This window comes from Desulfovibrio sp. GTC20076 (genome assembly GCF_055385905.1).
The window spans coordinates 2,055,543-2,113,213 of record NZ_AP039366.1 but is presented as its reverse complement, the minus strand read 5'-3'; the positions used below and the strand labels follow the sequence as shown (position 1 = coordinate 2,113,213).

Sequence of the window (57,671 nt, the reverse complement as noted above, 5' to 3'; positions counted from 1 at the left end):
GAAAGCGCATGGCCTTGGCATAGTCATTGGTGCAGATGATTTCTGTATGGTTGGATCCATAGCGGGCAATGTGGTCCAGCGCTTCATCCATACTGTCCACCACGCGAACGGCGAGAACAAGATCATGAAATTCCTGACCAAGGTCTTCAGCCCGCTGGGGAACAACGCGGCCTTGCGGGGCCTTGTTCATAAGGGGCAGGGCCGTGGTGTCAGCCCGAAATTCCACGCCCGCCGCGCCGAGTTTTTCCGCCACCAGGGGCAGAAAGGCCGAGGCTGCATCCTTGTGTACAAGCAGGCATTCCAGGGCGTTACATACGCCTGGCCGCTGCACCTTGCCGTTAAAAACAATATCCAGCGCGCGCTCAAGGTCGGCGTCCGGCTCGATATAGGCGTGGCACACGCCCTTGAAGTGCTTGAGCACGGGCATGGTGGCGGCTTCGGTAACCGCGCGTACAAGCCTTTCGCCGCCGCGGGGGATGATCACGTCAATATACTGGTCAAGCTTGCACAGGGCGTTCACAGCCTCATGCCCCGGGACCGTCACAAGCTGCGCCGCCGAAGCGGGCAGCCCGGCCTGGACCATGGCTTCTTGCAGGGTCTGGGCCAGGGCTGTGTTGGAGTGTATGGCCTCGCTGCCGCCACGCAGAATAACGGCATTACCCGCCTTGATGCACAGGATGGCCGCATCAATGGTTACATTGGGGCGGGCCTCGTAAACCATGGCGATCACGCCGAGCGGTATGCGCATCTTGCCTACCAGCAAGCCGTTGGGCCGTTGCCACTGGCTTTCGGTAGCGCCGACAGGGTCTGGCAGGTTGGCCACATGGGCGCAGGCGGCGCGCATTTCTTCCATAATGGCCGAAGTCAGCGTAAGGCGGTCCAGCCGTGCCGCATCCTGCCCGGCGGCCCGGGCAGCTTCAATATCGCGGGCGTTGGCGGCCAGAATTTCCGGTTCGCGCTGATGCAGCAGTTGCGCCAAGCCCAGCAGGGCCTGGTTCTTGGCTTCGGGCGTGGCCCTGGTCATGGCCCGCGCCGCATCCTTTGCCTGCGCGCCAAGACGCGCCATTTCTTCAGCCGGCGTCATGCAAGCTCCTTGTGGCAGCGGCCATGAGCGCGCCTTTGCGGCTCTGGCCGGGGGATATTTGTTTTGACAGATGGACGTTTTATGGCCTATGAAGAAGACTTCCGTCCTGAGCCTGTCCCCACGTGAGCGCTCTGCGCACACGCCGGAAACGGCGGCGATTTCGCCCCTAAGGAGTTTTTGATACATGAATCCGCAAAAGAATCAAGGCGCGGGCGACGCGCCCCTGTTGCGTGACCTGCAGGCCGAGGTGAGCCACGAAAGCGCACCCCTTCTGCAATTCATGCTGCGCCACGCCGGACTTATTGCCGGTGTGCTGGTGGTTTTTCTGCTGGTGCTTGTAGGCACCGGCATTTATAACTGGCACGGTGATTCGCGGGCCGAAGAAGCCCGTGATGCCCTGGCCCGCGCCACGCTGCAGCACAGCGGTGCAGATCAGGTCAAGGCTCTGGCCCAGTTGGCAGAGAGCGTGCCTTCGTCCACGCGCTTCGCAGCCTATATGGCCCTGGCCCAGAGCGCTCTGGCCAACGGTGATTACGACACCGCTGCCCAGGCTTACGGCAAGGCCGCCAAGAGCACGGACGGCGCTTTCAGCCTTTCTGCTGCCCTGGGTGAGGCCGGTATTCTGCTTCAGGCCGGAAAAAACGCACAGGCCCTGACCCTGCTGCAGGGATTGCAAAATGCCCTGCCCGGCGGAGCCAGCGCGCCCCAACTGCGTCAGATGCTGGCCGAAGCGGCCATTGCCGCAGGTCAGAAAGAACTGGCCGCCCGTACCTATCTGGCTCTGGCCCGCGAAACTGACGGCGTGAACAGCAGCTACCTGCGCACCCGCGCTGCCGAACTGGATCCCACGCTGGCTGCTGCCGACGAACCCGTCGCGCCGGAATCTCCCGCTGCGGATGCCAAGCCCAAGCCGGATGCCGCCGGACAAAAAGACACACCGTCCAAACCGTAACAGTTTCAGACGACAACCCGCAAGATGCTCCGCACTGCGGGTTGTTGTGCAATAAAAGGGTGCGCCACCGGGCGCACCTTGCATTATCAGTGCGGCCCGCGAGCCATGCGCCGGGGCCGGGAGGAAGCATGAGCAACAATCCCCTGTTGCACGGCGCCCAAGGTGAGCGCCATCTGTTGTTGGGCAACGAGGCCATTGTGCGTGGCGCTCTTGAGGCCGGTGTGCATGTGGTTACCTGTTATCCGGGTACGCCTTCGTCCGAAGTGCCGGACACTTTCCATCGCATCGGCGGTGAGGGCCGTTACCGGCTGGAATATTCCGTCAACGAGAAGGTTGCCATGGAGGTGGCCGCAGGCGCTGCCCTTGGCGGGGCCATGAGCCTTGTGACCATGAAGCATGTGGGGCTTAACGTGGCCGCCGACCCGTTGTTTACGGCGGTGTATACGGGCCTGCCCGGTGGCCTGGTTGTACTTTCTGCCGATGACCCCGGCTGCCACTCCAGCCAGAACGAGCAGGACAACCGCTATTACGCGCGTTTTGCCATGCTGCCCTGTTTTGAACCGGCCTCGGCGCAGGAAGCCAAGGACATGACGCGCGAGGCCTTCAGCCTGGCGCGTCGCCTTGAACAGCCCGTGCTGCTGCGCACCACAACGCGGATCAGCCATTTGCGTGGTCCTGTGGATTTTGATGCCTTGCCCGCGCCGCAGCCCAAAAAGGATTTCCAGCGTGACCCAGCTCGTTTTGTTCCTGTGCCTGCCGTGGCCCGCAAGCGGCATGTGGTGCTGGACGAACTGATGGCCCGTGCCCGTCAGGCCGCGGAAGAAAGTTCCTTCAATACGATTGCCGAACCTGCCGAAATCACAAAACTGGGCATCATCACCAGCGGTGTTTCGCGCAACTATCTGGCTGATGCGCTGGCCGCCAATGGATGGGAGGGTCGCGTACGTGTGCTGGAACTGGGTATGACCTGGCCCCTGCCCGAAGAAAAAATCTGCACTTTCCTTGCCGGATGCGAGCGGGTGCTGGTGCTGGAAGAGGGGGAGGACCTGCTGGAACAGGACATTCGTGTTCTGGTGCAGCGGCGTGGTCTTTCCGTGAGCATTGAAGGCAAAGACGACATTCTCACCCATCAGGGCGAGTATTCCACCACACTTGTCACGCGCCGTCTGGCCCGTTGGTTTGATGAAACCTGTCCCGTGCGGGAGCCGCGCAGCATGGAGCCAGATCTGCCGGGCCGTCCGCCCAACCTGTGCCCCGGCTGTTCGCACCGCGCCGTGTATTATACGGTACGGCAGATCTTTGGGGACGAGGCCTATTATTCCAGCGATATCGGCTGCTACACTCTGGGACTTCTGCCCCCCCTGCGCACGGCTGACTTTCTGGTGTGCATGGGTTCATCCATCTCGGCAGGCAGCGGTTTTGCCCGGGCCTCGGAAAAACCCGTCATTGCCTTTATCGGCGACTCCACTTTTTTCCATTCCGGTATGACCGGGCTTGCCAACGCCGTTTTCAACCAGCATGACGTACTTATGGTCATTCTGGACAACGGCACCACGGCCATGACCGGGCATCAGCCCAATCCCGGCATGCAGCAGGATGTGCTCGGCAGCATGAGCAGCCATATGGATATTGAAACCATTGTGCGCGGCATGGGCGTGACCGAAGTGGCCAAGGTGCGTGCCTTCAATATCAAGGCACTTACAGCGGCCCTGAATGACATGAAAGACAAGCCAGGCGTGCGAGTGCTTATCACCGAAGAGCCATGTGTGCTTTATGCCCGCCGCCAGCTCAAGAAGGTTGCCCCCCAGGTGGCCGTAGTGGCGCAACAGGGGGCGGAAGCCATGCGCTGCCTTGAAGAGCTTGCCTGCCCTGCGTTTTATCGCCACGGCGACAATCTGGAGGTGGATGCGACCCTCTGCACGGGCTGCATGGTGTGTTTGCAGGTGGCCCCCGGGGCTTTCAAGGCGCGCAAGCGACAGGGATAGGTGAAAGACAATGACTATGCAGAACAAGCAGAAGCGCATGCGCGTTTATTTTACCGGCGTGGGCGGCCAGGGAACCCTTACGGCCACGACCTTGCTGGCCCGTACGGCCCTTGAGGCCGGGCTGGATGTGGTGGCGGGCGAAGTGCACGGCATGGCCCAGCGCGGCGGCGTGGTGGAATCTGTCATGCTGCTGGGCGGCTGGCGTTCGCCCAAACTGGACCTTGGCGAGGCTGACGTCATGCTGGGCTTTGAACCTTTGGAAACCCTGCGTGGCCTGCCCTATCTGCGGCAGGGCGGCACGGTGTTTTCCAGCAGCGACGCGCTGCCGCCCGTGGGAGTGTCGCTGGGCAAGGCCGTGTACCCTGATATGGCGCACATAGAATCCAGTGCGCGCGCGATCGCCGGACAGTGCCTTTTTATTCCCTGCCGTGAACTGGGCAGGCAGGCAGGCTCTGTGCAGAGCGGCAATACCGTGCTCTTGAGCGCGGTATGCGCTTCCGGCGTGCTGCCCTTTGGTGTGGACGCGCTGGAGGCGGCCATCAAAAAATTCCTGCCCCCGAAACTTCAGGAGGTGAACCTGAAGGCGCTTGAGCTTGGCAGGCAAGTCCTCAAGGGCTGATGCGGTCAAGCGAAAAACAGGCATAGGATATAAATGCAGCGGCCCGGCCTGTATAAGGCCGGGCCGTTTTTTTGTCAGCAGGAAAAACCGCCCCAGGCCTGCGCAGAGTTGTGCGCGTGTCCGTTGCGCAGTCCGGGGCGGGCACGCTTTTTATTCGCAATTTTTCGGATCAGCGTCCGCCGCGGCTGTATCCTTCTGCCGGGCAGCCTTGAGCTGGCCGCAGGCCGCCTTGATGTCCTGCCCTTTGCTTTTGCGGATAATGGCAGTGATATCTTTGCTCCAGAGGTATTTTTCAAACGCCAGTATGCGTTCTTCACTGGGCGCCTGGTAAGGGGAGCCTTCTGCAGCGTTGTACACGATGATGTTCAGCTTGCCCTTGACCGCACTGACCAGGGGGGCCAGTTCTCTGGCGTGTTCCAGACTGTCGTTGACACCGCCGAGCATCAGGTATTCAAAAGTGATGTGTTCGCGCGTTTTGAGTGGATAGGACTTGAGTGCTGCCATGAGATCATTCAGTCGCCAGCGGGCGGCCTTGGGCATAATGCGCTCGCGCACCGCCTGGTTGGGGGCGTGCAGCGATACGGCCAGAAAGGCCAGCCCGGATTCGCCCAGCTCTTTCAGGCCCTTTTCAATGCCGCAGGTGGAAACCGTGATGCGGCGGGGCGAAAATCCCAGTCCCTTGTCGTTATTGAGGCTTTCGAGTGAGCGCATGACTTCTTTCAGGTTCAGCAGGGGTTCACCCATACCCATGAAAACAAGGTTGCGCAGTATGGGCCAGTGCAGGCGGGTATCGCCCAGATGTTCCCGGGCCACCAGAATCTGGCCGAGGATTTCTCCCATGGTCATGTTGCGCTCAAAGCCCATTTGTCCTGTGGAGCAGAAGGTGCAGCCCATGGTGCACCCCACCTGGCAGGAGAGGCATTGCGTCCAGCGGCGCACGCCTTCGCGCGAATCAGAAGGGATAAGCACGGTCTCAATTTGCGCGCCGTCTTCAAGGCGCAGCAGAAATTTTGTGGTGCCGTCCCGGCTTTCTTCCACAGCACTGACTTCCGGCCAGACGATACAGGCCTTGGCGGCCAGAAGCTCGCGGCAGGGGCGGGATATGTTGGTCATGGTGTCGAAATCGCGCGCCATGCGCTGCCATATCCACTGCCACAGTTGCATGGCGCGAAATTTGGGTTCGCCCAGTTCTGACTGCGTCCAGGCTTCCAGTTCGGGAAGTGTGAGATTGAGAAGATTTGTCATGGTCCTGCCGGACTGTTCATCCTGTGTTACGGTTGCGGCCGCGCCCTGCGCAAACGGCCCGGACATCTGTTTACCGGGAGGCGCCGGAGAGCACAAGGGGATTTGTTGAGGGAGAACCTGCGACGAGTGGAAGGTGGAGGATAAAGGGCAGGGCTGTTTGCGATGGGGGTATGTTTGCGGTCTGAGGGTTTGCGTTTTGATTCCGTTTGGTACGCCTTCTGCCGCCCGCCGCGCAGGCGGCCCAAATAAAGGACAAGGGAAAGTTCCCGTACCCGCCGGCCGCATCCAAATCAATCTGGTGGAAAAGCAAAATATAGCGGCAAACAAGAGTTGTTGTCGCCTGCCCTCGTGGGCAGACACCAAAAAGTAAATAAAAAAGGCCGCCCCATATTTCAGGGCCGGCCTCAACAGTAACCTGCACTAACTGCGACTACTCCCGCCAGTTAACCCACAGATTTTCTCGCATACTCCCGCACAAAACTCACGGCCGATTCCAGGTCCGTCACTTCCCCGGCAATCTGGGCCTTGAGCAGTGCATCGCGGATAATCCCCACCTGCGGACCGGGCGAAAGCTTGGTTTCGCTCATGATTTCATTACCGTTAAGCAGGGGTTCCAGCATCTGTTCCGGTGTTTCGGCGCGGTCCAGATACTTCATATTGTGGTTGAACGACGTGGGAATGCCGTCACGCGCCTTGAGGTCGGCCCGGGCCATGGCAATAAGGCGGGGGTAGTCGTCCAGCGCCTTGAACCGGCGAATACCGCGGTCGGTCATCATGAAATGGAAGCGCATGTGGTTGCGCACCAGGTGGCAGAGCAGGTCGATATCTTCCTGGGCGAAGTGCAGTCGCCGCAGAATCTTGCGTGTGACCTTGGCCCCCACGCGGTGGTGCTGGTAGTAGGTCCACTGGCCGTCATAGTATTCACCGGTGTACAGCTTGCCCACATCATGGAAAAGCATGGCCATGGTTCCGAGCCAGTCGTAATGGAAGTCTTCTTCGGGGTAACACTTCATGCACTCAAGGGTATGCTCGAAAACATTTTCGGTGTCGCCTTCTTTATTGCGCATCTGGGTCAGGCAGGAAAGGGCCGCCACTTCGGGGATAAGGCCCTGAAGAATGTGGGCGTCAAACAGCAGGCGCACAAAGCGGTACATGTTTTCGGCAGCAACCTTGCGCCATTCGTCCATAATGTCCGTGGCGGGGACGTAGTCCAGCACACGGCTCGAGGCGCGCACAATGGCGAGCCAGGTATTGGGTTCGATGGGCAGGTCAAAGTTGGCGGCAAAGCGCAGCGCGCGCACGGCCAGCAGGTAGTCGTGCCGCAGGGTTTCATCGGGCAGGCCGGTCAGGCAGATGGCCCCGCTTTTGATATCCTCAAAGCCATCGTATACATCGCCCGTGTATTCGGGGGTACTGAAGCCCGTAAGGCGCAGCTTGAGGCGCTCTTCATGGCTCATGAGGTCAATCATGGTGGGGGTGATCTTGATCAGCGAAAGCTCGGGATGCCCCGCCGCGGCCACTTCAAGGGGATAAAAACGGTAGGTGACGCCGTTTTCTTCCATAATGGCCAGAGCGCGTTTTTCAGGCGCGGCCTGTGCCTTGGGGAAAAGTTTGAACAGCGTGTCCATATCCGGTTCGCAGGCAATATCTACAGCCAACTGACCGGCCCTTTCGAGCAGATGTTCCTGCAAGGGGGCGTTGATGACATGAGCGTCATAACCGTTGCGCAAAAATGTTTTGCAAATGGTTATGGCGTCTTTGAGCGCTTGCTTCATCTTGATCTCCTTGCAAAAGAATGGCGGCAATGACCTGCACTATGCCTTTTGAGACCTATGAAAGTCAAGCATGTCGCCTTGTTGTGCAGCCGCGGGGCTACCCTTTGGGGGAGGGCCAAGCGGCAATGTTTTTTTGTTTGTGCTTGCCGTTATGCAGCACAAAGCCTGTGTGTTTCGGCGTGTGCTGTATTTTTGCCTGTTGCGCCGGCAGAATTGTTCGCGTCGTCTGTATATGTTCAATGATGCAAGTCAATAAGTGCATTTTATCACAATGTGGGTATATATGAAAGCCCCCGCACGGACATATCCGCACGGGGGCTTTATTTTATGAAAACCAGGCCGGCCTTGGCCGGGATTGGAACAGGCTGGCATTAAAAATGGTTACCGGTTCCGTGCGGACGGAATAGACGTCCGCGTCATGCAACGCTCTAGTCGTGCATCTGGTTTACTTCCATCTTGACGCCGAGGGCAATCTTCCACAGCAGGGAGAGTACCAGGGCACCGATGGCGTACACGCCAAGCGCAACGGCAATTTCCTTGGCCGAGGGCATGTACGGGGTGAAGGCTTCAAACATGTTGGGCGTAAAGCCCGCGACCAGCAGGCCGAGGCCCTTGTCGATCCACGAGGCCAGCACCAGCATGATAAGCGCGATGGGCAGCACGTTGGCATTTTCGCGCAGTTTGGGCGGAATAAGCAGGGCCAGCGAGGCGAAGGCCATGATTACGGCGCCCCACATCCAGTAGCTCACCCAGGTCAGGTGTCCGCCATGACCGAAGAAGAGGAAGTGGATGGGTTCTTCATGCCCGGGAATGCCGCTGTAGAAAGCGGTGAAGATTTCCAGCAGGTAGAAGAATACGTTGATGCACATGGCATAAACGATGATGGTGGTCAGGGTTTTTACGGCTTCCTTGCCGGGATCAAAGCTGGTCAGGCGGCGCAGCACCATCATGAGCAGGAGCAGGATGGCGGGACCGGAACAGAACGCCGACGACAGGAAGCGGGCGGCCATGATGGCGGTGAGCCAGTAATGGCGGCCGGGGATGCCCGCGTACAGGAAGGCCGTGACCGTGTGAATGGAGAAAGCCCACAGGATGGACAGGTAAATAAGGGGCTTGATCCATTTGGGCGGGTCAATTTCGTGCCTTTCGGCCTCAAGGGTGACCCAGCCGATGATGATGTTGAGGCCAAGATAGCCGATGAGCACCATCATGTCGTAGAACATGACAGAATTGGGCGAGGGGTGGAGCATGACGTTAAGCATGCGCTGGGGCTGGCCCAGATCCACCACGATGAACAGCGCGCACATGACCACGGCCGCTACGGCCATGAATTCGCCGAAAATGATCATGCGCTTGAACTTTTTGTAGTGATGGAAGTAGGTGGGCAGCACCAGCATGACAGCTGAGGCCGCCACACCCACGAAATAGGTGAATTGCGAAATATACAGTCCCCACGAAACGTCGCGGCTCAGGCCGGTGACGGAGAGACCGTTGTACAACTGATCCAGATACACAAGGCCGCAACCCGCGATGACGACGAGCAGAAAGAGCAGCCACATGTAGAAGGTCTTGGGACCGTCGAGCAATTTTTCAAGCATGGCCTGTTCTCCCTAAATGAGGTAGTAAACGCCGGGCTGGGTGCCCAGGCTGGGCTTGCGGCGAATACTGTAGTTGGTGGCCAAAGCCTGACGCACCGTTGAGTTGGGGTCTTCCAGGTCGCCGAAAAGAATTTTGCCATTGGCTGCTTCAACGCAGGCGGGCATCTGGCCCACGGCCAGGCGCTCGGCGCAGAAGGTACATTTTTCGACCACGCCTATCATGCGCGTGGGATACTCGGGATTGGGCACAGGGTCCGCCAGGAACTTGCGCGGGTCCTTGAAGTTGAACGAGCGTGCGCCGTAGGGACAGCCCGCCATGCAGAACCGGCAGCCGATGCAGCGGTGGTAATCCATGGCAACAATGCCGTCGTCCATTTTGTAGGTGGCCTGAGTGGGGCACACGCGTACGCAGGGCGGATTGGTGCAGTGGTTGCACAAAAGCGGGTACATGGATTCGCGGGTGTGCGTGTTCAGGTGCGCGTTCATGTCGTCAGGGAAGACATGGGCGTAGCTGTCCAGCCAGAACCACTTGATGTCCTGATTATCAGGAATGTGCGGCACGTTGTGGTAGCTGTGGCACGCCTCGATCAGGGGCTTGTAGTCTTCAGGTCCCTTGAACTGGCGCGTATCGATAACCATGCCCCAGCGCTTGGCGTGCAGGGCGTTGGCCGCGCGTTCATACTTGCCGGGGGCAATCTGCGCCTGGGCCACGCCAGACAGGGCAGCCATGCCGCTGGTAAGGGCAAAGGCCGAAAAGCCCGCCACTTTCAGAAAGCTTCTTCTGCTCTTGTTCATTACTTGCTCCCCTGGGGAATGATGTGGCAAGTCCAGCAATACGGATCAACGCCGTTGGCTGTATGGCACTTCTCACAGAATTCCTTGTAGTTGCTGTGGCACTTCAAGCAGGTATTCTGCAGGCTGATGGTCCATTTTTTGCCGCTGGTGGCCACATAAACGCGGTTTTCCTTGCGCAGGGCCTCATCGCGCCATTCATTGAGCAGGCGCATGTGCTGGTCGCGCATGAACTGCACGTCCTCGATGCATTCCTTTTCGCCCTTGGGCAGCTCAATGCCTGTGCTCTTATAGTCCTGCCCCATCATGCTCAACCAGAAAGGGGAGGTAAACAGGGCCACAAAGATGACGATTCCGACGATAACTGCTTTGGCGTTATACATTTATTGGCCCTCCCCCTGCGCTTCGGGCGCATCCTCATCATCCGCCACGTTGGGCAGATCTTCCTGGCGCAGGTCCATGGTACGCTTGCACTCGCCCTTCATGACAAGGGCGTTGCCCACCAGTTCATGCAGCCCGCTCACATTGACGCCGGGCGCCCAGTAGTTGGCAAGCGGAGGCAGGGTGGCGCGGTCGATGGCGCACACGCAGGCCATGTGGTTGACGCCGTATTTTTCTTGCACAAAACGCAGGGCATTGCCGCGGGGCATACCGGCGCGCATGCGCAGTTCCATGATTTCTTCGGTGTTCAGGCCCGAACCGGCGCCGCAGCAGAAGGTTTGCTCGCGGATGGTGTTTTCGGGCATTTCGTGGAAGTTGTTGCACACGGCATTCAGCACGTAGCGCGGTTCATCCAGCAGACCCATGGCGCGTGCGGGGTTGCAGCTGTCATGGAAGGTGGTGATGATATGGTCGTTACGGCTGGGATCCAGATTCAGCTTGTTGTGGTGAATCAGGTCGGCCGTAAATTCCGCAATATGCACCATCTTGGTGGAGGCGGCGTTTTTGAACACCGTACCCGTGATGGGCGACACGGGGATTTCCATATTAGCCGGCGACGGGCCGTTGTAGGTATCCATGTACTGGTTGATCACGCGCCACATGTGGCCGCATTCGCCGCCCAGAATCCACTTGGAACCCAGACGCTCGGCTTCGGCATACATCTTGGCGTTGAGCTTCTTGGCCATGTTGAAGGAGGTGAAGGAACCGAAGTTGCCGCCTTCAGAAGCATAGGTCGAGAATGTGTAGTCAAGGTCAAGCTCGTGGAAGAGCATGAGGTAGCCCATGAAGGTGTAGATGCCGGGGTCGGCAAACACGTCACCCGAGGGCGTGATGAACAGGATTTCCCGGCCCTTTTCGTTGAAGGGCGTTTTGGGGCGGATGCCGGTGATGGTTTCGCAGTCATCGGCCAGCATTTCCACAATTTCCACGAAGGAGTGGGGCTGGATGCCCAGGTGGTTGCCCGTGAAGCTGCAGTTTTTCACCGGGTCCATGATCCAGTGCGTGCCAAGGCCTACCTCGTGCATCAGTTCGCGCACGATGGCGGTGATTTCAGCCGTGTCGATGCCGTAAGGGCAGAAGAGCGAACAGCGGCGGCACTCGGTGCACTGGTAAGCGTAGTAGTACAGTTCCTTGACAACGGACATGTCCCAGCCGCGGGCGCCGACCTTTTTGCCAAGAAGCTTGCCCAGCATGGTGTAATCGCGGCGGTAGAGCGAGCGCAGAAGCTCGGCGCGCAGCACGGGCATGTTCTTGGGGTCGTTGGTGCCGAGGAAGAAGTGGCACTTGTCGGCACAGGCGCCGCAACGCACACAGATGTCCATAAAGAGCTTGAGCGAGCGGTGCTTCTCAAGCCTGTCGGCAAAGGCATCGCACAGGATTTCTTCCCAGTTTTCGGGCAGATTCCAGTCTTCTGCGGCCGGATCCCACTCATGGGGATTGGGCATGTGCAGCAGTTCCATGGTTTCTTTTTTGGCCGGATAGCAAAAACTGCCCGGCGTGAACTCCGGCTTGACGTCAAGCCAGTCTTCGGCCGGAAAGTCCGGACGGCTGGCGACAAGCATTTGCGGTGTAGGTAATTTTGCCATGATGAAGACTCCTTACTCGGCGGCCTTTTCGGGTTGCTTTTCCAGCGGCAGCCCGGCTTCAGCCATGGCTTCGCGGTAGGTATCCTCGTACTCGGCGTAGGTGAAGTACTGCTTGGGCGGATTCCAGGGGTTGATATGGCGCACCCGGCGGGAATTGTTGGCCAGATTGCGCGTGGGGCTGAAGAACACGCCCGGCATATGCATGAGCTTGGAGAAGGGGAAGTAAATCAGCAGTACGCACACCAGAGTAAGGTGGGTGAAGAAAAGCGCGTTGATGCCTGCAGTGGACACGGGCGCAAAATGCGTGAGGCCCATGACGAAAATCTTGACCTGGGCTATTTCGGTCTTATCGAAATAGCGCAGGCACAGGCCGGAGCTGATGATACTGATGATAAGCCACAACGGGAAATAGTCGTTGAACAGCGAGATGTAACGCAGACGCTGGTCGAAAATGCGGCGGCCAAGCAGAAAAAGCACGCCTACAAGTACCAGCCCGCCGGTCATGAAAAAGCGGGGCGAACCAACCTGCATGATGCCGTCGATGGTTTCCAGAAAAGAAATACAGGACGGGATAGGCTCCATAAAGAAGCGGAAGTGGCGGATGAAAACCAGCAGAAAACAGTAGTGGAACAGCAGGGCAAACACCCAGAGCCACTTGGAGGAAAAATAGATGGTGCGCGGCCCGTTGCTGATGGGGTCATTTTCGCGCACATCGGCAACCGTGTTGCGGAACAGCGAACGGAAGAAAAATACTTCCAGAAACATGCGCCGCACGACGTCCCAGGTGTTGCTGGGGCTGTCGAGCCGGTTGGGCTTGATGAAGTCAAGCGAAACTTCCTGGCCGCCGGTGGTGGGGATGGAGAAGGGTACTGGCGATTTGGCCCAGTACACCATGCGCCAGATAACACCGACGATAAAAACGACGACTGCAACATAAGGCAGCACAACGCCGAACAGAGGTGCAAGCCCTATGGCCGCTCCCGCCCAGGCGATGGCTCCTATGAGCAGCACCAGCAGTAATGAATTGAACATTCCCTACCTCACTTCCACTAAAGTTGCCTCAAAAGCCCACCACGGGATATTGAGAAATGCCTGGGCCGCACGCTCCAAAGACCCGCCAGGCATGACGCGGGCGGGAGGTGCGGGGTTCAGCGTTAATCCGCAGGATGCGAAGGGCCGCCTTCCAGCTTTTGCGCCCAGCGCGCCAGCTGGGCGTACTGGTTGCGAATTTCTGTTATGCGCAGGTCGGCCACAACCTCGCGGGCCTCAGTATACATATCAAAGGCCAGCAGGGTGAGACTGTCCAGGCGCGATTCGGCTTCCATATAGGGGGCCGTATCGCCCAGAGCTATGAACTCGGGCAAAAGATGCGTGCGCAGAATGGGCTTCATGAGAAAAAACACGCCCAATCCCTGGCTGGGAGCATATTTTTGCACCGCGCGCAGCCTGATAAAGCGTTCAAGGGCTTTTTTGGTCTGCCCCGGATCAACATGCTCGCCGGCCATGGCGTCATATAGTGCACCGGCCGCTTCTTTGGTCATATGGGCGACAGGATTGGCAAAAGGATCATTGCGTGTACGCAAAAAACCTGTCGTTTCAAAAGGGTAGGTGTCAAACACCTCCTCGGCCCAAAGGCGAACAATTTCACTTTTGTGCTTTCTGAACAATTCCTGTGCTTTCATCCCGCCCTCGCGCCTTACGGATAAGGCTGTTTCATATAAAGGGGAAGCGCAAAGGGCGTCAAGCCCCTTTGCAGCCGGACAGCAGCACTTGCGCACTTTTTTGCACAATGCCGCGTTCTGCTTACACGGTGTTCGGGGTTTGGTCCAATTGCGTAGTCCAAACGTATGTTGGAGCATGTGTGGCCGCTTTTTATTTCAGCAGCAGAGGCGTTATGCTGTCTGCTGCGGAGCCGCTCCCTTTTTTCAGATATCCCCGTCGTTGCCCCTCACGGGGCCGGCCTGCCATGGCTGTTGCCAGCTTGCGGCAGGCTTTTTGCCCGGCAGCGTCCGGGCAGGCGCAAATCTGCGCCCGCAGCCTATTCCGGGCAGGGGGCAGGGCCGCCGCACTGGCCCGCAATTTGCGGCTCCAGCGGCAGGGCGTCGTTCGTGCCGCCCGGCTGGCCTTGCCATTGGCCGGTTCCCGGCATGCCCGAAAAGCCGCCGGTCGGGGCAGCATTGCTGCCGGATCCGCGCGGGCCGGTGTTTTTGCCCTGCTTGACCAGCATGGAGGGCAGCCCGTGATATTCAAAAAAAGGTACGGTCTGCGCGCCGGATACGAACACATGGGCCTTGTTGCGCAGCATACGGAAGCGCAGCCATATCATATCCGGACTCCACGAACCAAGGCCCCCGGGGGCGGTCGCATCCTGCGAGCGGGTCATGGCCTCGGCCATGCTGTCGCCCTGGTCCAGCAGGCGGATCATCTGCGCCACACGGTACACGTCCGCATCGTTTTCGGCCAGGGGGTAGAAGGCCACGTCTACATGTCCGGAAAGAATGGCCACGCCCTCACGGCAACTGGAGCAGGACGGCGAAAAGAACATGCGCACCGTGGCGCTGTCGTGGTTGTCGGTAATGGGCCACACAGTGGCCTGTGACCGCGCCACAGCGCCCAGGTTGATGATGAAGAGCAGACCCCACACCAGCACGAGGAGGGAACGGCCCGCCTTGCCCGAGCGGCTGCGCGCCGTGGCTGCCTGGCGAAAACTCATATAGGTGAGCACAAAGAAAACCGCCACCACCAGACAGCTTATGCAGGGTGCGGTAAGCGCCATGACCAGCAGCAGGCCCACATCACCCAGCAGGGCCAGCGCAGCCAGCGTGCGGCCCCAGTGGGCGGCGCCCAGCAGGGCCAGAAAGCACAGGACTGCGAAAACGCCGGCCCCGATCCACCACAGCGAAATGCCCGCCACGGTGCTGTCCTGGTACAGGGAGCAGCCTGCCGTCACACACAGATTTACTTCGTTGCCAAGGGCGCTCCATACGCAAAATGCCGCGGCCAGCAGGGCAAGAAGCAGAGCGCCGGTAACGATTTCGTGGGATCGGTTCATGAACCACCTGTAATATGGGTTTGGCGGGCGCGCCGCCGGAACTTGCAAAGAAACGGACCGGACCGCGCGGCGGCGGCAGCCGCGGCACGAGTCCTGTATCCTGAATGTATCATGCCTCTATAGGCTTTTTTTGCCTTCAGGTAAAGCATGGTGTGGCTGCAAGGCATGCAGGGCAAAACAAAAGGACGCCCTTGCGGACGTCCTTTCGCGTTGTGACTGCGGCAACCCTACATGGTGGAACCAGAGGCGGCACGCTGCATCTTGACTTCGACTTTTTCGGTAAGACCGGAGTAGTATTCGCGCAGGATGGCGAGCACTTCATCGCGGCCAAAGTGATCCGGTACATCCGCGCCTTCAGAAAGCATCTTGCGCAGCTTGGTGCCGGACAGGATGACGCGGTCTTCCTTGCCGTGCGGGCAGGTGCGCATGCTGGCCATGCCGTCGCACTTCTTGCAGTAGAAGGTCCAGTCAATGTTCAGGGGTTCGCAGAGCAGGCGCTTGCCGGAATCTGCGGGGGTGGGCATCTTGCGGAAGATCTCCTGGGCTTCAAACATGCCGTAGAAGTCGCCCACACCGGCGTGGTCGCGACCCACCAGCAGGTTGTTGATGCCGTAGTTCTGACGGAAGGTGGCGTGCAGCAGGGCTTCACGCGGGCCGGCATAGCGCATGTCCAGGGGGTAGCCGGCCTGGATGACAAAGTCTTTCACAAAGTACTTGTCCACCAGGGTGTCGATGCACTTCACTCGCACTTCGGCCGGGATGTCGCCGGGCTTCAGGGAGCCGACCAGGGAGTGGATGACCACACCGTCGCACACTTCCACGCCGATTTTGGCAAGGTATTCATGCGAGCGGTGCATGGGGTTGCGCAGCTGCAGGGCGGCAACCTTCTGCCAGCCGCGTTCGTCCATCTTGGCGCGCAGCTGGGCGGGGGTCATGTACACGCCGGGGAATTTCTCGGGGAATTCGCCCTGCGAGAGCACTTTGACGGGACCGGCGATATTGTATTCTTTCTGGGCCAGAACCATTTTCACGCCGGGATGGTCTTCGGGGGCCACTTCCCAGAATTTTTCAGAGTCAGGGCCTTCGCCCTTGAAGACCAGCTCGCACTCCATCTTTTTGTCGGCTTCGGTCATTTCATAGATTTCTTCGACCTTCATGGTGGCCATGACTTCGCCCTTGCGGACCAGGGCCACTTCTTCACCGGCCTTGATGCTCTTGGCTTCGGCAGCGGAGACGTCAAGGGTTACGGGCACGGGCCAGAAGGTGCCGTCGGTGAGGGTCATTTTTTCGCACACGCTCTTCCAGTCGGCCTTGTTCATGAAACCGTTCAGAGGCGAAAAGCCGCCAATGCCCATCATGATGAGGTCGCCCTTGGCGCGGGAAGAAATTTCGATCTGCTTGAGGCCAGCGGCCTTTTTCTTTTCATCTTCCAGGGCCTTGCCTTCAAGCAGGCAACAGACCAGACCCTTACCGCCGTGAGGAGCTACCAACTTGGACATCGCGAAATCCTCCGTGTTTTGGTTATGACAGCCTCCCGCAACGGCAGCACGCACAGCCGGAATGGGGAGGGCTTCTTTCGAAATCCATCTTGTGAATAATCTAACAAAAAGTCAACTACCTCTCGCAAAATTTCCTGACTTTCAAACATGCGAAAATGCGAAAAGGCCTTTGTTAAAGCCAAAAAACATAAATACCATCTTACGGCATGTTTTTAAAAAAGAGAAGCCCCCCGGCTGAAAAAAACGCACATTGCCTCTGTTTTGTCATTTGTCCGGATGGAGAAAAATAGTACAGATAAAGGGATTTTTATATGAACAATAAATGTCATAGTATGAAGATGCTTCGTATAATATGTTTATTTTATTGTATTAAAACTATATTGTCATGGTTTTGCCGCAATCGCCGAAGACAGGATTAACTTGCCTCTGTCTGCTGATAGCTGCCCTCAAAAGTTCGATGGCGCTTTTTTTCGCAATCTCATGGAGGGCGCTTTTTAAAACGCGGATGAAAAGATTATTTGAAAAGACGGACTGTTGCCGCATCGCTTTTTCAGGGAAGCCGCGCCTGCCGCGTTTCTTTCGCGCAGGGGCAAAGGCCTGTGCGCACGGCGGCAGGGTGCAATGGCCCGAATCTGTTGATGTAAGCAGGCAGATCATGTCTGGGGGGCCAGCAGCCTTGTGAGGCTGTTGGCAAATGGGGGCAGTAGCCAGCGGCAGTGCATATTATATCCTGCCTGCCCGCAGCCGTGCCGTCAGTGCGTTGGCTGTGGCAAGCCGGAGGCCGCCAAGCCGTAGGAAGAACAGTGCGCTTCAATGCAACACGTGCTCCAGTCCTGAGAGCTGGAGCACGTGTTGCATATGCCGTGCGGCAGGCGTGTAAAACAGAAGGGAAGAGAGCGGCAGCCTGGAACGGCTTTATTGTGGCGCTCTGGCGATGGTCCGAGTGCGGGGCTGCCTGAAAAGGCGGGTACAACGGTCTGGGGCTGCCAACGCCGGACGGGACACCGTAACCCTTTGTGCATGGCTGCGCTCAAAGGCAGATTGCGCCGATGGCTGCGTGATCTGCCGTCCGCCGTAAGAGCGTGCCTTAACCTTAAGAACGTATATTCTCAAAGGCTGAATGCTCTAGAAGGGGACTTCATCCATATTGGAGGCCTCAGAAGGAAAGGCCGGGCCAAGGTCGTCATCCGCAGGTCTGCGGTTGCCCTGGCTCTGCTGGCGCGGAGCACCCTGGCCGCCACGGGGGGCATTGCCGCGGGGCGCAGCAGCGCCGTAATCGTCCTCATAGCCGCGTCCGCCGCCGCCTTCACCGCGCGGGGCATCGCCTTTGCGGTCAAGAAACTGCACGCGCTGGGCCTTGATTTCTGTGGTATAGCGGTCCTGCCCCTGCTGATCCTGCCATTTGCGAGTCTGCAGGCTACCTTCCACGTACACAAGGCTGCCTTTGGTCAGGTAGTTGGCACAGTTTTCGGCCTGGCGCTGAAAAACGGATACGCGATGCCATTCGGTGCGGTCCACCTTGTTGCCGTCGCGGTCGGTATAGGATTCGTCGGTGGCTATATTGAGGCTAGCCACAGGCGAGCCGCTCTGGGTGTAGCGCAATTCGGGGTCGCGCCCCAGGCGGCCGATGATCATGACTTTATTAAGCATGTGAAAGTCTCCGATAATACTGCTTGTTCCGGATATCTCAGGCCACAAAGGCCTTTTCAAGAGTATCCAGCACGTCTTCAAGTTTGTCACTTAAAATATTGGCCTCACGGGGCTGCCAGTCGGCCAGCGCCGCTTCCAGTGCCTGCTTGAGGCGCACGGCTTCTTCAATGCCGGGACCCATGGCCTTGCGCCTGGCTTCGGACCAGGGCAAAAACTGCAGGCCGTCGCCGAGGGCGCGCACCATTTCAAGAACGCCGTGCTTTTCGTGCTTGATGGGTACGCTGAAGGCAAGCTCTGTGAGTTTGGGCCACAGCTTTTCAAGCAGGTCTTCGTTCCATGTCACGGCAGAGACGCGAATCTGTAAAGCCTTGCCCATGAGTAGCCTCCGTGATGTTTGCCCGGCCGGAATCGCGCGGGCCTATTCCTTTTCGGTCCATTCGGTCTGTACACGCATGATCACGTCCTGGATGGCCGGCAACTGGTCCTTGGGGCATACGCCCAAAAGCGGCGCGCCCGCATCCATATTGTCGTTGATCTTGAAGTAGACTGCGTAAATCACGCCGTCGGGTCCCGTATAGCAGAGGGGAACCTCGCGTTTCATGCGCGACATGATGAGCAGTTCCATACCGTCCCGTACAGCCACGGACTGGGCGTCGGAGGCGCGGATCTTTTTGTCCACTTCAGGCGTAAAATAGTATTTGGCGCGTTCGGGCGCACGGAAGAGGTGCAGGGTTTTTTTCAGGATGATGCTTTGTACCTCATCCTTGGTCAGCATATGGCGCAGCACGGCAAGGGGCGCGCCCGCCTCTACAAACTGGCCCTCAAGTTCGCTGTGTATCACGCTCACCTCGCCTTTTTCAGGCGCGCAGATGGGCTTGGGATTGTGCTCGCGCTCCAGCGTGGCAATGAGCGTTCCGGGCTTTTCTTTCCACTGGCCCTGCGGCCCCAGGGCCTGATCGCCCTGCTTGAGTCCCGCAAAGGTGACGCGGCCCGTATGGGGCGTACGGATGACTATTTCGCGGTAGGGCGAAGCCTTTATTTCGTCCAGCAGTGAAGATATGTTGATCATGCTTGGTCCGTTATATGCTTGGGCGCGCGTACCGCCGGAGCGGCGCGGGCGCCTGGTTTTCTTCAGGGTTGCCCTGTGTGATGTGCGTGGCGGTCTTGCCGGGCCGCCCTGGTGGCGGCGCTGCCCGCATTCCGGCTGTTCCGGCGCGGGCGTACCCGGGGGCACATCACCGGGGCGTACGCATCAGGCGGCGGGGTGCATCCCCTGCCTGCAGCGCAGTTTTTACGGCCGGGAACGAAAGCGCTGATCTGGCGGCAACGCCTTGTCATCCGTCCCCGGCATGCTTTTTTGCCTACCGGTAATAAAGGTTTCTGCCGCCGATGGTGAGCAGCGCCTGCTTGAGGTTGGCGCGCACCTGCCTTCTGTCCCATATGCCCTGGATGTGCCCGCGTGACAGGGCGCGGTACGAGCGGTGGTACTTGGGCGGGATGTCCATCCCCGTGGTTTCCTTGATAACGCCCGGCCCGGCAAAGCCGATGTTGGATGAACGCACGGCGAACTGGTAGGGCGAGCAGCCAAGAAAGCTGGCGACCGGCCCGGCAAAGGAGTTGGTGTCGTACAGCACCATGTACAGGCCGCCGGATTCGATATAGCGGCGCACAGCCACTGTGCAGCGCGGCATCTGGATGACACCGTGTGTGCCTTCCTGAATGCGTATGCCCGCCGTGCCGTGTACGTATGCCAGGAAGGGATAGCGTTTTTTCTCGGCGCGCTGGGCGGCTTCCACAAACTTGTAGCCTTCGGCCGCGCCCACGGAGCCGCCGCGGAAGGTACCCATAAGCATGGCTACCACCATCTTGGTATTGTCGATACGGGCCTCGAAGGTCATGCAGCCGCTTTTGGCCCCGGTTTTTTTCTGGGCAGCGGCGACGCGGTCGTTGAAGTCGGGGAAGTCCAGCGGATTGCCCGCTTCGATTTCGCTGTTGAACTCAAAGACCGAACCGGCGTCAAAGACGTTTTTTACATACCATTCCGGCTCCATGGGGAAGTGGTAGCCGCAATGGCTGCACACGCCCGCGAATTCGGCGAAAAGGTCCGGTCCCCAGAGGTCCAGGCAGCCGTAAGAGGCGCTGTTGGGGCAGGTAACCGTACGGTCGGCCTTGTAGCGCGGGGATATGTAGTTCCACTTGAGGCGGCGCGAATCGTCTGCCCAGGTGGAAAGGGCCATGAGTTCCCTGGCCTTGTTGTCCTGCTTGCCGGGCAGTTTATGGGTAAGCTTGTGCCAGGGAGCCAGCAGGCGGCCCTTGAACACATCCCACTCGTTGCCCATTTCTTCCATAAAGGTACGGATGCGGCGTTGATGCTTGCGATAGAAGTCGTATTTGAAGCTGACCCAGGGCTTGGATATCCAGTCCCAGGCTGCGCCCGCCATCTTGGTGATGAAGGGCCTGCGGTCACGCGCCGCCTGACGGGAAAGCCGCAGAAACTTCTGCTGGCGGCGTTCGCGCAGGCGGTCTTTGGCCTTGGAAGAAAGCCCCCAGCGGGTATGCATTTCATCCAGGTTGGCATCGGGCCTGCGCAGGCGTGAAAGCGTGAAGCCCTTGAGGATGGGCATCACGCGGGTGGAAACCACTACTTCGTCTGTGGCGCGTATGACTTCTTGCCGCAAGGTGCGGAAAAAGTCGAAGTGCCAGGGGCGCGCGCCCAGTGGCGGCTCCTGCACGATGCGATCGATATAGCCGAACTTGATGTTGTCCTGCGCGGTGATCTTGAGGTTCTGGGCGCAGTGCTCGATCAGTTCGGGGGCAGCACGCTGCCCGGACTTGAGGCGGCCTTCAATGGCTGCGGCCCCTTCGGGTGAAATGACCGAATAGTAGCCATGCGAAAGCATCAGCCTTTTATCCGCCAGGCCTATGGCCTCGGCCCCGCCGGAACCGCCTTCGGAAATGACGGCGATAACGGGTACGCGCAGACCGGCCATGCTGTAGATATTGCGCGCGATCTGCTGGGCCGCGCCGGGGTAGTCCTCAATGGGATACGAGCCGGGCGTGAAGATATAGGCATGTACGGGAATGCCCTCGGTTTCCGCAACGCGCATATACTGCTGCGCCTTGGCGTTGCCCCAGGGCTTGACCGAGCCGCCGTTGCGGAACTCCGCCCCGTGGCCTTTTTCCTGCCCGATAACCATGACGGACTGGGTATAGGTCTTCTTGCCCCTGCGCCGGGTAATGACGGCGCGGGCTATGAGCATGCTGGGGTCCAGGCTGTGCTCGTCCTGTCCCCCGACTTCGGTGAAGTTGTCATAGACGTTTTCCAGGATGTCCCGCAGACAGATGCGCTGCGGGTGGCGCACGATGCGCACCTTGTCCATGGGAGTAATGTTGCCTTCAAGGCGGCGCTCCACATAGCAGAACAGGTCTTCAACCGTGGCCAGCTCCGCATAGGGGTCTTCAATTTCCCCCGCACGGGCGCGTGCCGCGAAAGAGGTGAGCTTTTCTTCCAGCAGTTGCGCATTGTCTTTGTGCTTGCCGGCAAAAATGTCCACCATATAACTGAGCCTGTCGCGCAGACTCTGGATTCGTTTCTCTATATTATTGTCCATAACTCGCATGCGCCGCTAAACGGGTTTTTTGAGGTAATTGGAGTAGGATGAGTGCAGGGCGGCCAGCGGATTGTTGCCGAGCATGCGGTCCTTGACGGCCAGAACGGTCGTGGGGGCCTCAAGATAGCGCATGGCGAGGGTATCGTGCGCCACACACAGGCCCAGCAGAACATTGAGTTCCACCTTGGCGTCGTTCATGATCTTGGCTTGCAGCACCGGGTTGCACATGGTCTCCGGCTTGGCGGGATTGTGCAGGTGCCCGGCGTCAATGCCAAGAGTGCTCTTGGATACATTGCCGACCTTGCAGATAACCGAAACCACTTCAAAACCGTGAGCCTCGAAAATGTCGGCAGAGGCCTTGGCGTCTTCACGCAGGCCGATGCAGAACAGAAGTCCGAGACGTTTGTATCCCATGGCCATGGCGTATTCCATAATTTCAAGAATGCGCGGGTGGCAGGGAATGCGCGTGCCGTCGGGCAGCGTCGTGTAACAGTTATATTCCACAATGGCCGATTCGCGCGCCATGCGCAATATGTCATCCTTGTAACAGCCCAGCGCCGCATCGCCCAGGTCGTGCCGCATGGCAGTGGGGCAGTTGGCAGGGTGCTTGCCGCCGGCTTTGACGCACAGGCGGTCTTCGCGCTTGAAGGGGCAGGTAGCGCATGTGGGAAACTGGGGGGTCCCCATGATTTGCTCCTTTGGTCAGAAACGGAGAATCCGTTCCGTATTGGCCGCTAAAAAGTTTACGTTGGATTTTAGGGTGTCTCCTGCGCCGTTATGCCCCTCAAGGCGCAGATCGTGCAAAAATTCAAGACCACGGGCCTTGGCTTCTTCAAGGTCTTTGCCCCATATGATGGCAAGAGCCAGGTTTGGATCAAATTCGGTCGGGATTTCGTATGGTTCCTGGGTGGGAACGTGGGTGAGCATGGTCAGCCACGGCTGTTCTTTCCACTGGAAGCGCTCAATGCGCCCTACCCAGGGGGTAAAGTTGCTGTCCGGGTCTTCGGCGATGAGCCGGTATTCGATGCCCACGCCGTCAAAAGTGATGTCGTCCTGGGTATAGCCCAGGGGATCGCCAAGGCCGATACGTATCTGTTCGGCAATGATGTCCACATCGCCCTGCCCCTTGACCTTGGAAATGCGGGCCGAAACGCCGTTTTCCACCTGGATGCGGGTATTCACTTCCATAAGGAAAGGTTCGCCCTTGCGGGTAACGATCCATTCCCATGTGCCCACGTTGTCGTAGCCGACCTTGCGGGCCATGGTCAGGGAGTAATGGACAATATCCTTGAGCACCTTGCCGGCGTCAAAGGTGTACTTGATTTCTTCCGGAACAAAGCCGGGGGCCACCTCGATGCGTTTTTGCAGCCCTGTGGACTGGATGGAGCAGTTACGCGTGCCGAAATGCACGGGATTAATTCCTGTGCGGTCGGAAACGACCTGAACTTCAAGGTGGTTAAAGTCCGTAATGCGCTGCTCGATGAGTACGCCTTCGTCTTTGAACTGGCGCAGGGCATAGTTGCGGATGCGGCGGTAGACGGAGCGGAACTGGTCCGGGTCGTATACTTCCTCGATGCCCATGCCGCCGCCGCCTGCCGAAGCCTTGACCAGCACCAGCGGGCGGGTGATGCCTTGCTGGGCTTGAAATTCAAAGATGCTTTTGGCGATGCGTTCTGCCTCCATCTCGTCATAGATGGGCCGGTCAGAGCCGGGAACCGTGGGCACGCCAAGGCTGCGCGCCAGGCGCTTGGTGTTGATCTTGTCGCCCAGTTCACGGATGATCTTCCACGAAGGGCCGATAAAGACGAGTTTGCGATCGCGCTTGGTCACACGGCGGGCAAAACGGAAGTCTTCGGCAAAAAAACCGTAGCCGGGATGCACGGCAGTGCAGCCTGCCTCGTCAGCCACAGACATAAGCTCGTTGGCGTCGTGGTAGGAAGAAACGCGAAAAAGGCTTTTTTCCCCACCTTCTTCGCGCGCAAGGCGTACATGGCCCGAAGCCGCATCCTCGGCGGTGAATATGGCGGTAAAAGCCACACCCAGCTTGCGGCAGGCCCGCATGATGCGCATGGCTATTTCGCCGCGATTGGCTACCAGAATTTTGTGCTTGTGCAGGGGAATGGTTTCCTGAGCGTTGTCCAAGCCTGTCTCCCTCATTATGTGGCGCCCTGGGGGCGCAAGCGGTAGTTGTTGGTCTGATAGTTCCGGCGCGGCCACGTAACGCGGTCGCCGAAGCGTAGTCCGGCCCGCCGGTTTGCCCTTGTGGGACTGGGCCGGGCGGGCTATACAGGATTCGTATCAACCGAGCATACGCACTTTCCGTGTGAAAATCCACACGCAGTACTGTGGGCGGATGAAAAAAGTCGCCCCCGGTCATTGCGCGGCATTACCCGCTGCGGCACTGTTAAAATCAGGAGGGATAATATGCAAAATCCGCAAGAAGTCCAGTCGGCCGCGGCGGCTCTGCGCAAGGCTCTGGAGGCTGCGCCATGCAGCTTTTCACAGGTTATGGGCATGCGAAAAATCACCGGCGCTACGGCAGAAGACAACAGCGTTCCCGTTGGTCTTGTGCTGGGTACGGGGCTTTCGGGTCTGGCGGACCGGCTGGCGGAGCGGGTAGCCGTGCCTTATGCCGATCTGCCGGGTTTTCCCGTATCCAGCGTGGATTCGCATGTGGGAGCCTTTGTGTGGGGGCGTTTTCCCTCATCCTGCGGCGAGGACGATGTACCGGGCCGTCCTGTGCTTATCCAGCAGGGGCGCTGCCACCTTTATGAAGGCCGCAGCCCGGCCGAAGTGTGTATGGGGGTGCGCGTCATGGCGGCCATGGGCGTCAAGACGCTGGTGATCACCAACGCGGCGGGGGCGCTTAATCCCCATTTTGACGCCGGGTCCATCATGTGTATGAGCGATTTTATCAACCATACGGGGCATTCGCCTCTGCTCGGCTGTAACTGCGAGCAATGGGGACCGCGTTTTCCCGACATGAGCGCGCCCTTTGATGCGGACCTGCGCACCCTTGCCATGGAAACTTCCGCCAGGCTGGGCCTGCGGCTGGAACGCGGCGTGTACATTGGCGTGCGCGGCCCTGAAATGGAAACCCCTGCCGAAACGCGCATGTACCGGCAGTGGGGAGCCGATGCTGTGGGCATGAGCACGGTGCTTGAGGTCATTGCGGCGCGCCATCTGGGTATGCGCGTGCTTGGCCTTTCATGTATTTCAAATAAAAACTTGCCGGACTGTATGACCCCGGCGCCTTTGGAAGAAATTATTCTTGTGGCTGCCCAGGCGGGTAAAAATCTGGGCCGCCTCATACGGGCAATGATGACAAAACTTTAAAAAATACGTACAAGCGCAGCCCGGACTCATTTTTTTACACTAAAAGGCAAAGCGCCCATGCATTATAACGATTCTCTTCGCAACGTTGCTATTATCGCCCACGTTGACCACGGCAAGACCACTCTGGTGGACGCGCTCTTCAAGCAGGGCGGCGGCCTTCGCGCCGGCCAGCAGATGGACGACCGCGTCATGGACAATATGGACATTGAACGCGAGCGCGGCATCACCATTGCCGCCAAAAACTGTGCCGTTTCGTGGAACGGCGTCAAGATCAATATCATCGACACCCCGGGCCACGCGGACTTCGGCGGTGAGGTGGAACGCTCGCTTTCAATGACCACAGGGGCCATTCTGCTGGTGGACTCTTCTGAAGGTCCCCTGCCGCAAACCCGTTTTGTGTTGCGCAAAACGCTGGAAGCCGGGCTGCCTGTGGTGGTGGTCATCAACAAGATCGACCGCAAGGACGCACGGCCCGAAGAAGTGCTGAACGAGATCTACGATCTTTTTATCGACCTGGACGCCAGCGAGGCGCAGCTCGAGTTTCCCGTGCTCTACGCCATCGGCCGTCAGGGTGTGGCCATGAAAAATATTGACGACGAGCAGAAGGATCTGACCCCTCTGTTTGAAGCCATACTGAAGCATATTCCCGGTCCGGCGCACGATCCCGGGCAGCCCTTCCAGATGCTGGTGGCTGACCTTGACTATTCCGACTATCTGGGCCGCCTGGCTGTGGGCCGCATCATGCACGGGCATGTGCACAGCAAGGAAACCCTCGCCTGCATCGGCGAAAACGGAAAACCGCGCGCTCTGCGGGCCACCAAGCTTCAGGTGTATGACGGCCTGAAGCTTGCCGAGGTAGAAACCGCCGCCCCCGGCGATATTGTAGTGCTGGCAGGCATTGAAGACGTGACCATCGGCGACACTATCTGCACCAGCACCAATCCCCGCGCCCTGCCGCGCATCAGGGTGGATGAGCCGACGGTGGCCATGCGTTTCGGCATCAACACTTCGCCCCTGGCCGGACGCGAGGGCAAGATTGTGCAGAGCCGCGCCATTCGCGACCGCCTGGAAAAGGAAACCCTGCGCAACGTGGCTGTGCGCGTGGAAGACACCGCCGACCGCGATGCTTTTCTGGTCAAGGGGCGCGGCGAATTTCAGATGGCTATTCTTATCGAGACCATGCGGCGCGAAGGTTTTGAACTTTCCGTGGGCCGCCCCGAGGTAATCCTGCGCAAGGATGAGGACGGCAAGGTTCTTGAACCCATTGAGCGCCTTTATGTGGACTGCGACGAAGTCTTCATGGGGGTGGTTACGGAAAAGCTGGCCCAGCGCAAAGGGCGCATGCTCAACTGCGTCAACAACGGCACGGGCCGGGTGCGCCTTGAGTTCACGGTGCCTTCGCGCGGTCTTATCGGGTATCGCGATGAATTTCTTACGGATACCAAGGGTACGGGCATCATGAACTCGTATCTTGAAGGCTATGAAGAATGGCGTGGTGATTTTCCCACGCGTTTTTCCGGCTCCATTGTGGCCGACAGGTCGGGCAGCGCCGTGGCGTATGCCCTTTTTAACCTTGAGCCGCGCGGCGTGCTTTTTGTGGAGCCGGGCAATCCCGTGTACGAAGGCATGATCGTGGGTGAGCACAATCGCGACAATGATATTGACGTGAACGCTACCAAGGAAAAGAAGCTCACCAACATGCGCGCGGCGGGCAAGGATGAAAACGTCATCCTGACGCCTGTGCGCCGCATGACGCTGGAACACGCCCTGCACTTTGTGCGTGAAGATGAACTGGTGGAAGTGACGCCCCAGTCCATCCGTCTGCGCAAAGCGGAGCTTTCAGCCCAGAAGCGCTACCAGATCGCGGGCAGGCGCAAGGGATAAAAGCATTTCACACGATGCATGCAGACGCGGCAAGGATTTTCAGGAATCCTTGCCGCGAATACGTTGTGGCCTGTTTTCAGACGGTTTGCGGCACTGTCAGCGCGCCCGCCATTCCATATGGAGCAGGGGGTAGGGACGGCCTGCGCTGTCCAGCGGCGAGCGTCCCGTTACGGCAAAGCCCATATGCCTGTAAAAAGCCAGGGCGGAAGGGTTCTGCTCGTTGACGTCAAGTGTCAGGGCAAAGCCTTCTTTGGTGGCACGTTGTTGCGCGCGTTGCAAAAGCGTCTTGCCTACGCCCCGGCCGAAAAATGCCGGCTCCACAAACAGCATCTCCACCTGCGGGCCGTTGCAGCCCATAAATCCGGCAGGGCGGGCCCGTGTTTCATTTTCCAGCCTGTATTCCGCCAGCCATACTTCTTCCACTGCGGGCAGGTAATCCCGCAGCACGGCGGTGTAAAGCTCATCTACGGCCAAAGGGGAAAGAAAGCGGTGCGTGGCCTCCACACTGCGCCGCCAGAGATCGGTGAGCGCGGCATGGTCTTCGGGCTGTGCACGGCGTAGGTGCAGTGCGGGGGCTGAGAAAGGGGATTCGCATTTGTTCATGTGTTAATCTGCAGGCTTCAGGCTGCGGTACTGCAAAATTGGCTTGCATTCAGCGCCGCGCCCATTTTTTTGTCTTCACTTGGGGCGTCTGCGTGGAAGATGGTGGCACACTTGGAAAAAGCTACTATTTGAAATGCATCAGCCGGTCTGGTTTGGGCCGCCTGCGCGGCGGGCGGCCAAGGCAAAATCAGAAGAAAAACCCTGTACCCGCAGGGCGGCGGTAACAGCCCTTCCCGCAAGACAGGTCTTTTTCTCTATGCCTGAGGGGTGCGGCATGCTGCCGCGAACAGCTACGCCGCCACGGCGAACGTCTGCTCACGCCACCGCCAGGATAATTTAACGGTCAATTTGCTCTAATAGTTATATTTCCAGCGTATGCCGCCCCAAGTGTTCTGCTGTTCCGAGCGCAACTCCAGGTTGGTACGCGGGGTCAGTTCAAGCTGGATGATAAAGGCCGTACTTCCCTGTTTCATACCCTGCTGCACGCCCACATAAATGACATCCGTAATGTATTTGCCCAGTTCCACGGCAGTGCCTGCGCCCATGCCTTCATCATCGGAGGAGTCGCCTGATCCGCTGCCCGGTGTGGAACTCAGGCGCAGCACATCAACCCCCAGGGCATTGCGGGTAACGTCAAAAATACCCCCGCCGCCCGAACCGAAGCCCGCCAGTTGTGCCACGGCTCCGGCCAGACGCAGGTTTTCCAGGCGTCCCAGTTCGCTGGTGCTTTTACCGAAAAGAATCTGGGCGAGGATTTCATCCCGCGGCAGTTCCGGTTCGCTGCTCAGCGAAAGCTTCATTTTACGCACGGTTCCCGTGATGTTCACATAAGACGTGAGATTGGGCGTTTCATTGGCAAGCTTGATATCCAGCAGGGGATTGCTCAGTGAGCCGCCCGCAAAGGTGATTGTGCCGCGTGAAAGCTTGAATATCTTTGTCAGAAAATCAAAGTTGCCCTTGACGGCCATGATCTGCCCCGTGATCTGCGGATCTTCGGGCGTACCCGCCACCAGCAGGTCGGCTTTCCATTCACTGCTGAGGCCGTGTCCTTCCACCAGAAAGCGCCCGGGGATCACGATGCGCAGGTTGAGGCTGCCCTCTGCCTCGGGCTTGCTGGCCACCCCTGTGGGGGAGGCGGCCTGTACCGCGCCGGGCGCGGGGTTTTTGCTGATGGGTAGGGTGGTGACACTGCCCCCCACGGCCAGTTTGTTCAGTTGCACAAGGCCCTGGTTGACGGTGATCAGGCCATCTACCCTGGGCGCAGCGGCGCTGCCTGTCACGCCCACATCGCCCGAAAGTTCGATGCGTATGTCACGGCGGCTCAGGGGGCGCAGATGATCAATGGTGGTCTTGATATCCAGCTTGCTGCCATCAAGGCTGCTGTACCCGGCCACACGCAGTTTGCCGCCAAGGCCGCCGGCGGCGTCCAGTTCAAGCCGTGCTACGCCGGGCAGGGCGCCTGCCCCTTTGCCCCGGCCTTCCTCAAGCTTGAGGCGCAGGTTGATATTGGTCAGCAGTACGCCCTGGAGCAGGTTTTCATATTTCCCCTTGTCGACAAGAACAGATCCCTTGGCGGAAGGGGCGGACAACGTGCCGCCAAGGTCCACGGACATGGCCACATTGCCCGCAAAGCGCTGGTCGGCCACGGGCAAGAGGGACCACAGCGGCCCGGCGGCCCCTTTCCAGCGTACCTGACCCCGCAGGGGACCCTGCATGTCGGGTTGTGGCAGACCGTCCTTGCTGAAGACAAGGGGTACTCGCGCTTCAAGACGCGCCTCTGTGCCGCCCAGTGCCTGGATGCTTTCCTTGTCCACGGCCAGCCGCGCCACAAGGGTTGTGCCTTCAATGCGCCCGGTGAGGCCCAGATTCAGCGGTTTGATGGGGCTGCCGGGAATGCGGAGCTGGCGGACGCCAAAGTGAAAATCGCCGCCCGGGCGGGCAGGATTGCCCGTCAGACGGGCGCGGGCCTCCACCGTGCCTTCGGGCAGGGCGGGGACAAATTTTTTCCAGGGTGTGAGCGCAAGGCCGTCCAGGTCAAGGCGGGCATCCAGCCTGTCTTGTCCAAGAGCGGCGTTGGCGCGCAGCCTGCCGCCGGGGATGAGGCGTATATCAAGGCCGGCCAGGGTAATGCCGGAATCGCCATAGCGCAGGGTTGCGCCCGGGCTTGTCCTGAAGCCGAGGTCATGCCCGGCCAGGCCTGCTTCAAGTTTTTGCAACTGCACAAGGCCCGGTTGCCAGCGCGCATTGATGCGGGCGGCCACACTGCCGCTTGTTTCCACGCTGGCGTCCAGCGGACCGTTGAGCGAACCGTTGGCACGTACCTTTGTTCCGAGAGAAAGATCGCCCTGACGCAGGGCGGCCAGGTCCAGGCGGGCGGCCAGGTTCGCCGTGCCGAAGAGGTCACGCAGCGTTGCCTCGCCCGCAAGGCTTTGCAGGGTCAGCGGCGCTTCTGCCCCGGCGCTGTAGCTCAGGCGCGGCACATTCCAGCGCAGCACGGCCTGCTGGCTGAAGCGCACTGCCGGGGCAGGCGCAGCCTCGGTTGCCTGTGCGGTATCTGTTTGCACGAGACCGGTCTCACCGCCGCCCCTTGCGGTCGGCTGGCCGTCATTTTGCGCTGTTTCTCGTAGTGTTGCGGCGCGTAGTGCGTCCGCAGCTTCTGGAGCGGCAGGGGCTGTGGTACGTTCGGTCCGCAGTTCAAGGCTCAGGGAAGCTTCGCCATCCAGGCGAGCGCCCGGCACAAGGCTTGAAAGCGCAGCCCAGTCGGTTACGCGCACGTCCAGCCTGCCGTCACAGCCGGGCATGCTGCCGGGGGGAAGTATGGCGGTCGCCTGCCCGGCAGCTTCCACTCCCAGAGCGTTGAGGCGCAGTTTGCGCAGGCCCGCCTGGAGCATTCCGCCCTCGGTGCGGCCCGCAAAGATCTGTCCGCCAAGGCTCAGGGGGCGGTTATCCCACTGGCCGCTCACATCCAGCTGGAGCACAAGCTGCGTTGCCGCCTCCTGCCCGTCTTGTGGGGCGCCGGCTTTGGCTGCGCCATGAACAGTGTCCGGCGTTGAGCCAGGTCCTGCATCAGGCGAGTCGCCGGGATTGGCTCCGGCACGGCTGCTTTTGCCGTCCGCGCTGCCCGGTGCGTGATACTGCCCGGCGGCTTCCGCCGGGGGAGCGCTATCGTGATCTTCTGCCGGAAGCAATGCCTGGCGCCAGTGCAGCGGGCTTGCGGCAAGGCTTGCCACAGCTTTTTCCAGCCGGTGGCTGCCCAGGCGCAGGTCTGCGCATTCCAGGCGGAGGTTCAGGGCGGGGGCTTCCAGAGGGCCGTTAGCCGTGAGGCTCACACTGCCCGGCGCGGCCAGTATGTCCAGAGGACTGCCCGCCTCGTCTCCAGCGGCGCGTGCGTGAGGATTTTTTAGAGGGGCGAGGCTCAGGCGCAGGTCCACGTCCAGTGGACCGGAAAGCCATGACGTGGCCTGTGCCGCACCGGTGAGCCGGGAGGCGGCAGGTCCGGCAGCGGGGGCATCAGGGCTGTGCCATGCGGCGTGCCCCGTGCCGGAGAGCGGGCCGGCCTTGAGGTCAAATGTTGTCATTCCGGCGCGGGCAGTGGCGGCCATGTCGTCAGGTGCGCCGGGGATGGCCTGGGCCTGGGCTTCAAGAGTCAGGGAAAGGCTCGCGCCACCGGCCAGCAGCGGGGCAAGAAAGCTGTGCGGATTATACGGGGCGGGCTGGCCTTGCGGACTGGCCGGGGGGGCCGCGCCGGAGGAAGCGGCGGGCGTTTCCACCGTCTTGCTGCTGTCTTCAGCCGGCGCTGCGGCGGAAGCGGCAGGCAGAACCGCGGCTTCAAGCCTGCTGTTGACGGTCAGGGTCCGGATAACGGATTTGCCGGATTTGTCTTCCTGCGGCGAAAAATTTGCCTCCACGCGCACTTCAAGGCCGCCGCAAGAGGTGTCGGCCACAAGCAGGGGGGCATGATCCCGGCCGGAGGCGGTCAGCATTACGTTGAGGCTGCCGCCCTTGCTGCCTGCCCTGAGGCTGGCGTCAACATCCGCCTTGAAGAACGCGCCGCCGGAAAACGGCGTGGAATCGGCTGAAGGCTGTGGTGCGGCCTGCCTGCCTTCTGTTTGGGTATCACCCGCCTGATGTGCGTTTGCCTGCCCGTTCTGCGCCGCCGGTGTACTTGCCGGTTCATTGTGCGGGGCTGTCGGCTGTGTGGCACTGGTGGGAGACATGCCCGGAGTGTTTGCGGCCTGGTGCTGCCCGGCGGCATCTGCATTGCCGCTGTTTTCCTTGTTCTGATCTTTTTCCTGTTTCTCTGCGCCAGCCGGAATGACCGCGCCAAGCAATGCCTGGGGCAAAACGGCGTCCACAACGGCCAGGCGGTCCATAAGCACAGCGGGCAGCCAGCCGGGCAGGGTGTTCAGGGTCTGCACAGCCTCGCCCAGCATCGCGCGCAGGCTCTTTTCCGTCATGGGGGGGGAAGGCTCGGACGGTGGGGCGGGCGGGAGGTCCGGCAGGCGGAGCAGGCGAGGATTATGGCTTGTGAGGGCGCGTATGCGTACGGTGCCTGGCAGGGCTGTCCAGTCCCATTCAAAGGTGTTGAGGGGAGCTTCAAGCCACGGGCCGTGGGCGTCCGCCAGTTCAAGCCCCACCTGCATGCTGAAGGGCAGCGAGCCGGAAAGGCGCGTCAACCGCACCTGGAGGCCGCCTGTTTCTGCCGGGGCGGCCAGAACGGCATTGACCTCGTCCTTGAGCCAGGCCTGTACGTTCTCGTTGCGCAGCGCCAGAAGAATACCCGCGAGAAAAAACAGCAGTAACAGCAGCAGAAAAGCCAGACCACGCCATACGATGCTCCAGATGCGGGAAAAAAGGGCTGCGCCGCGTCGTCCGCCGGGTCGCCCCGGGCCTTTGCCGGGTTGGCCGGAGCCGGAGACATGCGCACTGCCTGCCGCAGCGCCGCCAACAGCAGCACCGGCAACAACAGCGCCGCCCTGGCCGGTATGGGAAGAAAGCGTCGTCATCAGAAAGACTGCCCTATGCTCACATAAATTTGAACCGGCGGGTCGCCATCCCTGGGTTGCAGGGGAAAACCCACATCCAGCCGCAGGGGGCCTATGGGCGTGTAGTAACGCAGACCCAGGCCCGCGCCCCAGTCCATATCGCCGATAATGCGGGGAACTTCATCCCGGTAGACCATGCCGCCGTCCAGAAACGGAACAAGGCCCACGTCGTCGGTGATCTTGTAGCGCGCCTCAAGGTTGATGACCTGAAAAGACCGGCCGCCCAGGGGGTCGCCGTTTTTATCTTCAGGCCCGATGGACTGGTAGGCGTAGCCGCGTACAGAGCCGGCCCCACCCGCATAGTACCGCAGGCTGCCGGGAATATTGTGCAGGGCCGCGCCGGACATGGCCCCGGCTTCTACCCGGCCAGCCAGTACCAGCTTGTCGTCGGGGCGTCCGTCCTTGCGGAAGGGCGCATAGTAGCCGCTGGCCTCCAGAGAACCGGCCATGACCGTAAAACTTTCGCCATAAAAGCCCGTATTGGGATTGGCCTTGAGGATGATCTCAGAGCCGCGCGTGGGGTTGAGCACATTGTTGCGGCTGTCGCGCCGTACGCTGGCTCTGGGACCTGCATAGGCGTAAAACTGTTCGGTCCTGTCATTTTCCTTGATGGAACCGCTTTGTCCGCCAGCACCCAGGCTGCCCCACCACAGGCGCGAAAGGCGGCGCTCAAGCGCTGCCGAAGCGCTGGCCGAGGTACTTTTGTAGGCCTCGGTATCTTCGCGCAGGGCCGAGCCGGAGGCCAGCAGACGCTGCTCGCGTACCAGAAAAGCAGGTTTTTCAAAGGCCGCCTTGATGCCCTGTACCTGCGTGGCAATAGGGGCGCTGACCATCAGTTTTTCGCCGTTGCCGAAAAGATTGCGGTGCTCCCAAAAGCCTTCCACCCCCAGGCCGGTATCTGTGTCGTAGCGCGCGCTGCCGCCCACGGACCGGAAGGGCAGTTCGCTCACGGCCACCTCAATGGGTAGCACGGCAGGGCCGTCCTTGCTGCGGAGCGGAACGCCGCTTTTGTCAGCGGCGTCTTTTCCGGCCAGCAGTTCTTCCTTGGGGCGCACTTCTACAGAACGGAAAAGGCCGAGCCCGCGCAGGTGGTTGGCGTAATCGTCCATAAGTTCCGTGTCCCACGGCTCATCGCCGGGAATCCAGGGGGTCAGCCGTTGCAGGTAGGCGGCATTGACGCCCTTGTTTCCTGTCACGTCCACGCCGCCCATAAGGGCGGGAGGGCCGGGATTGATGCTGATGTCGGCATTGACCTGTTTTTTTTCTGGATCAAGGGTGTAGCGGGCCTGGGCCACGGCAGCCAGGGGGTAACCCTGAGTGCGCAGCTTTTCCGGCAGGGCCTCCACCGCGTCCAGCAGGGTGTCTGCCACAACAGGTTTGCCCACGGCAACGCCAGGCAGCACCGGGGGAAAGGACGGTGGGGGAACAGGCTCGGTTTGCAGTCCCCAAAAGCCTACCTCGCGCTGGCGGTCTTTAAAGGGAGCCGGCACGTCCGGCGATGGTTCGTAGACTACGTCGGCCCGGCCAAGGGTATAGCGCGGCCCTGCCACAAGGGTCAGCGTGACGCGCAGGGGCCTGGCTTCTTCATCAAAGCTGAAAGAGGCCGAACCTTCATAGTAACACTGGGAATGCAGAAGGCGAACGGCCGTGTCCACATCGGCGCGGGCGCGGCGTTCCAGGGCAAGCGTACTGTCGGGCGGTTCATTGGCAAGCTGCGCCAGCTGGCTTACGGATTTCATCTTGCCTTCAAGGGAGGACGGGCCATCCTCTACCTTGATGCGCAGGGAGTACGGCACCGGCTCACCGCGCCAGGCGGCTTCAAGGGATTCCTGCTCCTGCGCCTGCCCGGACATGGCATCGTCGGGTTTGGGCTTCAGAAGGCCGCAACCGCAAAGGCACAGCGTCAAAAGCAGCATCAACAGGCAGCGCAATGCCCCGGCCCCCGGATTCGCCTCAGGCAGGGGAAAGAACACGGCGCGTTCAGAGCGGAAGAAATTCAGGGGCTTTTTGCAGGGTGCAGCACGCATGGCGGCAATATACGCCGTATGTGCGGGCTTAGCAAGAAGCATTCGCACAATGCTTGTCCGTATTATCAGCAAAACCACATGGCTGCGGTGTGCACATTCTCCATTGCTTGGCAAAGCGCCAAGCCCCTGCTACTACTTGTGGCATGCCCGGCGTTTGCCGGAACCCGCAGCCGGGTTCCATCCGGCGGCAACTTATGGAGAGTATGTATGAATTACGATCTCTGCCTGCATATTGACAGCAATGAGCCTGCCATTCTGAAACTGGTGCTGAAAAATGCGGCCAATTATATCAAGGGCCTGCCCGGCCAGCGGTTCCAGCTCGTGGTAGTAGCCAACGGCCCTGCCGTGACCCATTTTACCCGCAAGAACGAAGAATTCCGCGCTGTGGCCGCGCCCCTCCAGGACCAGGGGCTGCGCATCCTGCTCTGCGCCAACGCCCTGGCCGACAACAGCATAAGCCATGACGATATCTGGCCCGGTTGCGATGTTGTACCCGCAGGTCTGGTGGAAATTGTGCGCCTGCAGCGTGAGGGCTTTGCCTACATCAAGCCCTGACGGTTCTATACAGAGAGTTCCTGGTCCGGATGGCCCCATCGCGGATTGCGCGGGCCGTTTCCGTATTGCCCGCAGGTGCCTCCGGGCGGCCGTCTGCGTGCATGGTTGACATCTGTGTGTGGTGTGCGCCGTCTGCCATGACGGCCTGGGCAGAAATGAAATGTGGATGTGCCGGGTGCTCCGTGCCGGGGGCTGTGTGCCGTGCCGGTACAGGGCGCATGTCTGCCGTTTGTGTTGCGGGCGGCTCGAGACTTCCGGCGATGCATTGTTTTGCCGGAAGGAGGCAGGATGACAGTTTTTGCGGATATTCTTGATACAGTGCGGCGTCATGAGCCGGTGGTGCACTGCATAACGAACTACGTCACGGTTAACGACTGCGCCAATATGGTTCTGGCGGCGGGCGGATCGCCCATTATGGCCGACGATGCGGCGGAAGTGGAAGATATTGTGGCCCTGTCGCAGGCGCTTGTGATCAATATAGGCACGCTCAATAGCCGCACGGTGGAATCAATGCTGGTCGCGGGCAGGCGGGCCAACAGTATGGGCAAGCCCGTGGTGCTTGATCCTGTGGGTGCGGGGGCCTCGGCCCTGCGCAACAGCACCTTGCAACGGTTGCTGGGCGAAGTTCGTTTTGCGGCCATCAAGGGCAATGCCTCGGAAATAGGTTTTCTGGCCGGCAAAGATGCAAAGGCCAGGGGTGTAGATGCCCAGGACTCTTGCCTTGTGACCGAAGACAGGCTTGAAAGCGCGGCAGCTACGGCCCGCCACTTGAGCGAAAGCACGGGAGCAGTGGTGGTTGTCAGCGGAGCCATTGATATCGTGGCGTATTCCGGTGGCGCTTGGGCCGTGCGCAACGGGCATCCGCTCATGGCGCGTATCACGGGGTCCGGTTGCATGTCGGCTGCGGTTATGGGGTGCTGCCTTGGCGTAGCGCCGTATGAAATGCCCCAGGCGTGCCTGTGCGCTGTCAGCGCTCTGGGGGTTGCCGGAGAGATCGCCGCTGAAACTATGGTAGGTGGCGGCGGGGAGATAGGCGGCCTGGGCGGCGGCACTGGCAGTTACCGGGCGCTGCTGCTGGACGCCATGAGTCTGCTTGACGGGCTGGCGCTTGGCAGCCGGGCTGATGTGACACGCATCCAGATGTAGAGAATTTTTACGTTGAAAAAGGTTGAATGCTTAGAGGGTCTGACGTTTGAGGTGATTTTAATAAAAGCCCTTTCCTTGCAGTCAGGCTGCCGCCCTGCGGGCGCGTAACCATTTTTTCTGCTTGTTATTCTGCCCGCCTGCGTAGCGGGCGGCAGAGGGGGCTGTCAGGGGCTGCGCTCCCTTGAGGCCCCTCTGCACTCTCCCCGGAGCACCCCCAGAGCTTTCCAGTTCCCTAAGGCCTGCGAAGGCTGCGCGTTTTTTGCTGTGTAAGCTTCCTCGCTTCGCCCGGTGACCTCCCTCCGCGCCGCGCAATGCCGTCAATGACTTTATGCTGTCCAGTCGGGGGCGCATCAGGTTATCCGATGCAGTGCCATCAGCGAGACTGGCTTTGGCGGCTGGCTGGATGGCCTTGGGGAATGGACAGCAAAAGCCTGTTGCCGGAGTGGCGCTTCGTGGTTGTCACGGTCCAAGCCGGGGTGGGGCACAAGCGTTGACTGTAGCAAATTATTCTTGAAGAGGCCGCCCTTTGGGCGGCCTCTTCTGGTTTTGGTCTGCTTTCCGGCAGGGCCATGTCTTAAATTATTGCGGGCCGTTCATGGGCGGGAATGTGTCAGGCCCACAGCACAAGTCCTGTTTCAAGCGGTGTTGCCAGATTTTTGTGGTAGGGCAGCACCCGCACGCCGTAGCGGTATTGCCCGCTGTGGGTGGGAATGTAGGTGGCGGCATAGTTCATGCCGTTTCCGCTTTCGCCGTTGTGGTCGGCTGCGCGCGGCTCAAGGCGCAGTATTTCGGGCTTGTCAATGAAACTGCCGTTAACCAGGGCGCGGCCGATGACAAGCTGTACGAGTATTTCTTCCGGCTGCATTTCGCCCAGGTGCATATGCAGGCGCACACTTACCGGCTCGCCGCAGATCATTGTATTGTTTTCCACGCCGCTGATGAAAAGTTCCTCTACCTTGACCGTGCCGAAGCGGGCGGGCAGGTCCTTTTCCCAGGCGGCAAGGCGGCGGCATGCCGACCAGTCGTTTTCGGCCAGCATGTTGCGGCGGCGCGCAGCCCGCAGGTAATACTGGCGGATATAATCATTGAGCATGCGGTTGCTGCCGTACATGGCCGTAAGGCTTTTGAACGACCGTTTGGCCATGGCGATCCACTGGGTCGGCAGGTCGCCCTGGGTGCGGTCGAAGTAGAGCGGCAACACGGCATTTTCCAGCAGGTTGTACAGGGCCTCGGCGTCTGCATAGTCGTTCTGCTCATTGCTGGGCAGTTCGGTGGTGACGACCGGGCCGATGGTCCATCCGTTCTGCCTGTTATAGCCTTCGCACCACCAGCCGTCAGAGATGCTCAGATTGATGCCGCCGTTGACGGGCAGCTTCATGCCGCTTGTGCCGGAGGCCTCGTGCGGACGCCGGGGTGTGTTGAGCCAGACATCGCAGCCCTGGGACATGATGCGCGATACCGAAAGACTGTAGTTTTCCAGAAAGAATATGCGCCCGAGAAAGCGTTCGTCCTGGCACATGCGCATGACTTCCTGAATGAGATTGATGCCCGCTTCGTCCGCCGGGTGCGCCTTGCCGGAAAAAACAAGCACCACGGGGCGGTGGGGATTGTTGAGTATGCGGGCCAGGCGGTCGGGATCGGCAAAGAGCAGGGTGGCCCGCTTGTAAGGCGCGAAACGCCGGGCAAAGCCGATAATGAGGGTTTCGGGCCGCAGCAGGGCTTCCATTCTTTTACGAACGGCGGCGTCCAGTTTGAAGCGTTGCGCAAAAACGGGAATGCGCTTGCGCAGGGCGTCGAGCAGGGCTTCTTTCTGATGCTGCCGCGCTGCCCAGAAAGCCTCGTCGGGGATGTCGTCCACCTTGTCCCACACGGTGGAGCCGGGCAGCGCCTGCAACCAGCCCGCGCCCAGATGTTTATGCAGCAGTTCGTGCATCCAGCTGCCCACATAGGACGGCGTATGCACACCGTTGGTAACATGCCCGATGGGGGTTTCGGCCGTGGGCAGGCCCTTCCACAGATTATTCCACATGTGGCGCGACACCACGCCGTGGAGGCGGCTGACGCCGTTGGCCCAGCACGAGAGCCGCAAGGCCAGCACCGTCATTTCAAAGGCGTGGCTGTCGCCGCCCTCGATCTGCCCGAGCTGCACGAACTGTTGCCAGGAAAGGTCAAGGTTTTTTGCCATACCGCTGAAATAGCGTTCCATCAGTTCCAGCGAGAAGGATTCGTTGCCCGCAGGCACGGGGGTGTGGGTGGTAAACAGTGTGTTGGAGCGTACACGCACCACAGCTTCGTCATGGCTCATGCCCTGGGTCATGCAGTCCCGCACGCGCTCAAGGGCCATAAAGGCCGAATGCCCCTCGTTCATGTGGTAAACGCCGGGGACAATGCCGAGGGTGCGCAACAGGCGCATGCCGCCCTGACCGAGCAGTATTTCCTGCAGCAGGCGTGTTTCGCGGTTGGCCTCATACAGGCGGTCGGTGATGCGTCTATCCTCGTCCGTATTGCGGCTGGTGTCCGTGTCCATAAGATAGAGGCTTATGCGGCCTACCTGTAACCGCCATACCCGGGCGTAAAGGATGCGGCCCGGCAGCTCGAGCTGTATGTATACGGGCTGTCCCTGGGCGTCATGCACCTGCTTTATGGGCATCTGGCCAAAATTGTTGACCGGATATTGTGCCACCTGGCGGCCGCTGGAATCGATTTCCTGCATGAAATAGCCGCTTTTGTAGAGCAGGCCGATGCCCACCAGTGGCAGGGCCATGTCCGAGGCGGATTTAAGGTGGTCGCCCGAAAGCACGCCAAGGCCGCCGGAATAAATGGGCACGGATTCGTTAAGCCCGTATTCAGTGGAAAAATAGACAATGGGGTGTTCGGGCGTCACGTCCACGCTGAGTGAGCGGATAGGTTCGGCCATGTAGGCGTCGAACCTGTCCATAACCTTGTGGTACATGGCCATGTATTCTTCATTGGCGATAAGCTCTTTGAGGCGGGCAGGCCAGGCTTCTTCAAGCATTTTCAGCGGATTGCGGCATGCCTCCCACAGTTGGGGGTTCAGCGCCATAAACAGGGCCTTGGCCTGATCGTGCCAGCTCCACCAGATGTTCTGCGCCAGTTCGCGCAGGCGCGAAAGCTCGTGCGGAACCTCGGCAACAGCCATGATGGGGCGCAGAAAAGGCGTGGCCGAGCAGGACGCCGTGAGCACCCGGGTAAGCGCCCCGTGCGCGGAATCGTGGTCGGTGCGTGCGTCGGACTTGGCAAGGGCGATGTCAAATGCCTTGATATAATTGTCGAAAAAATAGCTCCACGAGGTCTTTTCAGCCAGATCACGGGCATGCCCGCGCCAGGAGCACAGTTCACCCTCCGGGCAGGCGGCGGCCCCCAGCACTCTTTCGTGCAGCCGGTCGACGCTCTGGTCAAAGCTCATGCCGCGCCTCGGCATGACGCAGACGCCCGTGCGGTCCATGCTTTCTTCTTTCATCTGCTCCCGCGCCCACATGCCGAAACCCGAAAGGTCTGTGGTAAGGGTGGGCACGGCCCAGGCTGCGCTTTCCTGCGGCGTGTAGCCCCACGGTTCGTACCATGAAGGAAAAAAGCCCATATCGCAGGCGGCCAGTATTTCTTCATAGGGAATGTCGAAAAAGCCGTCGTGGCCGTCGAGCATGGCGGGTACAAAGATGACCTTGACGCGCCTTTCTTCGCGGTTATCAAGGCCCAGTCGGCGGCAGGCATTGATGATCGGGTCTTGCGGGGCATTCCATACGCGGTGGGTGCATATGAAGGGCATGCCGTTGTCCGTATCGTCAGGATTACCGGAAACCGCGGCTGCGTTGACGCCCGTATGCCCGCCCATCACAAGGCACAAGGCCAGGATGGAGCTGTTTGTGCCGGAAAGGTTGCGGTCGGCGCGTGCCAGGGCTTCAAGGAAAATATCCACACCCTTGTTGTGCATTTCGTACCGGCCGGAAATGGTGAAGATGCGCGTGTGCTCCGGCAGGGATCCGCGCAGGAAGCGTCCAGCCGCGCTCATGATTTTGGCGCGCGTGGCCGAGGGGACCTCGCGGTCGTCGGTATAGTCCGGTATGACCCGCAGGTCGAGGCCGTTGGTGGTGATGACGTCAGGCTGGCGACCCAGAAATACTGTGGACTCTTCACCTGTTATGGGGCTGACAGTGGTGAAGGCGTCCGCCTCGCGGGCGGCGGCGCTTTCCATGGACCACTTGGCCGTGATGTTGAGCGCGGCGGCCTCGTTGGCGGGATTGATATTGCGCATGTTGGTGTAGATGTCACGTCCTGTGCCTGCCATGGCGCGGCCCAGGGTGGTGGCGTGGGTGGTGAAGACCGTACCCACTTCAGGGGTGAGCTTTTTCACCGTGAGCAGGCCCGCGCCGCACATCCATTCGTGAAACAGGGCCACGCTGCGGCCCTGCATCGGTTCTACCCGGCTTTCGTGTATGGTCGCGATAACCTCGCCGCAGGCTGTGGCAAACATGATCGGCTCAATATAGTCCCAGCCGCCGGAGAGCGAGTCCACCCCGTAGTTTTTCCACATTTCAAACAGTAGCTGGTTGCTGGAATAGCGCTTGTCAAATTCCACCAGTATTACCTTGGGGCGGCCGGGTATGTTCCATCGACCCAGGCGGCACTTGAGGTCCCGCGTGGCAAGGCCCATACGTAGTGAATCCCAGGCATGTTCGTCTGTTTCTTCAAAGCCGGGATTGCTCTTGAGGGCCGGACCAAGAAGAAAATAGTCCTCGCCAAAATGCTCCACGGCCTGGAGGGCCTTGCTGGTGACAACAGAGTGGATGCCCCCCACCTTGTTGCAGACCTCCCAGCTTACTTCAAACAGGGTTACCAGGGACGAGTTGAAATTCATGCCATCTCCTTGTCATGAAGGTCGTGAAGCCGTGCTGCGCGGCCTTGTCATGCATTTTTGCGGCGTTTGCGCAGCGTGGCGGGCTTTTTTTCTTGGTTTGCACGGGTGGTTCCGGTTTTTTTACTGCCTGCTGCCCGCGTGTCTGCCGGATTTGCGTCCTGTATTTCGGCAGGGGATTTTCCGCCGCGCCGGGGCGCGGGGGAGCCTGCGTTCTTGACGGCGGACTTTGTATTGTTATTTCGGGCCGCGTCTGCGCCGACCCTGCCTCTGGCCTTTGCCACAGGGGCTGCGTCCGCGGGCTTGCCCGCAGCGGCTGCCGTTGCCCGTGCGCTTTCGTCTGCCTTGAGGCGCAGTTCAAAATCGGCGAGCACATTCATATAGGTGATGTAGGCATCATACGGGCTGGCAAAGGGGCTGGGCCTGTCGGGGGCCTCGTTGGAAAACCATTTGGTCGACATATGCCGAAAGTGGTCGGCGGTCTGAAGGCGGTCAAAGTCGCGCCTGAGTGCGCTGTTGCAAGCGGCTGTTCGGGGGCCCATGGCGTAGAGCGCGTGTATGGCGTCCTTCTGCATGTCGTTGCCGAGCCATGCTGTGAGGTCGCGCCCTTCATCTTCCCAGGACATGAACTGCGGCACGTCCACCTCGCCCACGGGCCTGAGATTTTCTGCGGCCAGAGCCGGGGTGGTAAAGCTGAATTCTTCGTGGGCCAGCAGAGCACCGGGCAGGGCCTCCATAAAATCGAAAATGCCCGATTCTTTATCGTGACGAAGTCCGAACACATGATAATCATTGAAGATATTTATGATGTCCGCCGACCCTTCAAGGCCGTGGCACCATGCGGCGAATGTTTCGGCCCTGAGAGGCCATGCAGGCCAACTGTGGTCTGAAAAACGCAGGCCCACATCGCCGGAAAGCCCCGCGTTGCGCAACAGCAGTGCAAGCCCCGGAGCGCTCGCCGGGCGGTAAAGATAGTTGGCGCTGCGCCAGCCGAGCACATGGTCGGCTCCTTCGGCCAGCACAGCCCTGAAGCCGTGTCCCGCCACGGCGGCGGCCAGATCGTTATTGTAAACGCACTCGGTATTTTTGAACGTCACCGGCTTTACGCCGAAAAGATGTTCAAGACGGGCGGACTGTTCCCGCACCTGCCGGTCAAAGTCCTGTCTGGAGTAGAGAAAGGCCAGTGAGTGCGGCGCGGTTTCGGCCACAAACTCCACGCAGCCCGTGCGGGCCAGCGCCGTGAAGCTTTCCAGCACCTCGGGGGTGTATTGCTCGAAAAGGTCAAGGGCGACACCGGAAATGGAAAAGGACAGGCGAAAGGCGCCGTCGTAGCGGCGGATGAGCCTGAGCATAAGCTCGTTGGCGGGCAGATAGCACAGGCGGGCCGCACGCAGGAGGGCTTCGCAGTTATGGTCGTCGTCCTCGTAGATGGAGTTCTGACCCATGTCAAAGACGGTATAGCGGCGCAGCTGGTAAGGTTCATGAACCTCATAGCAGAAGCAGAGGGCTGGCATCAGTGACCTCCCTGTACGTTGCGGTAAATGACCAGCAACTGGTCGGCGGTGTTTTCCCAGCGGATGGACTTCATTTCTTCGTGGCAGTTTTTCACCAGTTCGGCGGCAAGGCAGGGGTAGCGCAGCACGGCGCAGATTTTGTCGGCCATGTCGCGTGTGTCCCAGAAGTCGGCCTTGAGGGCGTGCTCCAGTACTTCCGATACGCCGGACTGGCGCGAAAGCAGCACGGGCACATCATAAAGCATGGCCTCAAGCGGCGTGATGCCGAACGGTTCGGAAACCGAGGGCATGACGTACAGGTCGCTCAGGGCAAACATGCGGTCCACTTCTTCGCCGCGCAGAAAGCCCGCGAAATGAAAGCGGCTACCCATGCGCAACTGGCCCGCCCGGCGGATGAGCCGGGGCAGCATGTCGCCGCTGCCCGCCATGAAAAAGCGGGCCTCAGGAATCTTTTGCAGCACAAGGCGCGCTGCTTCCATGAAGTATTCCGGTCCTTTCTGAAAGGTTACACGGCCCAGAAAGAGCACGCGTTTTTCATGCCGGATGCGCGGGGGAACAGGATAGCGCCGCCGCGCCTCGTGCCGGGCTACGGCATTGTGCACCACCAGCACCTTTTCCGGCGGGATGCCGTAACGCTCTATAACGGTCTTGCGGGTGAGGCGGCTCACGGCTACCACAACATCGGCGGCCAGCATGCCTGCGCGCTCAACGCCCGCCACCTGTTCATTGATACTGTCTCCGCTGCGGTCGTATTCCGTGGCATGGATGTGAACCACAAGGGGCTTGCCCGTGATGTTTTTTGCCAGCATGCCCGCGGGGTAGGTCATCCAGTCGTGGGCGTGGATAACGTCAAAATTTTCACGGGCGGCCAGGGCTGCGGCCAGGCGGCCGTAGCGCAGCACTTCGCGCATGAGGTCAGGCCCGTAGCCGCCGTGCAGGGTATAGGTGAATGTTTTTCGGCGTGGGCCGCGCATTTTTGAGGCGGCAGGCGCGGGCGGAACGGAAAGGCCGGCAGGCCCGGCGCTTTCATGCACATCGTGGCGGCCTAGGGCACGCACATACTCGTGCGGCGTCAGGTAGGGCATGAGGGGGCTGTCTACTGGCATGCAGCGAACGCCGCCGGGCCATACCACCTTGTGCTCATGCTGCGTAGGCTCCATGCGCCGGGCCAGATCTTCGGTAATGGGTGTGCCCGAAGCCGGGCGTAAACGCAGAAAGCCCTCTTGCTCCACGTCACTGTCGATACGGGGCAGTACAAAGATGATTTCCGCCCCTTTACGGGCCAGGGCCTGGGTCATGCCAAAGCAGGCGGTGCCAAGGCCGCCGCTGATATGGGGAGGAAATTCCCAGCCGAACATAAGAACTCGCATGGATTCTCCCTCGTGGCGGCACAGCCGCCAGGTTCGGCAGCCGCTGTTGTGGGCTGCCTCAAATGTGTTTCTTCCTCCACTGTGGTCAATACTTGCGGTCTGTGGCCGTAGTTGCAGGTTCGGTGTCTTTCTGCCGGGCAGGGGCGTGCTCCCTGCCGCCGCCCGTAGCCATGCTGATGCGGCAGATGCCCGCCGTGTCGCCGATAACGGGGTGGCTCATGCGATGGGCCGCCAGTTGGTGCCAGCGCCGGTATACGGCGGGCGCGGCTTTTTGCAGGTGCAGTAACAGCCGCAGGCATTCGGCCACGCTCCAGGCCTGCGCAATGCAGCCGTTGGGCTTGTAGGGCGGTGAGCCGTCAAAAACTTCAGAAATACTCGCCAGCCCTGCCTGGGCAAGGTGGTCGCAGTACAGCGGCGTAAGGGTGTCCAGCAGGGCCATGACCGCGCCGTCCACATCCCAGGCCGTGCGCAGCAGGGCATCGGCATAGTGGCCCAGAAGCCAGGGCCAGACCGTGCCCTGGTGATAGGCTCCGTCACGCTCGGCCGTGCCGCCGTCATAGCGCCCCTTGTAGTGGGGATCGTCGGGGGCCAGGGTACGCAGGCCGTAGGGTGTGAGGAGCTTGTTGCGCACGCATTCCACCACCTGGGCCTGACAGTCTTCGGCCAGTATGGCGTGCGGCAGGGATACGGCGAAAATCTGGTTGGGCCGTACGGCGGTATCCAGCCTGCCATCGCGCCATACATCGCCAAGGTAGCCCCCGCCGTGGGGAACCCAGAAACGCTGTAAAAACGCCGTACGCATGCGCCGCAGGGCTTCATGTCCTGTAAGGGGGGCTTCGCCGAAGCGGGCGGCGAGCTGGTCGGCAAAAGCCAGGGTATTGTACCACAGGGCGTTGATCTCTACAGGGCAGCCCTGCCTTGGGGTTACGGGGCGGCCGTCCACGCGGGCGTCCATCCAGGTGAGCTGGCTGTGGGCGTTGCCCGCATGCAGCAGGCCCTCGTCATCCACGCGGATGTCCAGCCGCCGGGCTTTGCCCGCCCCCGCACGGTAACCGGAAATAACGGCTTTGAGCGCGTGCCAGGCATGTTCACGCAGCCATACAAGATGCTCCGCACCGGACTCAAGGCAGCTTTGCAGGGCAAAGGCGTACCACAGGGCCGCGTCTACGGAATTATAGGCATGGTCGCCCGTGGGGGAGAACATGTTGGGAATAAGCCCGTCTATGACGTGATTGCCCATATCCGCCAGAACACGCAGGCCGAAATCCGTCCGGCCGGCATGAAATGTCAGGCCGGGCAGGCTGATGAGGGTGTCGCGCCCCCAGGCGTCAAACCAGTGGTAGCCCGCAAGCACCTCGGGTCGCCCCTCCGGGGAGGTGATGCAGAACTGCTGGCCGGTGCGGGCCAGATGTCCGGACAGGCCGTCACCATTTTTGCGGCTGTGATCACGGGTGCGTTCGGCATCTTCCCACAGTTCGCGCATATCCCCGTCGCAGACGGCGGTTCCGGCCGTCAGATATACGCAGGCGTTGCTGCCGGACAACGGCGGCAGGGGCACATCAAGCGTGCCGGGCATGAAAAGGTCTTCACTGTAGGCAAAGCCGCGTTCGCGTTCTTCAAGGTATTCCACATTGTAGCACCAGTCCGGCTGCGGCGTGAAGGTATGTTCCGCATCGGCGCGGCACTGGATGTAGAGGGAGGGCAGCCCTTCGTAAGGACTGATGCTGAAGCCGTCGGGCAGCAGCGTGGCGGCCGAGCGCAGATGCGCGTTGGCATGGGTGAGCTTGTGAAAGCTGCGGTAGGCCAGCAGGGGGCGCAGGCGCAGGGTCAGGGCAGGCACGTGTGCCGGGCCGCGTATGCTCCAGCGTATGGCCAGGCGGCTCTGGCCTTGCACAAGCAGGATTTCGCGGCACAGATGCACATCGCCCACGCGGTAGACGCATCTGGGCCAGTGGTCCAGCCTGAAGGCCTCCAGATAATCATGTCCGTGAGGGTAGAGTGTGTCGGGGTGCTGGCGGGTGGAAAGCGGAAATTCCCGGCCCTCGCCCACAATGGATTCTTCAAGGGCAGAGAGCAGCACATGGCGGCCGTGAGGCGTGTTGACAGTAAGCAGGCCGTGATACTTGCGCGTATTGCAGCACAGTATGGTGCTACCCGCATAGTCGCCAAGACCGTTGGTGAGCAGCCACTCCTTGCGCAGCGCCCTGCGGGTATTCTGGCAGGCAGCCTTGTCAAAGCTGAACCGCATACGTCCTCCCTGGCGATATGGGTGCGTGGGAATGACGCTGCGTGAGACGAGAAGGGGAGGCGAGATCGCAGCGGGCCTGTGTAAGACTGCTGGAAGGGCGGACCGGGCGTGCCCGCGCGAAATGTCATACGGCCGCCCATGCACTGCTGATCCGGCATGCCGGATGCCCGGACGGAACGCCTCGGCTGAAAACACCGGCGCAATGCATGGCCGAGGCATGCGCCGCACACAGGGGAAGCGACGCTTTACCTGTATGCCTGAGCATTACCATATAGCAGATTTGTCTGCCTGTCGAGTTTTACGGCATGACGACAAAATGGCTGCAATATGCACGCAGCATGAAACATCAGTAAAAACTGTTTGAATATATTCAGGTTATGGCATTCTGCGTGCAATGCGGCGTTCGCCGAGCGAAAGGGCTGCACACAGACGGCGAAAAAGCGCTGCTGGCTTGAAATGCGGCAGGCTACGCCTGCCGCCGGATTTGGGGCGGTAAAACTGGGGCTTTTTCTTTACGGGAATTTGAGGTATGCTATTTTGTTACTATCATCACCGAATACCGGACGGGGGAGTTTTTTATGAAAGCACTTGGTCGTTTGCTTGGGGCGCTGGCCCTTACCCTGCTGGTGCCTATGACGGCTCTGGCCGGTGACATCAAGGTCGGTCTCATGTGCCCGTTGACGGGCAAATGGGCTTCCGAAGGTCAGGACATGAAGAATATCGTCAGCCTGCTGGCTGATGAAGTGAACGCCAAAGGCGGCATCAATGGCCGCCAGATCAAGGTTGTGGTGGAAGACGACGCGGGCGACCCGCGCACCGCTGCCCTTGCCGCGCAAAAGCTCGCCTCAGCGGGTGTGGTGGCTGTTATCGGTACCTACGGCTCGGCCGTAACCGAAGCCAGCCAGAATATTCTGGACGAAGCCGGACTGGTACAGATCGGCACGGGTTCTACCAGTGTGCGACTGACGGAAAAGGGCCTGCCGCTCTTCTTCCGTACTTGCCCGCGTGACGACGCCCAGGGCCGCGCGGCGGCCGATGCCGTCATCAAGGGCGATTACAAGGCCGTGGCGATTCTGCACGACAATTCCTCTTACGCCAAGGGCCTGGCCGAAGAAACCAGGGCCGCCCTGAAAAAAGACGGCGTAAAGGTGGTTTTTTATGACGCCCTCACCCCCGGAGAGCGCGATTACACGGCTATTCTGACCAAGCTCAAGGCTGCCGGTCCCGATCTTGTGTTCTTTACCGGCTACTACCCTGAAACGGGCATGCTGCTGCGCCAGAAAAAGGAAATGGGCTGGCCCGTGCCCATGATGGGCGGCGATGCCGCCAACCATCAGGATCTGGTGAAAATAGCGGGCAACGAGGCGGCCGAAGGCTACTTCTTTATCAGCCCGCCCCTGCCGCAGGATATGGACACCGCTGAAGCCCGGTCTTTCCTTGAATCCTTCAAGGCCAGGTATGATGCTGTGCCTGTTTCCGTGTGGGCCGTGCTGGCGGGCGACGCCTTCAAGGTGATTGAGGCCGCGCTGGCCGCAGGCAACGACAAGCCCGAAAGCATGGCCGCGTGGCTCAAGAATCTCAAGGATATGCCGGGGCTTTCCGGCAGCCTGGGTTTTGACGCCAAGGGCGACCGCGTGGGCGAATTCTATCGTACCTATACGGTCAACGATAAGGGCGTATTTGTCTTGCAGCCCAAGTAAACAGGCCGTACAGTGTGCTCCGCGCCCCGGCGCGGTCCGGCGGTTTTTTGCCGCATACCCGCGCGCCGAAAATGGTACGCGCATACACAGCAACTTTGGCCGTGGCCGCCGGAACCGGAGCAGTCCGGTTCCGGCCCCGGGCCGGTAAAGGGGAGCCGCCGTATAACGGCTCCGGCGGCGGGGCGCAGCCTCTCCGCCCACGGTGAGGCGCGCGTTTTTTACGCCGTCGGGACGTGGCAAGGGTAATAACGCGTTATGGAACAGTTTTTACAACAGCTTTTGAACGGCCTTGCCGTGGGGGGCATTTACGCCCTGGTGGCCTTGGGCTATACGATGGTGTACGGCGTGCTGAAGCTCATCAACTTCGCGCACGGCGACCTGTTCACCATCGGGGCCTATCTTGGGCTGACCCTGCTGGTCAGCTGCAATCTCTCGGGCATGCTCAATCCTGTGGTGGCCGTGCTGGCCGTTTTTGTCATGGTGGCCCTGCTGGTGGCGATCATCGGTTTTCTGCTTGAGCGTACGGCCTATCGGCCCCTGCGCAATGCGGGCCGCCTTTCTGCCGTGGTTTCGGCCCTCGGGGCCTCCATATTTTTTCAAAACGCCGTCATGCTCATCTATGGCGCGCGCTTTTATGTTTATCCGGACTATCTCAGACCCGACTTTACCGTGCATCTTTTCGGCCTGGCCGTACCTGGCGTGCGTCTTCTGGTCATTGCCGCCAGCGTGATACTCATGCTCGGCCTCTGGGCCTTTATCCAGCGTTCGCGCACCGGCGCGGCCATCCGCGCGGTAGCCATCGATCCCGGCGCGGCCCAGCTTATGGGCATCAACGTGGACCGTATTATCGGCCTGGTTTTTCTTATCGGGCCGGGCCTCGGCGGAGCCGCCGGGCTTATGGTGGGCATCTACTACGGGCAGATAGACTTTACCATGGGCTGGAGCTACGGGCTTAAGGCCTTTACCGCAGCCATTCTGGGCGGCATCGGCAATATTCCCGGCGCCATGATCGGCGGGTTGCTGCTCGGCGTGATCGAAGCCCTGGCCGCCGGCTACATCGCCATTGCCTGGAAAGACGCCATCGCCTTCTTTGTGCTCATTCTTATCCTCATCATCCGTCCCACCGGCATTCTGGGCGAGCGCACGGCGGACAAGCTATGAGAACAGAGCCTCTTCGTATCGCCGCCAGGGTTGCTCTGGCGGCGGTCATCTGTGTGCTGCCCCTGATCAGCAATGCCTACTGGACAGACGTGTGCGTGAGCATTGGCCTGTACGCGCTGCTTTCGCTTTCATTGAACGTGATTCTGGGCCAGGCGGGTATTTTTCATATGGGGCACGCGGCTTTTTTTGCCGTGGGCGCATATACCACCGCCATACTCAACACCCTGTGCCAGTGGCCCATATTCTGGACCATGCCCGTGGCCGGAGCCGTGGCCGCCGTATTTGCCCTGCTGGTGGCGCGCCCCATCATTCACCTGCGCGGCGACTATCTGCTTATCGTGACCATAGGCATTGTGGAAATTGTGCGCATTGCGCTCATCAACGATGTTTTCGGCCTTACCGGAGGGGCCAACGGCATTTTCGGCATCAGCCGCCCCAGGTTTTTCGGCTTCAGGATAGTAAAGGGCATACAGTTTTACTATCTGGTCTGGGGCATGGTGGCCGTGAGCCTGCTGCTTTTTTACGGCCTTTGGCATTCGCGTTTTGGCCGCGCCCTCAACTACATCAAGGAAGATGACGTGGCCGCCGAGGGCTGCGGCATCAACGTCACCCACTACAAGCTCATGGCTTTTGTGCTCGGAGCGTTCTGGGCGGGTATGGCGGGAACCCTGTATGCGGCCAAAATGACGACCATTTCACCGGAATCGTTCAGCTTTATGGAATCCGTCATTATTTTTGCCGTGGTCATCCTTTCGGGCGGCAGCCAGATAGGCGTGCTTATCAGCGCCTTTCTGTTCATCGGCCTGCCGGAACTGCTGCGGGAGTTTTCCAACGCGCGCATGCTTATTTTTGGTCTGGCCATGATGGTCATGATGGTCTGGCGGCCTCAGGGGCTTCTGCCCCCGCGCCGCCGCCGTTACCACGTGGATGCCCTTTCCGGAGAAAACGCCCCGCAGGATGCCCCGGGTGAGGGGGATAGCGGGACTGCCAGCGGGAGGCCCGCATGAGCCTTTTGCGCCTGCAGGAAATGACCAAGGTTTTTGGCGGTCTTGTGGCTGTCAACGATCTCACCTTCAGTGTTGACGCGGGCAGCGTTGTGGGCCTTATCGGTCCCAACGGGGCGGGCAAGACCACGGTATTCAACTGCATTACCGGCAACTATACGCCTGAAAAGGGCCGTATCTTCTTTGACGGCGAGCCTATTGCCGGACTCAAGCCCCATCGTGTTGTGGAACTTGGCATTGCTCGCACCTTTCAGAGCATACGGCTTTTCGGCAAACTTTCCGTTCTGGAAAATGTGCTTGCCGGGCGGCACTGCCGTATGAAGTCGGGCATGATGTCGTGCATGCTGCATCTGCCCTGGCAGCGCAGTGAAGAGCGGGCCGCCGTGGCGCGCTGCATGGAAGAACTGCGTTTTGTAGGCCTGGCCGATAACCATGCCGAAGCCGCCGGGGGACTTTCTTACGGCAACCAGCGGCTGCTTGAAATCGCCCGTGCGCTGGCATCAGACCCACGGCTGCTCATTCTGGACGAGCCTGCCGGTGGTATGAATGATCAGGAAACAGTGGCTCTTGTAGACACCATTGCGGCCATTCGCGACAGGGGGATTACGGTGCTGCTGATCGAGCATGACATGCGGCTGGTCATGAAAATATGTGAAAAACTGGTGGTGCTGGAGCACGGCACCATGATAGCCCAGGGCGAGCCGGAGGCCGTGCGCCGGAATCCGGCCGTGGTGGAAGCCTACCTGGGCGTAGAAGACGAGAAGTGGTAAGCCATGTGCCTGTTGCAACTTTCTGACATACGGGTGAGCTACGGCAGCGTCGAGGTGCTGCACGGCATCAACCTGCGGGTGGAAGAGGGCGAGATAGTCACCATCCTCGGTGCTAACGGCGCGGGCAAAAGCACCACCCTGCTGTCCATCAGCGGGCTTGTGCGGCCTACTTCGGGCGAGATTCTTTTTGAAGGGCAAAACCTTCTGCGGCTGCCGAGCCACAAGGTGGTGGGGCTGGGTATTGCCCAGTCGCCCGAGGGGCGGCGCGTTTTTGGCGTTATGAGCGTGCTTGAGAATCTGCGATTGGGCGCTTTCTGCATTGAAGACAAGGCTCGCAGTGAGCGCACCCTGGAATGGATATTCGATCTTTTTCCGCGGCTGCTTGAGCGCAAAGACCAGCTTGCGGGCACGCTTTCGGGCGGCGAACAGCAGATGCTGGCCATTGGCCGCGCCTTGATGGCCGAGCCGCGCCTTTTGCTGCTTGATGAGCCTTCGCTGGGCCTGGCCCCGCTTTTGGTGCGTTCCATCTTTGAGACCGTGCGGGCCATCAACAAGCGCGGCGTCACCGTGCTGCTGGTGGAACAGAACGCACGTGCGGCCCTCAAGCTGGCTTCGCGCGGCTATGTGCTGGAAGTGGGCAACGTGGTTATGGAAGACAAGGCCCAGAGCCTGCTGAACAATGCCAGCGTGCGGGAAGCCTATCTGGGCGGGTAGAGCATTCACACTTGAAATGCCTACAATGATTTGCCTGTAACTCCTTGTAGCCAAATGATTGCAGGGCGGCTTTGCCGGCCGTTAAGCAATCATTTGAAGCGTTAAATGCTCTAGGTGTCATGTTCCAATAGGTTGTTCACCCTCCCCCAAGTCGGTAAAGCTGGAGTTAGCAGGCAACAGCAAACCGAGCGGGGAGAAGGGATGAATAGCCACAATGTTTTTGCGGCGTTTACCACAGCGCTTGGCCGTGCACGCACTGTGCTTGCGTTTTTGTGGGCCGGTTGAGCAGGTTTGGGCATTGTTCAGGCTACGGCCTTACCTGACCGTGCGGTGGCGTGTTGTTCCCTTTGCCCCGTAAAAGTGTGTACAGTCTGCAAGGCCAGCCACGGCGCACAATCCGACATTTTTTACCCTGCGCTTTTTTGCAGCAAGCCCCGTCCTTTCAGAAAGGGCGGGGCTTGCTGTGTGCAGGTTCCGGCAGTTTATTTTTTGACGTAATAGTCCAGCGGCTTTACCCGATAGCTGTTTACGGGCATCTGGTCTGTGGTCACGTACCCGGGGGCGGCATTGATGAGGTCGGGAATGCGGTTCACCAGTGTGGCGCAGGTCAGTTCAACAGTAGAGGGCCGGGTGATGACCACCTGGGTGTCCGGCTCGCCCACAAGGGTCCAGTCGTTGCGGTCCACCTCATCGGGAGCATAGACCTTGCCTATGCATTCGCTTTCAATGGTGATGCCTTCATGTGTTTCGGTGGTGACAACGGCCGACATGCCCGTGGCGTGTCCGGCAGGAATAGTCATGCCCAGGGTTTCGGATTTCAGTTCGGCGGAGTGGGTCATGGGTACGCATTTCTGTACCTGGCTTTTTACCGTAAGGCCCAGGCGCGCCGCCAGCCAGCCGTTGACGTTCCACATATAGGAAGGCAGGAAATCGCCTTTTTCAATAAGGGCGGCACGTTCGGCTTCCGGGATATTGTCGGCCGCAGCGATCTCTTTTTCAAAGGCGGCAAGGTCCAGCCCTGCCCCATGCGCCTTGGCAAGGGCAATGCCGTAATCTTCCACATTATAGCTGGATTTGCCGCGGATTTTTTTAATGGTGTGCATGGCTCCGGCCAACGTGGCGATAAGGTTTCCCCAGAAGACGTCCTGGTAGCCCGTGCCGCATATGGTGCAGCCGGTCTTTTTGGCGGCTTCGTCCAGCTCGCGGGTAATGGCCGGTGAAGAATTGGCGGGAAAGATGGCCTCTTCGCAGATGGTGATGGCGTTGACGCCGCTACGGGCGCAGGCCATAAGCGCGCCCCTGACATCGCGGATAAGGCTCATGGTGGTGATGAGGCAGGCATCGGGCTTGACCTGGGCCAGCACCTTTTCTGCCTGGGATGCGTCCTGAACAATAACGCCCTTGTTTTCGCACCCCATGATGGAGCCGATATCACGGCCGATCACCGCAGGATTCATATCAAAAGCGGCGACGATCTCGGCGCCTTTTTCGTATACATAACGCATTGAATATCGTGACATTTTTCCGCAACCGTACTGGGCGATCCGGAGCCTGCTCATGGATTCCTCCTGGTTTGGAAAAGGTTGACTTAGATTGAAAATCAATTTCAATAAGAGTGTACGCGCTCTTTGTGAAAAATCAAGCATGCGTGATGGCGTGTCAAAGCGTGACGGTTCTGATGTTTTTTGCGGTTGTGCCGGCCTGAAAGCAAACAAAAAGGCCGTGATTCCAAAAAAGATCACGGCCTTTGGCCCTTGGCTGCAGGCAACCCTCTCACATGCAGATTGCTCTAAAAAGCGTACAGAAAACCCGCATTGAAAGAGTACGTGGTACTGCGTTCCACCATGGGGCTGTCGGTCACTTCGCTTCCCAGAAAAAGGGCCTTGCCGTTGACAAGGACGCTCCAGCTGTCGGTAAGCGCCACGCGCAGCGTCAGCCCGGCATAGGGTGAGAACGCGCTTTCCGGGCTGTATTCTTTCAGGCCGCTTTTGCGCGACTCACTGGAACTGACACTGTAATAATAGTCATTGTAGTTGCTGTCAGTCCACTGCGCACCCACCGAGGGCATGATGACAATATTTTCGAAGCGTAGTGGATAGGCATAGGAAACATCGGCCATGACGCCGTTATTGACGCCGAGAACGTCCGTGGACAGTGTGGCCGAAGCCAGGCCATAGCGGGAGCGCAGGGTGTAGTTCAGACCGGCCATGAGCGAAGAATAGCGGTCATCCAGCCGTTTCATCCTGTCATTGTCGCTCCAGGACGCATAAAAATGCTGTGGCAGATAGGAAAGCTGGACATTGAACTCGTGATAGCGGTTCTTGAAGACGTGCACACCGCCGCTCAGGCCACGCAGGTACAGCCAGTTGCCTTCGTAGCCCAGCAGGGGCAGAGGCGAACCCAGCGAGTTGATGCCCTTGTATTCCGATGTGCGCAACGATGCCCCGATGCCCGCATTAAAACCCCACCGGTCCTGCTGCGCGGTTACGGCAGGGGCGTCCGGATCATCTTCCCACAGTTCCTGGGCCTGGGCGGCGGGCGCTGCCAGCAGGCAGCAGATCCACAGCGGCAGCAGAAGCAGCGAATTCAGGATGAAGCATTTTTTCATGCGTCCGCCTGGGCGCGGTCTTCCAGCGCCGCAACGGAAGGCAGTTTTTTGCCTTCAAGCAGTTCCAGCGAAGCGCCGCCGCCGGTAGAGATATAGCCCATGCGGTCGGCCAGGCCGTATTTTTCCACGGCAGCTACGCTGTCGCCGCCACCCACAACCACAAAGGCCTTGGAATCGCTCAGGTATTCGGCCAGGGCCTTTGTCCCGTCGCCAAAAGGTTCTATCTCAAATGCGCCGACCGGGCCGTTCCAGACCACCGTGGCCGCCTTGGAGAGAAATTTTTCATACAGGGTCAGCGTTTCGGGGCCGATATCAAGAATCATCTGGTCGCCCGGCACATCACCCACGGCGTGCAGCATGGTCTGCTGGCGGGGGGCCAGTTCTTCGGCGGTGATCACGTCCACGGGCAGGGGCAGTTCCTTGTTGAGGGTCTTTGCCAGCGCCATGATCTTCTGGGCTTCGGGCAGCAGGTCTTCTTCATACAGAGACTTGCCCACCATATATCCGGCCGCGGCAAGAAAGGTGTTGGCGATGCCGCCGCCCACAATGAGCACATCCACTTTTTCCAGCAGGTTTTCGAGCAGGGCCAGCTTGGTGGATACCTTGGCGCCGCCGACAATGGCCACCACAGGCCTGGCGGGATTGTCAAGCACCTTGTCAAAGGCTTCCAGTTCGGCCTGCAGCAGGGGACCGGCGCAGGCCACAGCGGCGGTGCGCACAGCGCCTTCGGTAGAAGCGTGGGCGCGGTGGGCCGAGCCGAAAGCGTCCATTACATACACATCGCCAAGCCCGGCAAGTTTGGCTGCCAGTTCGGGATCATTCTTTTTTTCTCCGGGCAGAAAGCGCACGTTTTCGAGCAGGGTTACCTGTCCGGGAGCAGTTTTGGCCTCGTCCAGGCTCTTTGCCAGGGTCACGGGCTGCCCCAGCAGCTGGGCCAGACGGTCGGCCACGGGAGCGAGAGAAAACTGCTGGTCATACTGCCCTTCAGTGGGGCGCCCCAGGTGCGACAGCACAATGACGCCCGCGCCTTTTTCCAGCGCCAGCTGTATTGTGGGCAGGGCAGCGCGGATGCGCTTGTCATTGGTGATGATTCCGTCCTTCATCGGCACATTGAGGTCTTCGCGGATGACAACCGTTTTTCCGCCAAGATCAAGATCCTGCATTTTTGTTACGGGCATGGCGCTCTCCTCTTTGTTGGACTTGCAGCGTGATTTTCAGTGAAAGCAAATGCCCGGGCGGGCCTTGCAAGCCAGAGCATGCCACCGGTGAAGTATGCGCATGCCCTGCAGGAATTTTTACGAAAAACCCTTGCCGCGCAACAGTCAGGCTGATCCTGCCTGCCGCCGGCATGTCAGGCAATATGTTTTTATACGCGCGGGCGCGTCTGAAGAAGCGCCCGCGCGGAAGTGTTGTCAGCGTTTTCCGGCCATGAGGGCGCGGGCTTTTTCCAGCGTGTTGGCTACGGTAAAGCCAAGACGTTCAAAAACCACCTTGCCCGGAGCCGAAGCCCCAAAGCCTTCCATGCCGATAACCGCTCCGTCAAGGCCTACATACTTGAGCCACCAGTCAGACGCAGAGGCTTCAATCGCCAGCCGCGCACGGACAGCGGAAGGCAGCACGCTTTCTTTGTATTCATCGCTCTGGGCGTCAAATACCTCGGCGCAGGGCATGGAGACGACACGCGCCTTGCGGCCGTCAGCGGCAAGCTGTTCGGCAGCGCCAAGCGCCAGGGCAACTTCGGAACCGGTAGCCATGATGATGATCTCGGGGGTTCCTTCGCAGTCGCGCAGCACATAGCCGCCACGGGCAATAGCCGCCACCTGTTCCTCGCTGCGCGGGCAGAAGGGCAGGGTCTGGCGCGAAAGGGAGAGGCCCGAAGGCGTATGCCCGGCTTCCAGGGCGCAAGTCCAGGCCACGGCGGTTTCCACTGTGTCGCAGGGGCGCCAGAGGTTGAAGCCCGGCATGAGGCGCAGCATCCCCAGCTGTTCCACAGGCTGGTGGGTGGGACCGTCTTCACCCACGCCGATGGAGTCGTGCGTCAGCACCCATATGACGCGGATGCCCATAATGGCAGCCAGACGCAGGGCGTTTTTGGCCTGATCGGCAAACGCAAGGAACGTTCCTGCATAGGGAATAAAGCCGCCGTGCAGGGCCAGGCCGTTCATGATGGCACTCATGCCGAATTCGCGCACACCGTAGGAAATGTAGTTGCCGGTGTGATTCTTTACATCCATATGTACCGACGAGCTTGTGAGCGTACCAACAGAGCCTGTGAGGTCGGCAGAGCCGCCCGCCAGTTCGGGCAGGCGCGGCACAAGATATTCCAGAGTTGTTTTGGAGGCCACACGGGTAGCCGTATCGGCCCCCTGGCTGACGGCCTCGGTAACGGCGTTGCGGGCAATTTCAGCCCAGTCTGCGGGCAGTTCGCCGCGCATGCGCCGGGTCAGTTCGGCGGCCTTTTCAGGATGGGCTTCGGCATAGGCGGCAAAAAGATTGTCCCATGCCGCTTCCAGAGATTTTCCGGCCACACGTGCGTTCCAGGCGCTGTAGATGTCCTGCGGAATGGTAAAGGGCGGTTCGTGCCAGCCAAGGGCATCACGCGTGGCGGCTACGCCGTCTTCGCCCAGGGGGGAGCCGTGGCTGGAGGCCGAATCGGCCTTGGGAGAGGCGAAGCCGATGTGGGTGCGGCAGATGATGAGGCTCGGGCGGTCCGTATCGGCCTTTGCTTCGGCCAGGGCTTTGTCCAGAGCGGCGGCGTCATGCCCGTCAACAGGGCCGATGACCTGCCAGTTGTAGGCGCGGTAGCGGGCGGCCACGTCTTCGTTGAACCAGCCGTCGATCTTGCCGTCAATGGAAATACCGTTGGAGTCATACATGGCGATGAGCTTGCCGAGGCCCCAGGTTCCCGCAAGGGAACAGGCCTCATGCGAAACGCCTTCCATCAGGCAGCCGTCGCCCACAAAAACGTAGGTGTGGTGGTCCACAACCTTGTACTCGGGAGTGTTGAACTGCGCGGCCAGCATGCTCTCGGCCAGGGCCATGCCCACGGCGGAGGCAATGCCCTGCCCCAGAGGGCCGGTGGTCATTTCAATACCCAGATGCGGCTCGTATTCGGGATGCCCGGCGGTTTTTGCTCCCCACTGGCGGAAATTGCGTATTTCTTCCATGGGGATGTCGTAGCCCGTGAGGTGCAGCAGGGCGTAGAGCAGCATGGACGCATGCCC

Annotated in this window: 42 protein-coding genes (2 of these 42 cut by a window edge); 13 read left to right on the top strand and 29 right to left on the bottom strand. The window is 59.9% G+C overall.

Going from position 1 to position 57,671, the window contains the following annotated elements; all coding sequences use genetic code 11:
* Positions 1–1,084, bottom strand: partial view of a glutamate-5-semialdehyde dehydrogenase gene (locus tag ACZ495_RS09385; RefSeq protein WP_012624081.1) — the 5' portion only. Its footprint begins 188 nt before the window's first position; only the first 1,084 of its 1,272 coding nucleotides appear in the window; it begins with the start codon at positions 1,082–1,084; the stop codon falls past the left edge of the window.
* 184 nt (positions 1,085–1,268) lie between these two features.
* Between ACZ495_RS09385 and ACZ495_RS09380 the strand changes: the two genes are divergently transcribed.
* The 3 genes from ACZ495_RS09380 (at position 1,269) to ACZ495_RS09370 (ending at position 4,640) form a co-directional block, all read left to right on the top strand.
* Positions 1,269–2,036 (top strand): tetratricopeptide repeat protein, encoded by a 768-nt coding sequence (locus ACZ495_RS09380; protein WP_464262119.1) that lies wholly within the window; start codon positions 1,269–1,271, stop codon positions 2,034–2,036.
* Positions 2,037–2,164: 128 nt separating this feature from the next.
* Positions 2,165–4,021: an indolepyruvate ferredoxin oxidoreductase subunit alpha gene (gene iorA / locus ACZ495_RS09375; protein WP_296984641.1), complete on the top strand. Its 1,857-nt coding sequence runs from the start codon at positions 2,165–2,167 to the stop codon at positions 4,019–4,021.
* A gap of 10 nt (positions 4,022–4,031) precedes the next feature.
* Entirely contained in the window at positions 4,032–4,640 is a 609-nt protein-coding gene (locus tag ACZ495_RS09370) for an indolepyruvate oxidoreductase subunit beta (protein WP_012624084.1), read from the top strand.
* A gap of 150 nt (positions 4,641–4,790) precedes the next feature.
* Here the strand turns inward: ACZ495_RS09370 and rlmN are convergent, their stop codons facing one another.
* The 14 genes from rlmN to ACZ495_RS09300 form a co-directional block, all read right to left on the bottom strand.
* Positions 4,791–5,885, bottom strand: a complete 1,095-nt coding sequence (rlmN, locus tag ACZ495_RS09365; protein WP_041724640.1) for a dual-specificity RNA methyltransferase RlmN — start codon at positions 5,883–5,885, stop codon at positions 4,791–4,793.
* Between the two features lie 443 nt (positions 5,886–6,328).
* On the bottom strand, positions 6,329–7,660 hold the full coding sequence (locus ACZ495_RS09360) for an HD domain-containing protein (protein WP_012624086.1): 1,332 nt from the start codon (positions 7,658–7,660) through the stop codon (positions 6,329–6,331).
* A 428-nt stretch (positions 7,661–8,088) separates the two neighbouring features.
* On the bottom strand, positions 8,089–9,258 hold the full coding sequence (gene dsrP / locus ACZ495_RS09355) for a sulfate reduction electron transfer complex DsrMKJOP subunit DsrP (RefSeq protein ID WP_012624087.1): 1,170 nt from the start codon (positions 9,256–9,258) through the stop codon (positions 8,089–8,091).
* A gap of 12 nt (positions 9,259–9,270) precedes the next feature.
* Positions 9,271–10,053, bottom strand: a complete 783-nt coding sequence (gene dsrO / locus ACZ495_RS09350) for a sulfate reduction electron transfer complex DsrMKJOP subunit DsrO (RefSeq protein WP_012624088.1) — start codon at positions 10,051–10,053, stop codon at positions 9,271–9,273.
* Positions 10,053–10,433, bottom strand: a complete 381-nt coding sequence (dsrJ, locus tag ACZ495_RS09345; RefSeq protein WP_012624089.1) for a sulfate reduction electron transfer complex DsrMKJOP subunit DsrJ — start codon at positions 10,431–10,433, stop codon at positions 10,053–10,055. Before dsrJ ends, dsrO begins: the two co-directional genes overlap by 1 nt.
* On the bottom strand, positions 10,434–12,077 hold the full coding sequence (dsrK, locus tag ACZ495_RS09340; RefSeq protein ID WP_012624090.1) for a sulfate reduction electron transfer complex DsrMKJOP subunit DsrK: 1,644 nt from the start codon (positions 12,075–12,077) through the stop codon (positions 10,434–10,436). It lies immediately after the preceding gene.
* A gap of 12 nt (positions 12,078–12,089) precedes the next feature.
* Entirely contained in the window at positions 12,090–13,109 is a 1,020-nt protein-coding gene (gene dsrM / locus ACZ495_RS09335) for a sulfate reduction electron transfer complex DsrMKJOP subunit DsrM (RefSeq protein ID WP_012624091.1), read from the bottom strand.
* A gap of 122 nt (positions 13,110–13,231) precedes the next feature.
* Positions 13,232–13,759: an RsbRD N-terminal domain-containing protein gene (locus ACZ495_RS09330; RefSeq protein ID WP_012624092.1), complete on the bottom strand. Its 528-nt coding sequence runs from the start codon at positions 13,757–13,759 to the stop codon at positions 13,232–13,234.
* Positions 13,760–14,115: 356 nt separating this feature from the next.
* On the bottom strand, positions 14,116–15,129 hold the full coding sequence (locus tag ACZ495_RS09325) for a hypothetical protein (protein ID WP_464262118.1): 1,014 nt from the start codon (positions 15,127–15,129) through the stop codon (positions 14,116–14,118).
* 227 nt (positions 15,130–15,356) lie between these two features.
* Entirely contained in the window at positions 15,357–16,628 is a 1,272-nt protein-coding gene (gene sat, locus ACZ495_RS09320) for a sulfate adenylyltransferase (RefSeq protein WP_012624094.1), read from the bottom strand.
* 375 nt (positions 16,629–17,003) lie between these two features.
* Entirely contained in the window at positions 17,004–17,285 is a 282-nt protein-coding gene (locus ACZ495_RS09315) for a hypothetical protein (protein WP_394026373.1), read from the bottom strand.
* A 468-nt stretch (positions 17,286–17,753) separates the two neighbouring features.
* Positions 17,754–18,278, bottom strand: a complete 525-nt coding sequence (locus ACZ495_RS09310; protein ID WP_394026371.1) for a single-stranded DNA-binding protein — start codon at positions 18,276–18,278, stop codon at positions 17,754–17,756.
* 37 nt (positions 18,279–18,315) lie between these two features.
* Positions 18,316–18,654 carry a hypothetical protein gene (locus tag ACZ495_RS09305; RefSeq protein WP_012624096.1) on the bottom strand — a complete coding sequence of 113 codons (339 nt, stop codon included), beginning with the start codon at positions 18,652–18,654 and terminating at the stop codon, positions 18,316–18,318.
* Positions 18,655–18,696: 42 nt separating this feature from the next.
* Positions 18,697–19,347, bottom strand: coding sequence for a biotin/lipoyl attachment domain-containing protein (locus ACZ495_RS09300; RefSeq protein WP_012624097.1), 651 nt, complete (start codon positions 19,345–19,347; stop codon positions 18,697–18,699).
* Between ACZ495_RS09300 and ACZ495_RS09295 the strand changes: the two genes are divergently transcribed.
* Complete coding sequence (locus tag ACZ495_RS09295) at positions 19,337–19,594, top strand: hypothetical protein (protein ID WP_464262117.1); 258 nt, start codon at positions 19,337–19,339, stop codon at positions 19,592–19,594. The two genes, ACZ495_RS09300 and ACZ495_RS09295, sit on opposite strands and share 11 nt — an antisense overlap.
* 45 nt (positions 19,595–19,639) lie before the next feature.
* Here the strand turns inward: ACZ495_RS09295 and ACZ495_RS09290 are convergent, their stop codons facing one another.
* From ACZ495_RS09290 to ACZ495_RS09280, 3 genes are read right to left on the bottom strand one after another with little or no spacing between them, the layout of a single operon-like run.
* A complete protein-coding gene (locus ACZ495_RS09290; RefSeq protein ID WP_041723845.1) occupies positions 19,640–21,889 on the bottom strand; it encodes an acetyl-CoA carboxylase in 2,250 nt (749 codons plus the stop codon).
* Between the two features lie 15 nt (positions 21,890–21,904).
* Complete coding sequence (locus ACZ495_RS09285; protein ID WP_012624099.1) at positions 21,905–22,576, bottom strand: DUF1847 domain-containing protein; 672 nt, start codon at positions 22,574–22,576, stop codon at positions 21,905–21,907.
* Between the two features lie 15 nt (positions 22,577–22,591).
* Positions 22,592–24,046 (bottom strand): biotin carboxylase N-terminal domain-containing protein, encoded by a 1,455-nt coding sequence (locus ACZ495_RS09280; protein WP_296984660.1) that lies wholly within the window; start codon positions 24,044–24,046, stop codon positions 22,592–22,594.
* A 267-nt stretch (positions 24,047–24,313) separates the two neighbouring features.
* On the opposite strand from ACZ495_RS09280, the gene ACZ495_RS09275 reads away from it, so the two are divergent.
* Together ACZ495_RS09275 and typA are read left to right on the top strand one after the other, a co-directional pair.
* A complete protein-coding gene (locus tag ACZ495_RS09275; RefSeq protein ID WP_464262116.1) occupies positions 24,314–25,225 on the top strand; it encodes a purine-nucleoside phosphorylase in 912 nt (303 codons plus the stop codon).
* A 57-nt stretch (positions 25,226–25,282) separates the two neighbouring features.
* Positions 25,283–27,109: a translational GTPase TypA gene (typA, locus tag ACZ495_RS09270; RefSeq protein ID WP_012624102.1), complete on the top strand. Its 1,827-nt coding sequence runs from the start codon at positions 25,283–25,285 to the stop codon at positions 27,107–27,109.
* Between the two features lie 96 nt (positions 27,110–27,205).
* On the opposite strand, the gene ACZ495_RS09265 is transcribed toward typA, so the two are convergent.
* The 3 genes from ACZ495_RS09265 to ACZ495_RS09255 all read right to left on the bottom strand — a co-directional run bounded on the left by ACZ495_RS09265 (position 27,206) and on the right by ACZ495_RS09255 (position 34,826).
* Entirely contained in the window at positions 27,206–27,712 is a 507-nt protein-coding gene (locus ACZ495_RS09265; RefSeq protein ID WP_012624103.1) for a GNAT family N-acetyltransferase, read from the bottom strand.
* A 353-nt stretch (positions 27,713–28,065) separates the two neighbouring features.
* Positions 28,066–32,718 (bottom strand): translocation/assembly module TamB domain-containing protein, encoded by a 4,653-nt coding sequence (locus tag ACZ495_RS09260; protein WP_464262115.1) that lies wholly within the window; start codon positions 32,716–32,718, stop codon positions 28,066–28,068.
* Positions 32,718–34,826 (bottom strand): autotransporter assembly complex protein TamA, encoded by a 2,109-nt coding sequence (locus ACZ495_RS09255; RefSeq protein ID WP_464262114.1) that lies wholly within the window; start codon positions 34,824–34,826, stop codon positions 32,718–32,720. The genes ACZ495_RS09260 and ACZ495_RS09255 overlap by 1 nt, the downstream gene beginning before the upstream one ends.
* Before the next feature lie 165 nt (positions 34,827–34,991).
* Here ACZ495_RS09255 and ACZ495_RS09250 point away from each other — a divergent pair, with 165 nt between their 5' ends.
* Both ACZ495_RS09250 and thiM read left to right on the top strand, forming a co-directional pair.
* Positions 34,992–35,339 carry a DsrE family protein gene (locus tag ACZ495_RS09250; protein WP_012624106.1) on the top strand — a complete coding sequence of 116 codons (348 nt, stop codon included), beginning with the start codon at positions 34,992–34,994 and terminating at the stop codon, positions 35,337–35,339.
* A gap of 288 nt (positions 35,340–35,627) precedes the next feature.
* Positions 35,628–36,485, top strand: coding sequence for a hydroxyethylthiazole kinase (gene thiM / locus ACZ495_RS09245; protein ID WP_464262113.1), 858 nt, complete (start codon positions 35,628–35,630; stop codon positions 36,483–36,485).
* A 610-nt stretch (positions 36,486–37,095) separates the two neighbouring features.
* Here the strand turns inward: thiM and glgP are convergent.
* The 4 genes from glgP to ACZ495_RS09225 all read right to left on the bottom strand — a co-directional run bounded on the left by glgP (position 37,096) and on the right by ACZ495_RS09225 (position 46,490).
* Positions 37,096–41,361, bottom strand: coding sequence for an alpha-glucan family phosphorylase (gene glgP / locus ACZ495_RS09240; protein WP_394026357.1), 4,266 nt, complete (start codon positions 41,359–41,361; stop codon positions 37,096–37,098).
* Between the two features lie 47 nt (positions 41,362–41,408).
* Positions 41,409–42,872 carry a glycoside hydrolase family 57 protein gene (locus ACZ495_RS09235; RefSeq protein ID WP_464262112.1) on the bottom strand — a complete coding sequence of 488 codons (1,464 nt, stop codon included), beginning with the start codon at positions 42,870–42,872 and terminating at the stop codon, positions 41,409–41,411.
* Positions 42,872–44,242: a glycosyltransferase family 4 protein gene (locus tag ACZ495_RS09230; RefSeq protein ID WP_464262111.1), complete on the bottom strand. Its 1,371-nt coding sequence runs from the start codon at positions 44,240–44,242 to the stop codon at positions 42,872–42,874. The genes ACZ495_RS09235 and ACZ495_RS09230 overlap by 1 nt, the downstream gene beginning before the upstream one ends.
* 85 nt (positions 44,243–44,327) lie before the next feature.
* A complete protein-coding gene (locus tag ACZ495_RS09225; RefSeq protein ID WP_464262110.1) occupies positions 44,328–46,490 on the bottom strand; it encodes an amylo-alpha-1,6-glucosidase in 2,163 nt (720 codons plus the stop codon).
* A 578-nt stretch (positions 46,491–47,068) separates the two neighbouring features.
* On the opposite strand from ACZ495_RS09225, the gene ACZ495_RS09220 reads away from it, so the two are divergent.
* The 5 genes from ACZ495_RS09220 (at position 47,069) to ACZ495_RS09200 (ending at position 51,839) form a co-directional block, all read left to right on the top strand.
* Positions 47,069–48,190 carry a branched-chain amino acid ABC transporter substrate-binding protein gene (locus ACZ495_RS09220; protein WP_012624112.1) on the top strand — a complete coding sequence of 374 codons (1,122 nt, stop codon included), beginning with the start codon at positions 47,069–47,071 and terminating at the stop codon, positions 48,188–48,190.
* A gap of 255 nt (positions 48,191–48,445) precedes the next feature.
* On the top strand, positions 48,446–49,351 hold the full coding sequence (locus tag ACZ495_RS09215; RefSeq protein WP_012624113.1) for a branched-chain amino acid ABC transporter permease: 906 nt from the start codon (positions 48,446–48,448) through the stop codon (positions 49,349–49,351).
* Positions 49,348–50,358, top strand: coding sequence for a branched-chain amino acid ABC transporter permease (locus tag ACZ495_RS09210; protein WP_072311544.1), 1,011 nt, complete (start codon positions 49,348–49,350; stop codon positions 50,356–50,358). Before ACZ495_RS09215 ends, ACZ495_RS09210 begins: the two co-directional genes overlap by 4 nt.
* Complete coding sequence (locus ACZ495_RS09205; RefSeq protein WP_012624115.1) at positions 50,355–51,125, top strand: ABC transporter ATP-binding protein; 771 nt, start codon at positions 50,355–50,357, stop codon at positions 51,123–51,125. Before ACZ495_RS09210 ends, ACZ495_RS09205 begins: the two co-directional genes overlap by 4 nt.
* Before the next feature lie 3 nt (positions 51,126–51,128).
* A complete protein-coding gene (locus tag ACZ495_RS09200; RefSeq protein WP_012624116.1) occupies positions 51,129–51,839 on the top strand; it encodes an ABC transporter ATP-binding protein in 711 nt (236 codons plus the stop codon).
* A gap of 482 nt (positions 51,840–52,321) precedes the next feature.
* Here ACZ495_RS09200 and ACZ495_RS09195 read toward each other — a convergent pair whose 3' ends face one another.
* The 4 genes from ACZ495_RS09195 to tkt all read right to left on the bottom strand — a co-directional run.
* Positions 52,322–53,398, bottom strand: a complete 1,077-nt coding sequence (locus ACZ495_RS09195) for an NAD(P)H-dependent amine dehydrogenase family protein (protein WP_394026351.1) — start codon at positions 53,396–53,398, stop codon at positions 52,322–52,324.
* A gap of 230 nt (positions 53,399–53,628) precedes the next feature.
* Complete coding sequence (locus tag ACZ495_RS09190; RefSeq protein WP_464262109.1) at positions 53,629–54,447, bottom strand: MipA/OmpV family protein; 819 nt, start codon at positions 54,445–54,447, stop codon at positions 53,629–53,631.
* Positions 54,444–55,625 (bottom strand): phosphoglycerate kinase, encoded by a 1,182-nt coding sequence (locus ACZ495_RS09185; protein WP_072311542.1) that lies wholly within the window; start codon positions 55,623–55,625, stop codon positions 54,444–54,446. The genes ACZ495_RS09190 and ACZ495_RS09185 overlap by 4 nt, the downstream gene beginning before the upstream one ends.
* A 234-nt stretch (positions 55,626–55,859) precedes the next feature.
* A protein-coding gene (tkt, locus tag ACZ495_RS09180) for a transketolase (RefSeq protein WP_072311541.1) crosses the window boundary here: on the bottom strand, positions 55,860–57,671 show its 3' portion. 192 nt of this gene lie beyond the right edge of the window; 1,812 of the gene's 2,004 nt are visible here — the last part of the coding sequence; its start codon lies off the right edge, out of view — the gene reads right to left on this strand; the stop codon is at positions 55,860–55,862.

Excerpts from the sequence above, each read along its gene's own strand:
- typA (WP_012624102.1), top strand. The coding sequence starts at position 25,283 with ATGCATTATAACGATTCTCTTCGCAACGTTGCTATTATCGCCCACGTT.
- thiM (WP_464262113.1), top strand. The coding sequence starts at position 35,628 with ATGACAGTTTTTGCGGATATTCTTGATACAGTGCGGCGTCATGAGCCG.
- ACZ495_RS09200 (WP_012624116.1), top strand. The coding sequence starts at position 51,129 with ATGTGCCTGTTGCAACTTTCTGACATACGGGTGAGCTACGGCAGCGTC.
- rlmN (WP_041724640.1), bottom strand. The coding sequence starts at position 5,885 with ATGACAAATCTTCTCAATCTCACACTTCCCGAACTGGAAGCCTGGACG.
- ACZ495_RS09360 (WP_012624086.1), bottom strand. The coding sequence starts at position 7,660 with ATGAAGCAAGCGCTCAAAGACGCCATAACCATTTGCAAAACATTTTTG.
- ACZ495_RS09310 (WP_394026371.1), bottom strand. The coding sequence starts at position 18,278 with ATGCTTAATAAAGTCATGATCATCGGCCGCCTGGGGCGCGACCCCGAA.
- ACZ495_RS09275 (WP_464262116.1), top strand. The coding sequence starts at position 24,314 with ATGCAAAATCCGCAAGAAGTCCAGTCGGCCGCGGCGGCTCTGCGCAAG.
- dsrP (WP_012624087.1), bottom strand. The coding sequence starts at position 9,258 with ATGCTTGAAAAATTGCTCGACGGTCCCAAGACCTTCTACATGTGGCTG.
- ACZ495_RS09330 (WP_012624092.1), bottom strand. The coding sequence starts at position 13,759 with ATGAAAGCACAGGAATTGTTCAGAAAGCACAAAAGTGAAATTGTTCGC.
- ACZ495_RS09220 (WP_012624112.1), top strand. The coding sequence starts at position 47,069 with ATGAAAGCACTTGGTCGTTTGCTTGGGGCGCTGGCCCTTACCCTGCTG.
- ACZ495_RS09205 (WP_012624115.1), top strand. The coding sequence starts at position 50,355 with ATGAGCCTTTTGCGCCTGCAGGAAATGACCAAGGTTTTTGGCGGTCTT.
- ACZ495_RS09195 (WP_394026351.1), bottom strand. The coding sequence starts at position 53,398 with ATGAGCAGGCTCCGGATCGCCCAGTACGGTTGCGGAAAAATGTCACGA.
- sat (WP_012624094.1), bottom strand. The coding sequence starts at position 16,628 with ATGTCCAAGTTGGTAGCTCCTCACGGCGGTAAGGGTCTGGTCTGTTGC.
- ACZ495_RS09315 (WP_394026373.1), bottom strand. The coding sequence starts at position 17,285 with ATGATCTGCCTGCTTACATCAACAGATTCGGGCCATTGCACCCTGCCG.
- ACZ495_RS09290 (WP_041723845.1), bottom strand. The coding sequence starts at position 21,889 with ATGGACAATAATATAGAGAAACGAATCCAGAGTCTGCGCGACAGGCTC.
- dsrJ (WP_012624089.1), bottom strand. The coding sequence starts at position 10,433 with ATGTATAACGCCAAAGCAGTTATCGTCGGAATCGTCATCTTTGTGGCC.
- iorA (WP_296984641.1), top strand. The coding sequence starts at position 2,165 with ATGAGCAACAATCCCCTGTTGCACGGCGCCCAAGGTGAGCGCCATCTG.
- dsrM (WP_012624091.1), bottom strand. The coding sequence starts at position 13,109 with ATGTTCAATTCATTACTGCTGGTGCTGCTCATAGGAGCCATCGCCTGG.
- ACZ495_RS09380 (WP_464262119.1), top strand. The coding sequence starts at position 1,269 with ATGAATCCGCAAAAGAATCAAGGCGCGGGCGACGCGCCCCTGTTGCGT.
- ACZ495_RS09295 (WP_464262117.1), top strand. The coding sequence starts at position 19,337 with ATGTTGATCATGCTTGGTCCGTTATATGCTTGGGCGCGCGTACCGCCG.
- ACZ495_RS09215 (WP_012624113.1), top strand. The coding sequence starts at position 48,446 with ATGGAACAGTTTTTACAACAGCTTTTGAACGGCCTTGCCGTGGGGGGC.
- ACZ495_RS09250 (WP_012624106.1), top strand. The coding sequence starts at position 34,992 with ATGAATTACGATCTCTGCCTGCATATTGACAGCAATGAGCCTGCCATT.
- ACZ495_RS09190 (WP_464262109.1), bottom strand. The coding sequence starts at position 54,447 with ATGAAAAAATGCTTCATCCTGAATTCGCTGCTTCTGCTGCCGCTGTGG.
- ACZ495_RS09285 (WP_012624099.1), bottom strand. The coding sequence starts at position 22,576 with ATGGGGACCCCCCAGTTTCCCACATGCGCTACCTGCCCCTTCAAGCGC.
- ACZ495_RS09210 (WP_072311544.1), top strand. The coding sequence starts at position 49,348 with ATGAGAACAGAGCCTCTTCGTATCGCCGCCAGGGTTGCTCTGGCGGCG.
- ACZ495_RS09370 (WP_012624084.1), top strand. The coding sequence starts at position 4,032 with ATGACTATGCAGAACAAGCAGAAGCGCATGCGCGTTTATTTTACCGGC.
- ACZ495_RS09225 (WP_464262110.1), bottom strand. The coding sequence starts at position 46,490 with ATGCGGTTCAGCTTTGACAAGGCTGCCTGCCAGAATACCCGCAGGGCG.
- ACZ495_RS09265 (WP_012624103.1), bottom strand. The coding sequence starts at position 27,712 with ATGAACAAATGCGAATCCCCTTTCTCAGCCCCCGCACTGCACCTACGC.
- dsrO (WP_012624088.1), bottom strand. The coding sequence starts at position 10,053 with ATGAACAAGAGCAGAAGAAGCTTTCTGAAAGTGGCGGGCTTTTCGGCC.
- ACZ495_RS09260 (WP_464262115.1), bottom strand. The coding sequence starts at position 32,718 with ATGACGACGCTTTCTTCCCATACCGGCCAGGGCGGCGCTGTTGTTGCC.
- ACZ495_RS09300 (WP_012624097.1), bottom strand. The coding sequence starts at position 19,347 with ATGATCAACATATCTTCACTGCTGGACGAAATAAAGGCTTCGCCCTAC.
- ACZ495_RS09185 (WP_072311542.1), bottom strand. The coding sequence starts at position 55,625 with ATGCCCGTAACAAAAATGCAGGATCTTGATCTTGGCGGAAAAACGGTT.
- ACZ495_RS09325 (WP_464262118.1), bottom strand. The coding sequence starts at position 15,129 with ATGAACCGATCCCACGAAATCGTTACCGGCGCTCTGCTTCTTGCCCTG.
- ACZ495_RS09235 (WP_464262112.1), bottom strand. The coding sequence starts at position 42,872 with ATGCCAGCCCTCTGCTTCTGCTATGAGGTTCATGAACCTTACCAGCTG.
- ACZ495_RS09230 (WP_464262111.1), bottom strand. The coding sequence starts at position 44,242 with ATGCGAGTTCTTATGTTCGGCTGGGAATTTCCTCCCCATATCAGCGGC.
- ACZ495_RS09255 (WP_464262114.1), bottom strand. The coding sequence starts at position 34,826 with ATGCTTCTTGCTAAGCCCGCACATACGGCGTATATTGCCGCCATGCGT.
- ACZ495_RS09305 (WP_012624096.1), bottom strand. The coding sequence starts at position 18,654 with ATGGGCAAGGCTTTACAGATTCGCGTCTCTGCCGTGACATGGAACGAA.
- dsrK (WP_012624090.1), bottom strand. The coding sequence starts at position 12,077 with ATGGCAAAATTACCTACACCGCAAATGCTTGTCGCCAGCCGTCCGGAC.
- ACZ495_RS09280 (WP_296984660.1), bottom strand. The coding sequence starts at position 24,046 with ATGAGGGAGACAGGCTTGGACAACGCTCAGGAAACCATTCCCCTGCAC.
- glgP (WP_394026357.1), bottom strand. The coding sequence starts at position 41,361 with ATGAATTTCAACTCGTCCCTGGTAACCCTGTTTGAAGTAAGCTGGGAG.